The organism is Nitrospira sp. Nam80 (genome assembly GCF_965152575.1).
In genome coordinates, this window is sequence record NZ_OZ224216.1 from 1547723 (window position 1) to 1605393 (window position 57671).

The window sequence follows — 57671 nt, forward strand, 5'->3', positions numbered from 1 at the left end:
ATACCAACGTAAAGTCAGGACGGTGTTGCGCGGCATTGCAGTACTGATGAGAAGCTTACCCATGTTGAATCCGTTGAAGTATGGGTTATTTGCATGGCAGTTGTTCAGCCATAAGCTCTGCCGCTGGCTGGTGCCCTTTGCCATGATCGGAATATTGATTTCCAACGTCGTCCTGGCGGTGGAGTCCTATGCGTATCGCCTTCTCTTGACAGCGCAATTCGCATTCTATGCATTGGCCCTGTTCTATCGACTCCCTTCGTTCTTTGTCATCGTCAATCTCTCAATTCTTGACGCCTGGTATCGCTATTTCCGGGGAGACCGAGTATTGCGGTGGGAACCTTCTAAGCGCTGACCGCATAAATTCATCCCTTTCCAAATGCCCTGATGACGCAAAGAGGTACCATATGACTGAGCAGCTGAATATGAAGGAACTGAGGAACTTTGGCCTCATCGTGGGCGGAATATTTCTGATCATCGGAATGTGGCCCTTGGTGTGGCGAGGTGAAGGAATGCGCTTGTGGGCGCTGGGTCTGGGAGGAGTGTTGGTTACTCTCGGCCTTCTTCTGCCGGCGGCGCTTGCGCCGGTCTTCAAAGTATGGATGAAGGTGGGACATGTATTGGGCTGGATTAATACGCGAGTCATACTGGGGATCCTATTTTACGGATTGATCACGCCGATGGGCGTGGTGATGCGGCTCTTTGGGTGGGATGCGATGCGACGAGTGCTGGTGCGTGACGCTCACACGTATCGGGTGGTAAGACAGCCGCGTCCAAAATCACATATGACCCGGCAGTTTTAAGTCAAAGGAGGAAATATGGGAGAATTCCTGGCGGAGCTGTGGGCCTTCATGAGGGAGCGAAAGAAGTTTTGGCTGCTGCCGATCATCGTCATGCTGGTGTTATTGGGAAGTCTGATCGTGCTGACCCAGGGATCTGCGGTCGCCCCGTTCATCTATACGTTGTTCTAAACCGTAGAGTGATGCCGTTCACCTGGCAAGCGATGAAGGGATTGGTTCGCGAGGGTGTGGCGGAAACGTTATATCTGTCGAACCTCCACCGGTTTTGCCATAAAGGCAAAGCGGTTATTCTCACATACCATCGCGTGCTGCCTGCGCATGACCTGACCGATCAGTGGATCCAGCCCGGCATGTATGTCGAAACGGATGTATTTGAGCGACACATGCTGTTTCTGCTGGACCAGTTTAAAGTGATATCCCTCCATGAATTGCTGGAACGCTGGAACACTGGAGACTGGGACAGACAAGCGCGCTATTGCGTGGTCACGTTTGACGATGGATGGTTGGACAATTACCTCTATGCGTATCCTATCTTGCGAAAGCTGGGAATCCCGGCCACCATATTCCTGCCCACGGATTTCGTCGGGACTCACGAATGGTTTTGGCCAGAGAAAGTGGCCTACTGCGTGAAAGAGCTGACCCAGAGCGAAGAAGCGAGCGTCAAGGGGGGAACGATTCTCAAAGACGTTCTCAGCATCGATGCCGATACAACGAGACTCTCCTGTGTGTCGGAAGATACTCGGCGGGACTTTGCGGATCAGGTTATTGAGCGGTGCAAGGGACATAATCCAAAAATGGTTTTTGAATTGATCGACGCATTATCGAGCGCCTTGACCATCGCGCTTCCTCATGAGCGTTGTATAGTGGATTGGAACGAGGTCGGAGTAATGGCGCAGCAGCGTATTTCGTTCGGCTCGCATTCGTGCTCACATCGGATCCTGACGCATCTTTCGGCGCAAGATGTTAAAACCGAGCTCGAAAAGTCTCAAGAAGTCCTCAAGGCTCGCAGTAACAACTATGTGCCGGTTTTCTGCTATCCGAACGGCAATAATACAGCCCAGATACAGACGATGGTCAAAGAATGCGGGTACCAGGCAGCGGTAGGAGTGCAGCCTGGAGTTGAAGGTTCGAACCCGGACCGCCTGTTTGAATTACGAAGGATCAGTATACACAATGACATCACTCGTAGTGTTGCCTTGTACGCCATGCGGTTATTCGCGTGTTGATTATGATCTGTTCCATCATCATTCTGCCGCAAGGAGATCTCGCGCCATGTCCCTGGCGGCTTGCGTACTAGTGACCGACGGAGATGAGCGTGCGGCGTTGGCGGTGACCCGTGCATTGGGAGCACGTGGGATTGACGTCATGGTGGGCGCCGAACAAAAGAGGTCATTGGCTGCGGCATCGAAATATTGCGCGAAGTCTTTTGCCTATCCGTCTCCGTATCGAGACCCGCGAGGGTTCTTGGACTGCCTTCTAGGGGCTGTCACGAGTCGAAAGGTCGATGCACTGTTTCCGATTTCCGATATTGCCATGCACGTCATCGGCCCTCGGAAAGGCGATTTCGAACGTCATACGCACATGCCCATTCCCGATTACAAAATCTTTGAAGAGGCTTCCGACAAATACCGCCTTATGAAGTCCGCTTTGGAATTGAATGTGGCGATTCCGGATACGATCTTCGTGCCTGGCGGCGACATCCACGGGATATCCGATCGAATCGGATCATTTCCGGTGGTGGTAAAACCGGGTTGTTCGCTGGTCCAAACAGAGAGCGGATGGCAAAAGACATCCGTGCATTATGCTCACCATGCGGATGAGGTGCGCGATCTTTACCGGCAACATGAATATCTGAGGCAGCCGTCGCTCATTCAGCAACGTGTGCTCGGAGAGGGACAGGGAATCTTTGCATTGATGAATGACGGCAAGCCTCTGGCACTTTTTGCGCACAGGCGGATTCGTGAGAAGCCACCGTCTGGAGGGGTCAGTGTTCTGCGAGAGAGCATTCCACTCGACAAAGGCCTGGTGGAACCTGCGCTGCGTCTTTTGCAGCACGTGCGGTGGCACGGCGTCGCGATGGTGGAGTTCAAAATAGACCATGCCAGCAAGGTCCCCGTGCTTATGGAGGTGAACGGCCGTTTCTGGGGATCATTACAATTGTCCATCGACGCAGGGATGAATTTCCCGTGGCTCCTGTTCCAAATGGCGACCGGGCGGATTGCATCCGTGCCGGAAAACGCCTATCGGAACGGGATCAAATCACGGTGGCTGCTGGGGGACCTGGATCACCTGCTTATGAGACTGTTGAAGACGGAAGAAATCCTCAATCTTCCACCTGGTTACTCGTCAAGATGGAGGTGTGCGGGAGATTTCCTGAGAGAATTTAAAGGGACTCGTAATGAAATAGAACGTCTTCAAGATCCTGCCCCATGGTGTTATGAATGGAAGAAATACGCAAAAGGCGTGATATGAACGAGCAACGATCTGTCTTAACAGTCGATGAACTTCGAAGGTCGTATGCGGTTCTGATCAGAGAATTAATCGCTAGACTAAAGAACATCGTCATGAGAATCAGGTGGTATGGACAGCTTGGATATCGTTCTGACGTACCCAAGAATGTTAAGAATGTATTGTTCCTATGCAAAGGCAATATATGCCGTAGCCCATTAGCTGAAGTGTATTTCCGATCAAAGCTTAAACCTGGATGCGGAATTACAGTGCGATCAGCCGGCCTAGACACAACTAACGGTAAACCGGCTCATAACTTTGCGAGACAAGTAGCTGAACGATATGGCTTAACGCTGGAGCCTCATTTGACCATGCAGATGTTTCGAGAATTGGTAGAACAGGCAGACCTCATACTGGTCATGGAACTTGCCCAATTGGTCAGCCTCCTGAAATTATGCCCAAGAGTAAGAGGCAAAGCATTCGTCCTGAGTGAGTTCAATAGTGGTCGGAGAACCGATATCGCGGATCCATTTAGCGGAACGTTAGACGATTTTCAGAAATGCTTTAATCTAATACGTGATTCTTGTGACAATTTGGCCGAAAGGGTCATCGACTCTAGCGCTCGTATGACAGCTTATCCCAATGGGTAAGGAGTGATTAAGGAAGTGATTTAAGCTGCAGAAGGCATTATTCTATTAAATAAGGTGCAATTGAGTTCGGTCCAAATATTCCTGGAACAAGACAAGTCTTTCTCTAAGGCTCCCGGCGTTTCGGCTCAGTCAGATAGGCTTGCGCTTAGTGAGATTTTATCGAGAAACCGCTTGCCAGCTCTCGATGGGCTGCGTGCCATTGCTGTTTTCATAGTTATCGTTTACCACTTCGGTTTTACTTCTGTTCCTGGCGATCTCGGCGTTACAGCCTTTTTTGTCCTGAGCGGGTTTTTGATCACATGGCTGCTGTTGCAAGAATATAGCCAAACCGGCAGTATTTCATTAGGACAGTTCTACATCAGGCGGACATTTCGCATTGCACCGGCGTACTATGGATTTCTGTTTCTGATTTACATCGAAGAACAACTAAGAGGCTATCATTGGGATGTGTTGTTAACACTCTCGGGATTCTTTTACTTCGTCAATTATTACAATGCATTTAACGGCCATCCCGATACTGCTATAGCTCATGCCTGGTCGCTGGGAGTAGAACAACAGTTTTATTTGCTTTGGCCTTTATTATTAGGAGCTATTATTCATAGAGGATCAAGGAGCGCCGCTTTAATAATAGCCAGTACTGTATGTCTTATTGCGGGATGGAGGTCCGTTGCCTATCTGTACTTCGGCGCGAGTCCTTCCTACGTATACAATGCATTTGAGACCAGGTTTGATAGTCTCGCGATCGGCTGTTTGCTTGCAGTGTGTTGTCGGTTGGGGTGGTTTGAAATGGCGGCAATGACCCTCAGCCGTAACATCTTATTCCCGTTTGCCATATTAGCGCTGTTACTCTATTCACGTATTGGCGGTTCCGACAGTTATCACTATTCGTTGGGATTCACGGTGGACTCGCTACTGATAGCAATTTTTATGACCCAATTGCTCAGCCTGAGTAATCGGACACTGTGGTCGTGGATCGATCATCCAACAATGGTGTATCTGGGCCGCATCTCATATTCTCTCTATCTTTATCACTTGCTAGCATTGGGAATAGGTCACCGACTGGTATCCGACTCTCTCGTAATAGAATTCACGATTAGCGTATTCCTGTGCGTCGTTATCGCGTCCGCTTCTTATTGGTTGATAGAGAGACCGTTCCTTAGACTGCGCAATCAATTCGCACAAGTCGGTGCTGTCTCTTAAGGTTGGAGTGACTGATGGCTCTTCGTTCGAGATTATTCAATGTTTATTGGACCATTAGACGATTGATCGCGCCAAGTCTCAAATACTCACAATATACGTATGAAGCCATTCTCAAGAGATATGTCAACCCTTCAGTGGACTGGATAGAGATGGGCTGTGGCCATTCTGTTCTGCCGAGCTGGCGTCAAATGGAAGAGCAGCAATTAATCAAGAATTGTCGAACGATATTCGGTATAGATTATGATCTGCACTCTCTGCAGGCTCACTCAACTATTTCTAAAAAGTTACGAGGTGACATTACCAAACTGCCATTTACAAGTCAGTCGTGTGATCTGGTGACTGCCAATATGGTCGTTGAACATCTGGACAATCCCGATTTCCAATTTAGGGAAATTCATCGAATTCTTAAGCCTAAGGGGATATTCTTGTTCCACACGCCGAATGCCTATGGCTACGGTGTCATCCTCTCCCGCCTTGTGCCGGAGGCGTTGAAAGGAAAACTGATTCATCTCATTGAAGGTCGGGAAGAACACGATGTATTTCCAACGCATTACGCTGCCAATACGGAAGATAGGATTCGCACGCTTGCCGAGAAAACAGGATTCGAAGTTGTTGAAATACATCTTCTTGTGACGGATGCTATTTTTGCAATGATAACGCCGCTCGCGGTATTGGAATTATTGTGGATTCGTCTACTAATGGCGGGCCCATTTCGAAATCTGAGGACGAATATGATCGTCGCTTTAAGAAAGGTGGGCTGAGATCGTTATCCGTCATAGTTACCCCTTCAAGAATTCGTGAAGACCTACAGCTTTTGGGCGATCGTACCTCTTTCTCTTAAAGTATTAAGGATCCTCGCATCTAATATGATCCTGCTAAGGTCACCTGTTTTGTATGTCTTATAATATGAAGAACCCTTCGTTTTTATGATTTGTATCCTCCTGGGATAGAAGCTGACTCATAGTTATTCATTTATATGCAACTCAAAGGACATGCATCTCAATTGTATCCTTCTGCGAAGCGACCTATATCTGCTGGTAAGGGGGCAACTGAGCCCGTTGCTAAACGAGGTCTTGGATTTTATCTCGTACTGATCTCATTGTTAGTGGAATTCGGTCGACCCCAAGACATCATACCCGGTATTAAAGTCATCCCCTTTCCTTCCATTATCGATCTGCTTATCGGCGTCAGCGTCGTCATATCCGGAAAGCTTAACGTCGCTAATAGACAGACTAAGCTGTACATCGCGCTCTTGATTGTAATGATCGGACATGTTCCTTTCGCGACGAATAATTTTTGGGCCGCCATGGTTTTGAAGGACATGCTTTTGTACTTTTGCTTTTTCTTAGGCGTTGTAGCATTTGTCGATACCATAGAAAAAATGAAAATCCTAGTGAATGCTTGGCTCATAGTCCATCTTGTATTGGCAGTCTTGGGCTTAATGAATGGTGGAAAAGGTGTCGGCGGATGGTTGGGCGACGAAAACGATTTTTGCATGGAAATGAATGTGGCTGTGCCGTTCGCATATTTTATGTTGTTGGGGGCTCACAGCAAGGCGAGCCGAGTGTTGTACTTGAGCTCACTCTGCATTTTCATTTTGACGGCTATGGTCACGCTGTCAAGAGGCGGATTTATTGGTTTGGCGGCAGTCGGATTTTATTGTTGGCTGAAGTCATCAAAAAAAGGCAGAGCGGTGGTATTGGTAGGGGTGGTTGTCATTTTTATGCTCATTTTTGCTCCGGAACAATATTGGGAAGAGATTCAGTCCACCACTGACGAGAAAACGCTGACTGTCGGCACAGGCGCGGAACGATTGTATACCTGGGGCATTGGCTGGCAAATGTTTCTAGGGAATCCGATATTCGGAGTGGGTCAAGGTAATTTCCCGTGGAACTTCCAAGAGTACCAAGGAGAAGATCGATTTAATACGCGGTCTCTTGCCGGCCGAGCCGCTCATTCGATGTATTTTACATTGATCCCGGAGATGGGTTTTGTCGGAGCGTTGATGTTTTTTTTGATGGCGTGGAGCAACTACACGACGGTTAGCCGGTTGAAAATGCTAGGTCGAGCTCTTCTGAAGGCAGTGTCTAAAGATCGAGACAGAGAGGAGCGGGATATTTGGTTCGGCGTCAGCGTCGGCAGCGCGCTCGAGGCGGCAATGATCGGATACCTTGCCAGCAGCGTGTTTATATCGACTTTGTGGTACCCGACATTCTGGATCATAACGGCGCTAACCGTCGCATTGGGCAATTTATACCTCGACCGGCGCCCGACTGGTGAGCTGTCCGTTTCGAAGGGTGCTATTCCTCGATTGCCAAAATCTTCCCTTCCAACCGGAATGATCCGCCCCAGACCTGCAAGGTAATTCGGTGCGCTTGGTGTGGTCCTTCGAACCTATGCGGTGTCCATGCCTGTTATGAGACAGGACGACCGAACCATGCGGAGGGGAATCCTGTATTTTTCAACCAGTAGCGGTCCCGGCGGAGCCGAGCGCTTGGTCAACAGGCTTGCCGTACGGTTTAATACTCACTCCTTTCGGTCACACGTTTGCCTGTTTAGGCCGGGCTGGGTGCAGCAGCAGTGCGAGCGTGATGGGATTTCGACAACGGTCATTCCAAACAAGGGACCATTCGACCTCGTGTGGCTGCGACACTTTCTGATGTTGATACGTAAGGAACAGATCCATCTCCTCCACGCCCATGAATTCGATGCCATTGTGCACGGCACATTGGCGGCGGCAATTGCCAGAATTCCTATCGTCGCGACGATTCACGGCAAGAATTATTACTGGGAGAAGTCGACACGCCGAATGGCATATCGCCTTGTGAGCCGGTATGCGCGCATGGTGGCCGTTTCGAAGGATCTCAAGGAATTTGTGACCGAGCATACCGGTATAACCGATGAACGGATTCAGGTCATCTATAATGGAATTGACGATTTTCCCGATATCGATGCGGAGGAACAGGCGCGAATGCGAAATGAAATCGGGCTGAGCAGCGACGATCAAATTGTCGGGGCGGTAGGAAGTCTTTATCCGGTGAAGGGCCATCGATATTTGATAGAGGCGATACCTTCAGTTATCCGAGCATGTCCTGCCGCTAAATTTCTGCTCGTTGGTCGAGGGGACCAGGAAGTGGCTCTTAAAGATCGGATAAAAAAACTCGGTCTTGAGCGGTACGTCTACTTCTTAGGCCTGAGGCAAGATATTGGAAGGCTGCTTTCCATTATGAATATTTTTGTGTTGCCGTCATTATCGGAAGGCCTTTCTATGGCGACGCTGGAAGCTATGGCTTCTGCGAAGCCGGTGGTCGCTACTCGAGTGGGAGGGAATCCTGAATTGGTGATCGAAGGAGAAACCGGGCTGCTCGTACCCAGTGAGGACAGTGGGGCGCTTGCGAAAGGCATTACAACGCTTCTGCTTGATAAGGATCGGGCTCGGACCTTTGGACAAAACGGACGTAGAAGGGTGGAGCAGCGATTCCACATAAACATGATGATCGACGAATATTGCAAGCTGTACCGGGAGAGCTTAAACGAATGAGTTTTCCCGGTATATGTTTGAGGGGTTTGCCCGACTGTCCCGCGCACTAGTGTAGAGCATCCTGTCGTTACTGTGAAACAAGATATGGAGTCGCAGAATTTGATATCTAAGCCAATCAGGGTCTGTCATATTGCACATGCAGATCTTTGGGCCGGGGCGGAAGTGCAACTTGTGACGCTCTTAGAGGGTCTGGTCCACGACTCAAGACTGGAGCTCTCGGTGATTCTTCTAAATGACGGACGTTTGGCCTGTGAGATCAAAGAACTCGGCGTTCCGGTCACTGTGTTGTCCGAGGAGCAGTACAATTCATGCCGCCTGTTTATGAACCTCGTTGCAATGTTAAGGCGGCGACGGCCGGATTTAGTACACACGCACAAATACAAGGACAATATTCTGGGAACCGCCGCCGCAGCCGCCGTAGGTATCCGCAACGTAGTGCGAGTGGTCCATGGGATGACGGAGCCGTTCAGCGGCATGGCTTATGTCAAGATGATGGGGTACGAATCCGTGGATTGGCTTATCACGAGGCTGAAGGTCAAAAGACTTATAGCGGTGTCCGAGGACATAGAATCTGACCTAAGACGGTGTTACGGTGCCCATAAAGTGGTACAGATCCATAATGGAATCAATTTAAGCCGAGTGAAGGTGACTCAACATAGGGAACATATGCGGCGTAGCCTTGGTTTTCACTCCGGTGACCGGGTAATTGGATCCGTAGGACGGCTCACGCGGGTCAAGGGGCACAACATCCTGTTGCAGGCTGCCGGCTCCCTAATCAGAAAGAGGGGCAACGTGAAGGTCCTTATCGTCGGAGATGGCCCGCTCAAGGCGACCCTGACACAGTTAATTCATAATTTGCACATTGAAAAGGAAGTAGTCCTTGCAGGCCAGCGGGATGACGTTTATGATCTCGTCAATTGTATGGATGTTTTTGTCTTGCCATCTTTCCACGAGGGGATTCCAATGGTCTTGTTGGAAGCACTGGCATTGAAATGCCCCGTGGTTGCAAGCCGAGTAGGAGGAATACCGGAAGTCGCCACGCATGGTGCCGGCGGATTGCTCGTGTCGCCGGGAAATGCGGCTGAATTGGAGCAAGGCATCGACAGGATATTGGGGGATGAGCTCTATGCGAAAAAATTAGCCGAAGCCGGGCGGCTTCGTGTCGAGGAAGAGTTTAACGCGAGCGTAATGGCCGAAAGGACAGCCGATCTCTATTGTTCGCTTGTTTCGGATAGAGTGCACCATGTCGTTGCTTAAATGGCTTGCTGTCACGATCCTGCCGGAGAGTGTTTTATTTGCTCTCAAGAAAATTTATTACACGCGGACAATTCCGACATTTTGGGAGCCGGATATTGAGCCCATCAAACGTCTGGTCAAGCCCGGCGATGTTGCGATAGATCTTGGAGCAAACATCGGTTGGTATACTCATGTGCTGGCCAACCTAGTCGGAAAGGATGGCCGAATTTACAGCATCGAACCGATTCCAGACACGTTCAGATTGCTGTCCGCAGTAGCCTCTGCCCGTGGATTGAAGAATGTTGAATTGCTTAACGTCGCAGTCTCAGAAAAGGATGGTCCCGCAGTCATGGAGATTCCGCTTCACGAGTATGGCGGAAAGAATTTTTATCAGGCAAAGATCATATCGGGCTCCCAGTCAACCGGTTCAGCCAATAGGCAATACACAGTTGCAGCGCGCTCTATAGACTCCTTGTTTCAAGAGGTTGCAAAGCGGGTCAGCTTCATTAAATGCGATGTGGAAGGACACGAACTCGCCGCCTTTAAGGGCGGCGAGAAGTTCTTTGAAACGCAAAAGCCCGCCATCCTTCTCGAAGTAGCCGGTCAATTTGAAAAGCAAGGATCGTCTGCTCATGAATTGTATGGAATATTGAAGCGCTATGGTTATAAGGCTTTCATCTATGATGGAAAGCACTTGAAAGAACGCCCCGCCGGCCATTGGTCGGTCAATTATTTTTTTCTTCAACCCTCGCATCTCAAGCATCTCGCGGATATGGTTGCATAAACCCGCTTGTCTCCTTGCGTTCATCGAAACCCTCTTTTGAAGGTCGATCGGTCGCGATACTGATCGCTGTAGGATTATGAGGATACTCTGGCTTGGCCACAATTTGGCATATCCGCCTAAAGGCGGCGCTTTACAGCGCAATTATAATTTATTGCGCCAAGCCGCCTCCGGAGCTGAAGTCCATTTCCTCGCCTTTGACCAGCCACGGACAAGACCTCCTGACGTGCAGCCGTCCGATTGCATGAAAGCGCTGTCCAAGTTCTGTGCGAGCGCGGATTGGCTTCCGATGTCACAGCCGGAGGGCGCACTCTATCGATACAGGACGGCTTTCCAGGGACTAGTATCGACTCACCCGTACGAGGTGCTTTGGTTACGGAATCGTCGTCTGTATCATAAGATATTACACCTGGTTCGTACTTACCATTTCGATGTGATCCATTTCGATACGTTAGGTCTGGCTCAATACATGCCGTTGGTAAACAACTGTGGCACAGTTCTGAACCATCATGACGTGCAATCGGCTCTGATGCAACGGCGGATGGAGGGCGAGACGAATCCTCTGTTGCGGCAATATTGGAGAATGGAAACGAGAAAATTGCGTTGGGCTGAAGTGCGATGGGGCGAAGCCGCCGATGTCAATTTGGTGTGTTCTTCAGACGAAGCGAGGCTGCTGCTCGGGAAGGACTCGAGCATGAAAACGGCGGTCGTGGCAAATGGTGTCGATACCGAGTTTTTTGTTCCACGCCGTGATCCGGGGGGGCAAAGGCTTCTTTTCTGTGGAAGTTTGGACATGTATCCCAACCAGGAGGCCATGAGATATTTTTTCGACGCCGTTTGGCCGAAGCTTAGATCTCGGCACGAGGCTATTGAGATGTATGTCGTGGGCCGGCAGCCACCCGACTGGCTGAAAGCTCGAGAAGCGTCGGATGTTCGAGTGCATGTCATGGGGTTTGTGGATGATGTTCGGCCATATTTTCAGAACGCGACGGTGTGTGTCTGCCCCATCCGTGAAGGAGGGGGTACGCGTTTGAAGATCTTGGATAGCTTGGCAATGGGAGTGCCCGTTGTCGGCACCTCCTTTGCGTGCTCTGGTTTGGGACTCAAACATGAAAGCGATCTGCTTGTGGCCGATGATGCGGACGAATTTGTTCGTCACGTAGAGCGTCTGCTGGGTAGCGGTGAACTTCGCCGTCGCATCGCCGTATCCGGTCGTCAATCGGTGGAACGGAGGTATTCCTGGGATGTGATCGGAAAACAGTTGCTGGCTGCGTATCAGGATGTCTCGATGCGGAAGGCACAAGGCGCTTTAAACTAGGAACAAGCCATATGTGTGGGATCGTCGGCATAGCGATGTCGTCTACCGGTCAAGTCAATCCTGACCTGGTTATGAAGATGAATAGGGTCATATCCCGTCGAGGCCCGGATGACGAAGGCTATTATTGGAACAACCGGATCGGACTTGGGATGCGACGGCTAGCGATCATCGACGTGAAGACGGGACAGCAACCGGTTCATAACGAAGATAAATCAGTGTGGGTTGTCTTTAACGGAGAAATTTACAATTACAGGGAGTTGCGCGCTGAACTGGAGACGAGGGGACATACGCTTGCGACCGCTTCGGATACGGAATGTCTCGTGCACCTCTATGAGGATTATGGGGACGAGTGTGTCACTAAATTAAGAGGAATGTTTGCGTTCGCCATATGGGATGAGCGCCGGAAGCGGTTGCTTTTGGCGCGCGATCGCGTCGGCATCAAACCTTTGTACTATAGCCGGCATCAGCAGGGATTGTATTTTGGATCGGAATTGAAATGTCTGCTGGCAGTTGACGGATTAGGCTCAAGCATGAATCTGCGGGCGCTCTCCGATTATTTTTCTTACAAGTATGTGCCTGGCCCGGAGACGATCTACGAAGCAATTGCGGAGCTTCCTCCGGCTCATATCGGTGTGTGGGAGGCGGGTCGTTTGGAGATTAAGCGATATTGGGAATTCTTGCCACGACCGGATCATACGAAATCATTGGATTATTTTCGCGAAGGCCTCTTGCATCACGTGAAAGAAGCCGTCCGCCTGCACCTTGTCAGCGAAGTCCCCTTGGGAGCTTTTCTTAGTGGAGGGATAGATTCAAGCGCGATCGTGGCTGTCATGTCGCAGGATGGCGGGACCAAGCCGAAAACGTTCACAGTCGGGTTTGGTGAAGGACAATTGGGTGTTGATGAGCGGCCGTTTGCGCGCACCATTGCCCAACGATACGGAACGGATCATTCCGAATGCCTGTACGAAAATCCGCAAACTCAGATCGAGCAGATTTTGCCGAATATTATTCGTTCGTTTGACGAGCCGTTTGCGGATTCTTCCGTGGTTCCGAATTATTTAGTGTGCGAAGCTGCCAGGAGATGGGTCACCGTTGCGCTGTCGGGTACGGGAGGCGATGAACTTTTTGCCGGATATGAGCGCTATCGAGGTGCGCTGTTTGCCGAGCAATTCCAATACTTGCCTGGGTGGCTCCGTCAACGGGTTATCAGGCCTATAGTCGGGGCGTTGCCCGAATGGGGACCCGGAGCATTGTGGGTGGATCGTATCAAGCGATTTGTCGACGGAGACAATCTGTCTTTGCCGGACAGATATCAAAGATACTTGTCCGCTTTCGATGAACAAGAAAAGATACGAATATTTAATCGCGACTTGCTCTCAGAACTCCAGAAAGGCAACGGACTGCAGGTCCGATCCGCGATGCTCAAAGTGAAGAGTGCTTCTGACCGACTCGACTGGATATTAAATGCAGACATGCACACCTATCTGCCGGACGATGAACTGCGAAAAACCGATCGACTAAGCATGTGGCATTCCCTGGAGGTAAGAGTCCCATTCCTGGACCATAAGCTCGTGGAGTTCGTCGCCACGATTCCTTCCAAATACAAGCTCAAGGGCTGGGAAAAAAAATATATATTGATTCAGGCTCTCAAAGGGCTCGTGCCGGAACAAATTCTGAGCCGGCGGAAGCAGGGATTTTCTATTCCGCTTGCCGGTTGGTTGCGGGGTCCTCTGCGCGAGGTGGCGCAGACTTATCTTTCGCCGTCTGCGTTAAAAGAAGTCGGGCTGTTCAACGTTGAAGCGGTGCAGGGGCTGCTGAAAGACCATAACGCCTTGGTCCGAAATCACGAAACGAAAATCTGGACGCTGCTGACCTTTGTCATCTGGCACCGCCTGTACGTCCAAAAGCGGCCCTCGCTGTGAATAATTCTGCTCAGTTTCTTAGTTATTATTGGACAACGACATTCAGGATTCTGGGAGCCGCAGGTGGACCGGGAGGTTGATCAGTTGGAGAAGCGGAACCGCCCTTTGGAAGTGATAAATGGATATGGTCGAACCAATAATAGTCCGTTTGGGTTTTAGTATTATTCATGCCGCCCCACGTTGGACTGAGATTGAACTGAACCCAGGGTAGTGGGTCGAAATTCACGCTGGTATAATCTGCGCATAAGGCTCCATTGACCCACCACCGAAAAACTCCATCTCGAGATGTGGCGGTTGTACTATGCTTGGAATACATTTCTATCCTATACCAGTTTCCGGGGCTAACGCCTGGCCTGCTGATGTTGCCCAGCAACACGCGCGTCCCGGGATTATCTCCATAGCTCGCGGGTAGATGGCCATTGCTGAGGGTCTGTGATTCAAACATCACCGACAACGCGTATGGGCCGCCTTGCGGACCGTGCATTCCGATAAAGACGTCCCACGCTCCGTTACTGACGAAAAATGCTATTTTGCTAAAAGCGCTATTACTTTCTTGCTGCCAGTTTGGACTGGCCTTCCACCAAAACCCTACGTAAACTTCCCTTTGGTCCCCGTTTAATGAATGCCAAGAGTTGTCAGGAGCATATCCGGCCTTAAACCCGGTGACATATCGCATCTGCAGCACGTTGTTTGGCGATAACGGGGCCGTGGCATCACTAATGATCGACGAATCGCCTCCTGTACTGAACCACCCGTCTCCGCTTACAGAATTGTAGCTATAGTCTGAAATAAGACTCGACCCCGACGGCTCGTTTGGCCAGGACGCGGACGCCGAAGCAAAGCGAGGGCTTCCGAACAACCCCGCGACCAGTAACGCCAAACATATAATCTTCCGTCGATCGAATATCATCGCACGCCTCCACAGTAATACATGGTGGTGAATCGGTTTAAAGCCCGATGTGAGATGAGCAAACTTAATGCCAGATATGTTGGGTGAAAAAATGTACAACAATGAAGAGGCTTGATCAAGCGGCGCAAGGCATTTTCTTTTGAACGCCACAACTTATGGCCTTGCATGCCAGGCTCCGCCTTTTCCTTTCAGCGTGATGACTGTATGGTTCTACAGTCGTATGAGTTCCAACCTGCACACATCTGCACACAGCGAACGAAAACTTATTTGCGCCATCAAATCGAAAGAATGCGCTCAATTGCGGTATAACGAATGGGCACTTTTTACGCCGAGGAAGGTTTTGTTGACGCAATTACGCTCGTCTGCCATTGTTATTTTGGCTTTTATTGGGAATACTGAGAATACATAGAGGGGGAATGATGCCGAAGAACGTTGCTCGCTCGATTGCAATTGTGGGGTTGGGATATGTCGGCTTGCCGATTGCTGTCGCGTTCGGAAAACAGGCCCCGGTGATCGGCTTTGATATTAATAAAGCGAAGATTGACGAACTCAGGAACGGCGTGGACAGAACGGGCGAGGTCTCGCGTCAGGATTTGAAGCGAAGCCGCGTTCGGTACACGTCTGATCCGACGGAACTTAAGACTGCCGATTTTATCATTGTTGCGGTGCCGACCCCCATTAATGAGGCGCTGCAGCCCGATCTCACCGCTCTCCAAAAAGCATCCGAACTGATCGGCTCCAATCTTTCTCCCGGAACGATCATCGTGTATGAATCGACCGTGTATCCGGGCGCCACGGAAGAGGTCTGTCTTCCGATACTGGAAAAGACGTCCGGACTCAAGTGCGGACTCGATTTCAAAATCGGGTATTCACCTGAGCGAATCAACCCGGGTGACAAAGAGCACACATTGGAGAAGATTGTAAAGGTTGTCTCGGCTCAAGACGGCGAATCGTTGGATATTGTGGCTCAGATCTATGGAAAGGTCGTCAAAGCCGGCATTCATCGTGCGCCGAGTATTAAAGTCGCCGAGGCGGCCAAGGTCATTGAAAACACTCAGCGAGACTTGAATATCGCGCTGATGAATGAACTCGCTTTGATTTTTCATCGCTTGGGCGTCGATACCAAGTCCGTCTTGGAAGCAGCCGGCACCAAATGGAATTTTCTAAAGTTTAGTCCCGGATTGGTGGGCGGCCATTGCATCGGAGTGGATCCCTATTATTTGACCACGAAGGCGGAATCCGTCGGATACCATCCCGAAGTCATTCTGGCCGGACGCCGCATCAATAACAGCATGGGCAAGTTCGTCGCCGAGCACACGATGAAACTGTTGAGCCAGTTGGACTGCCCGGTCGGTGATCTGAAAGTCGCTGTGCTGGGGCTCACGTTTAAGGAAAACGTGCCGGACCTTCGCAACAGTCGAGTGCCGGATATTATCAACGAACTGAGGGAATACGGACTACAGGTAAGCGTGCACGATCCGCTGGCAGAGCCGGAAGAAGCCGTCGCCGAGTATGGATTGCGGCTTCTTCCATGGGACCACATCAAGCAAGTCGACGGCATTGTACTGGCCGTGCCGCATCGTCACTATATGCAGATGGACGTGCAGGAATTGTTGAAACCGTTGCGCCGGCAACGTAATAGCGTCGTCGTCGACGTGAAAGGAGTCTTGAATCCGCACCTGCTACCCGGAGCCATCAAATACTGGAGGCTGTAGCTCCAGCTGATATGATCCCAGGGTAACCCGTTCATTCGTCAGCCGGTCTTCGATCCTCATTATTATTCACTTCACCACATTCCGTTGCCTTCAAGAAGGTGTCGTCGCTATTCAATGTCTTGAATTAGACGAGATTAGCCAGTGTGGCATGGGCCTTGTGACATGTTTGATGAGCAGTGCGACCATGGCCGGCATGAGGAGGTTATGCTGAAAAGCAGAGGGCTGACTTTCTATAGCACTGTGTTTCTGTCTGTGTTAGCGAGCGGGATGTTCGTGCATGCTCCTTCGCCGTCGGCGAGTGAGATGAACAATGATTCCATCGCCGTGGAAACGAGTGCTCAGCCTTTCACATCCGTGCGCCCGAAAGAAATCGATGACATTCTTTACAATCCCGGTATGGGATTTGTCGATTTCCATTTCGGCTTCGGCGATCCACCTCCGCCGGATCAACATCCGCCTCAACGAGTTGCGTATTTCCGCTGGTTCTGGGCGGAGCTGGAACCCAGAGAAGGACAGTATAATTTCGAGCTTGTCGATGCCGTCATTCAGCAAGCGCGAGAAAGAGGGGAAACGCTTGGTTTCCGTATCATGACCGAATATCGACCAGAAGCGCCATGGTGGCTACTTAACAAAGGCGTGGCCAGCGTTCAAACAAGCAGCGGTTTAATGCCTGATTATAACGATCCCATATTTTTGAATGCCCACGAAAAACTTCTCAAGGCATTTGGGCAGCGCTATGCAGGGTCCGCCGATATCGATCATGTGGACATCGGCAGCGTCGGCTGCTGGGGGGAGTGGAACACCGCCTGCTGTGAAGACGTCAAAGAGCTGTGTGCGCGGTACTATCCCACAGAAGAAAACCAAAGACGAATTACCGACATGTATTTCAGACATTTTCAAAGAACGCCGCTCATTATGCTGATAGGCGGCCAACCCGAATATGCCGCCGAACGCGGAGCCGGTTGGCGAGGAGACTGCTTAGGCGATTATGGCATGTTTCGCCCGGATTGGAATCATATGGATCATCTTTATGGCCCGGCTGCGGAGAACAAGGTTATCGGCAATGCGTGGAGAAGGGCACCGGTTCATCTTGAGGTCTGTTACTACATACAGAACTGGTATGAATGGGGATACGATATTGACACGATTTTGCTGAAGGCGCTCGAATGGCATGCCTCCGTCATCAATGCAAAATCATCTCCTGTCCCGACCGTTTGGAGGCCAAGGGTCGATGAATTTTTGAAAAGACTCGGATATCGAATCGTGCTCCGTGAGTTGAAACACCCGCGGGAAACTCATCCCGGCGGGGATGTGATCTTGGTGTCGCAGTGGGAAAACGTCGGGGTGGCCCCCATATATCATCATTGGCCCACGGCCTATCGTCTTCGATCAGACTCGGATCAGACCGTTGCGCAATGGTCCGGCCGCGCCGATCCGAGACAATGGGTTCCGGGTGCGCGCCATGAGGTGAACGATGCAGTTGTGCTTCCAAGGAATATTATGCCGGGCATCTATTCTTTAGACGTCGGAATCCTGGACAGCGACGGCGGATCGCCTCATATCGCATTGGCGATTGAAGGCCGGCGCCCTGATCTTTGGTATGCCATTTCAAAAATCTTGATCACAGATGCACAATGAACACACTGTTTTGGTTTCTGCTTCGCCGGTCTAGTCTCTCCGCACGTTGCCCACTTTTACGCTTGCCTTTTTGCTCCGCACGGGTTATTCGTCTTCCGCACGCTACATCGTTTTAGTTGAAGTCCACGGGGCCATCGCGCCGGTGCCCTTTTGCGCGTGGGTACGCGTGTGCCTGATGGCGGTCAAAATTAAGAAAGAAATTGTCGCTCCCGGAGGCCTTTGCTATACCAAACCAATCAGGTCGCTTTAGTGAATAATGTGAAACACCGCATTCAACAAGCTTGCGAGCTACTCAAGAAGCAACCGACTATGCGGGTTCCGTTCGTCTCATTGCGGATTTGCGCCGTGGCGTTTTCTACCATGGCCTGCGCCATGTTCGGGTCTCCCGATGCCAAGCGGGGAGATCAGCATCTTGCCGCGGGCAATTGGGAAGAAGCGAGTCTCGCCTATAAGCAGGCCCTGAAAGACGATCCGTTCGACCTTGCTTTACAGAACAAGTATGCGGTGGCACGGGAGCGATCCGCCGCGATGCATGAGGAGCGGGCTCGGGAACTCCTGAAAATGCGACAGCTTGACCTGGCGATTGATGAGTTCAAACGCGCCATTACCATTGAGCCGAGTTCGTCCGACCATCAGGACGGCCTGACGGAAGCGCTCAGGCTGAAGGAAGCCCGCGATCAATACCGGGAAGCGGAACGGTTGGCTCAACTCGGGAGGGCCAGCGAAGCGTTAGAGGGGTTCTCACGTGCCGCTGAATTGGATCCCAACCTGAAGGAAGCGCTTGAAGCGGTCTCCCGGATCACGGAAGAACAGCAAGCGCTCAATCGAGACGATCGGCGGAAGCAACCGGTCACGCTGCAATTTCGAAATGCGGGCCTGAAAGAAGTGCTCGAAGCCCTTGGGAAGGCGGCGAAGATCAACTTTATCTTCGACAAGGATGTCCGCAACGATCCGTTCAGTGTCTCACTGCAGGATAAACCGTTCGATGAAGCTCTCAATCTCATTTTGAACAGCAACAGTCTTTTCGCCCAGCGGGCATCGGCCGATCTGATTATCATCAGTCCGAATACGAAGCAGAAGCAGGAACAATATCAAGATTTAATGATCCGCACGTTTTATCTGTCGAACGCCAAGGCCAAGGACATGCTGGCTTTGCTGAAGACCATGCTGGATGCCAAGCATATCCATGCCAACGAACCGCTGAACACGATCGTCATTCGAGATCAGCCGGAAAAAGTCGAACTAGCGGAAAAAATCATTTTGGCCAACGATCGGGGAGATTCGGAGGTCTTGTTCGATGTCGAAATTCTGGAAGTGGATCGGACGGTCGATCAAACCTACGGGCTTTCCTATCCGAAGCAAGTCGCCGGCGCGCTCGTGCCGCCTGGGTTTGCCGGTCCGCTTCTGCAAGACATTGTGCAACAGTTCACATACCGTCAGTTGACCACTCTGGGCCAGGACAGCTATCTCTTTAAGCTTCCAACGAATGTCCAGCTCGATTTTTTCAAGCAGGTTACCGACGCGAAAACCTTGGCGGCTCCGAAGGTGCGAGTCGTCAATAATAAAAAGGCCGAAATCAATATCGGCGACAAGCAGCCCATCTTGCTCTCCACCACGAACGTCTTACCGGGTCAGGCGGCGACCGGGGCAGTTCCCACGACTTCGACGGTTACGTCGATTGAGTTTCGAGACACCGGCGTCAAGTTGACTGTGGAGCCCGCCATTCATCTGGGAGACGAGTTGTCGCTTAAAATGAAGGTCGAAGTGGTTCGTCTCGGAGATCAGGTGCTGCTCCAAGCGAATCCCCCCATTACACAGTTCAAATTCGGTAATCGGTCCGCCGAGACGATGCTGAATGTGCGAGACGGGGAAACCATCGTGCTCGGCGGGCTCCTGCAAGAAGAAGATCGGCGCACCAAAACCACCATTCCGTGGTTGGGAGATATTCCCTTCCTAGGCAATCTCATCAGTTCGTTCAAAACACAACGGGTGACGACGGAAGTGATCCTGACGCTCACGCCGCACATCGTGCAATCAATGCGGCCGCCGGGGCTGACGACCCAGGCGTTCTGGTCCGGCACGGAATCCACGTATGCAACCTCGCCGCTATTTCTCAGTCCGGCAAGGAAAATATCAGTGCCCGGCGGGCCGCTTGCGGGGGGTACGCCGGCTACCTTATCGGGTACGGCGGCGCCGGGGAACAGCTTTACCCAGGAATCACTGAATCTGAAGCCGCAACTCTCGGTACAGCCGGCCGATGCCGCGGTTCAGGTCGGCAAGGAATTGAGGATCGATGTGTTCGCGCGAAAAGCCCACGGCCTGACCGGTGAAATCGTGACACTTGCGTTTGATCCGCACGTGTTGGAATTTCGAGAAGCAGCTGAAGGCGAACTTATGGGCGCGGGACGAGGCAAAGCTGCCGTTGCCGTCAAATCCCGTGCTTCCAACGGAGAGATGGAACTTCGATTGCATCGGCCGCCGGCCTTATCAAGAAGCGAAGGCCAGTTACTGAGTCTGGTTTTTGTCGCGAAAGCGCCGGGCGTCTCACCCGTGAATGTCATGTTGAGCGGTGAATCGGGTGACCGCAATGCCGCCAATGTCGGTGCCGCGAAAGGAGTTGTGAGGGTCCGGTGAACCAATCCGGTGTCACGCTGTTGGAACTCCTCGTCACGCTGACGATTGTTACGATCATGGCTTCGGTGGTGCTGCCGTTCAGTCGCGTTTCGGCTACCAGGACCAAAGAGGTGGAGCTGCATCAGAACCTTCGGGTGATTCGTTCGGCCATCGACGCCTTTCGATTGGATTGGTATCGGGAAGGCGATGTCCTCACGGGGCCGGCCTGCGTGAAGAATCGATTGACATGCAAAGATGTGACGGGGACCTACGGTTATCCGAAATCCTTGGACGTCCTGTTGGGCGTCAAGTTGACCGGCGAACAGGCGACCGTGCGCGGCATCTCGGTGAAGCGCTATTTACGGATGATTCCGCCGGATCCGATGAGCGGCCGGCCTGATTGGCTGTTTCGCTGTTACAAGGATCCGGCCGGCGCGAAAGATTGGTGCGGGGAAGATGTCTATGATGTGTCGAGCCGTAGCGAGGAATTGGCGCTCAATGGCACAAAGTATCGGGAATGGTAGGAAGCCGGGGACGCCGGAGAGCGGTTTCACTCTCATTGAACTCATGATTGTGGTCAGCATTGTCGGAATATTAGCGACGCTGGCGGTACCTTCCTATCAAAATGCCGTGGTCAAGGCGAAAGAAGGGGCGCTACGGCAGGATTTGTTCTCCTTACGCGATGTCATTGATCAGCACCGGGCAGATAAAGGCAAGTATCCGGAGACCTTGACCGCTCTGGTATCCACTGGCTATTTGCGAAGGCTGCCACCCGATCCACTCACGGGGTCTACGGATACATGGCAGGAGATGCAGGATCCCGATCAAGGCGGGGTCGTCGATGTCTTTTCGGGATCCGAACTGGTCGGAACGAACGGCGTTCCCTACAACCAATGGTAAGGATATCGGTAACGATATGAGCCATAGCGATCAACTGAGTGAACGCGGTATTTCTTACAAACGAATGTGCTGGCGACTCACGGTCGCCGGCTTCTTGTCACTGGTTTGGCTCTCCGGATGCGCTCGATTGCCACTCGTCGGCGAGCTGCAGGGCACGGATTTGCAGGTCACGGTGGATTCTTTGAAGTCGGCGGTCCGGGATGGGCAGAGGCTGACGGCCGACTTGCGAGTCGAGCTGGCCGACCGGCGCAAAGAACTGGCCGACGCTCACGTTGCGCGCGCTCAGCTTCAGGGGATGCTGCGGGAAACCGAGAATCGACTGGCTGAAGCCCGGCATATCATTGAACTCCAACGGGAGGAGTTAGTGGCGGCCCGCGTGGATCGTGAGCATGTCGAGGAATCCGGGCGTCAATTGCACAGCCGCCTGCGACGATTGGAAAAGGTTCTGGCACAGGCCCGGAGACAGAGAGACATTCTGCCTTCCGCTTATGTGCCCCGTCATGCAGCTGAACTGACCCAACCGGTGCACGTCTCTTCGGCGACTCCGTTGGTCGCCCACCCGACCATGGCGACGGAACCGTTTCCCGCAGACCCACTCGGCGCTGCGTCAAAAGTTTCCCAGGCGGAACCGGAGAGTCCGCATATCATCGTCGTACGAGAAGGCGAGACCTTATGGCGGCTGGCGCGGCGACACCGGGTGGATCTTGAAGAGTTGCGACAGATCAACGGCCTTCAGGATAATCGTATTGTCACGGGATGGACGTTGCGTTTGCCTGTTCCGACTCATGCGGTGGACATGGGCGCATCCGGCCCGCAACTCATGGAGCGATGACCCGCCCGGCGAAGGCCGGCGACTGTTTCTTTATGCCGCACTTTGCTTACAGAGCCGCCCGTTCCGACGGCAGCACGTTCGACGGCCATATTGAAGGTGAGGACGAACAATTCGTTCGGGCCAAATTGGAGGCGGACGGCCTGCTCGTATTTCGGATCTCACGTCGAGGGGGCCGTTCCTTCGTGCCGGCGTTCGCGCTCGCGAGCTGGACCAAACTTCCGCTCCAAGAGCTCTTGATCTTCAACCAGGAACTCCTCGCTCTCGTGAAAGCGGGCCTTCCGATATTGCGCGTGTGGGATTTATTGATCGAACGCACCGAGAGAACGGCGTTTCGTGAGGCGCTGCAAGGGATCCGTCAGGATATCAGAGGCGGGTCGTCCGCCTCGGAGGCTTTGTCCAGGCATCCTCAATTTTTTTCCGATCTGTATTTGGCGACGATCCGAGCGGGCGAACAGTCCGGGAATTTGCCGGAAGTGCTGCAGCGCTACATTACGTATCTGAAGCTCATGATCGGCCTTCGCCAGAAAGTGACGAAGGCATTGGCGTATCCGGCTTTTCTCATCGTCGTCGGCGCGGCGGTCGTCGGCTTCCTGCTCAGCTATGTTATTCCGACATTTGCTTCGGTGTATGGAGAATCGGCCCGATCACTGCCGGCTGCCACGCAGACTCTGATCAAACTGATCGAGATCGGAAGCTCGCAGTTCATTCCGCTTCTGGTGGCGGCGGGTGCGGGCATCATCGCCGGACATGCGTGGTATCGGACACCGGCCGGCAGGCTGGCCGTGGACCAGCATATCCTTCACATGCCGATCATCGGTCCCATATTGGTCAAGCATCACACGATTCAGTTGACACGAACCTTGGCCACCGTATTGTCCGGGGGCACTCCGCTTGTGGATGCACTGGATATTTCCCGAGGTGCGATTTCCAATCGATTCGTCGCGCGCGGGCTCGCTGAGACTGCCAGCGAGATCCGGGAGGGCAGTACGTTGGCGGCTGCGTTGGAGCGCCCCAGGATTCTTCCAAAGCTCGCCATTGAGATGATCTCCGTGGGGGAAGAGACGGGATCATTGGAACCCATGCTCCGAGATGTTGCGGAATTCTATGACGGAGATCTGGACGTCCGGTTGACTCAATTGACGACCTGGATCGAACCCGTCCTTTTATTGATCATGGGGATCGTGGTGGGCGGCATCGTCATCATCATGTATTTGCCGATTTTCCAAATGGCGGAAACCGTTCAGTAAACCGCGTGGTCGTTTCGGATCATGCTTGTCGTTCCCGTGCAACCCAACGAAAAAAGACGATTCATCGCATGCAACGCCATCTGACGCGTCCCTCGCTTCACGATATCCTGATACGGCAAGGGATTGTGCCCAAGCGGACTCTCGATCAGGTGTTGGCTCGCTTGGGCGGATGTACTGCGGCGCTGGGCCAAGCATTGCTCGAGGAGGGAACAATTTCTGATCAGCAATTGGCTCAGGCGCTGGCGGCACAGTATGGCTTGCCGTTCGATCCGCTGACGGGATTCCGGGTGGATCAGGAGTTTTACGCTTCGATTTCCGTCAAACTCATGCGGCGGCATCCCTTTGTGCCGGTGAAGGAATGTGATGGAGTGCTGACCATTGCCATTCCCGATCCCGGCAATCTACTCGCGCTGGATGAGCTCGAGCTGTTGATCAATCGTCCCATGGTTCATGTTGTCAGCTCGCGATCCGCCATTCTCGCCGCCATTGAGCGAAGTGAGGGATCAAGCCAGGCTCTCAGGGAGTTGGAAGAGGAATTTCGCTCGGTGCTCGTCAAGGAAGATGAACGGGGCGAAGAAATTCTGACGATGGATCAGAACGGGGAGGACCAAAGCCCCGCCGTGAAATTGCTCGATACGATTTTACTCAGCGCCATGCAACGCCGGGCCAGCGATATCCATATCGAAGCGACGGACCGGGCGACCACGGTGAAATTTCGAGTGGACGGCATTCTCGTACCGGCCATGGACCCCCTGGACGTCAAGTTGCATCCGCCGCTGGTGTCCAGGCTGAAAGTCATGTCAGAGCTCGACATTGCGGAGCGCCGGGTGCCGCAAGACGGCAGTTTTCGCATGCGTCTGGACCGCAAAACGGTCGATTTTCGGGTCTCGATCCTTCCGAGCGTGTTTGGAGAATCCGTCGTCATTCGCATCTTGGACCGCGAGGCCATCACCACCGGCGTGTCCACGCTGCGTTTGGATCGTCTCGGATTCAATCCCGAAGATCTCAAGCGGTTTCGGCGGGCCATCACCAGACCATATGGAATGGTGCTCGTGACCGGGCCGACCGGAAGCGGGAAAACGACGACGCTGTACGCTGCCATCAGCGAAATGAACACCAAGGAAGACAAGCTCATCACGATCGAAGACCCGGTCGAATACCAATTGCCGGGCGTGGTGCAAATCCCGGTGAACGAGAAGAAGGGCTTGACGTTCGCCAGGGGCTTGCGGTCGATCTTGAGGCACGATCCGGACAAAATCATGGTTGGGGAAATCCGTGATGCGGAAACGGCGCAGATCGCTATTCAGTCGGCATTGACCGGACATCTGGTCCTCACCACCGTCCACGCGAACAATGTGTTTGACGTGATCGGACGCTTCGCCTCCATGGGGATCGATTCATACAATTTTCTTGCCGCGTTGACGTGCGTGCTGGCACAGCGGTTGATCCGCATCATTTGTCCGAATTGCCGGCATCAGGTGAAATTGGACAAGGCGCTGGCCGAAGAATCGGGCTTGGAATATGAACAGTACAAGAACGCGGTGTTTCATGAAGGCCAGGGTTGTCAGGAGTGTCACGACACGGGGTATCGAGGCCGCAAATGCATCACCGAGTTCCTCGACCTGACCGATGAAATCAAAGAAATGATTTTAGCTGATCGCGCCTTGTCGGAGATCCGGTATCGCGCGGTGACCGACGGCATGATTACGTTGCGGCAGTCTGCGCTGAAAAAGGTGCTGAGCGGAGACACCACTCTGCGTGAGATCAACCGCGTGACGTTCAGCGAGGAACGCTAGCCCGCATTATTCATGACGGTTCGTCACGAAATGACGGAGTCGCGTGATGAGACGGGCGCGTGGAGACGCGAGGGCACGAAGCATACTTGAGGAAGTATGTTGAGCGGCCGAGCGGCGAGCCCGCTCGCCTGCACACATCGCAGAGATTGTGTGCAGGCTTGTCGCAGTAGCGAATCCGCCATTGTAGTAGAAACGTTCATGGATAATGAGGGCTGAAATGTGGGAATGGGCGCATCGGCGGCCGCATTGTTCCGTGAAGGTCGGTCCTTGTGATGTCGCATGGGCGGAAATGCAACGCGATTGGAGGGGACGCGTGCGATATCGAAATCGGGTTGCGCCCTTGCCCGAAGGCGTGCTTCGATTGTCGCCGCTCGAACCGAACGTGCTGAATCCGGAAGGCCTGCAGGATTGTATCCGCGGGTTGATCACTTCTTTTAAGCCGGCGGGGACTCGGAATTATAAGTTTCTGTCCGGACTGCCGCGCGCAGTGACACTCATCCTGCCGGACTTGGCCGTACGCCTTGCGGTCCTGCATCTGCAGGAATTACCGGTCCGGTATGAGGAACGTGAAGCGCTGATCCGGTGGCGGTTGGGGCAAGAACAGCTCTTGTCCCTGGCGGGAGCCAAGGTCTGTTTTCAGGTTCTGCCGGGCATCGAACGTGTGACCGGCTCGGCGAATACCGTGCTGGCGGTTGTGGTGCAAGAAGCGGTGTTGGACCAGTATGAATCGGTCTGCGACGCCGTTGGCTTGCTTCCTCAGCAGGTGGAAGTATCCAGCCTTAGCTTATTTAATTTGTGGGTCCGCTCCTTGGGCGGCCCTGCCCGGCTGACGGCTGATTTCCTTTGGGTCAATGTATCGGACGGCGGATTTACGGCGTTGGTGTTTCATAAGGGCCATCTGGTGTTTTTGCGGACGAAATTGCAAGGTGTAGGAGGAGGTCATCTCAACGGTGGCGACGTAGGGGCGAAGTGGGGCGATAAAGTGATCGAAGAATGCGCCGCTTCCATGTATGCCTGCCAGCAGCATCACCCTGCTCTGGCGGTGGCGAATGTTGTGCTCGTGGGCGATGACGGCACTTATGACGGGTTGGGCGAAAAACTCGCAAAGGAACTTGGCGTGACGGTGAAACATCTGGGATGGGAAGATCTTTGCCGAGGACGGACTCAGCCGGACGCTCTCCGATCGCTTACCGGGCTGCAGGCGATGGCGGGTCTGTTATAAACCAAACCCTATGCGTCCATCCATGAAGACAGGGATCCTGCAGGCGCTCATCCGCATGGAGCAATCAACGCCTCGAGACCACCTCTTCGCCGTGAATCTCAGCAGGCGATACCGGTGGTACATCGGCCCGGCTCGGGTGCTGATAGTGGCGATGTCGGCGGCGCTCTGTCTGGCGACGTTATGGGACCTGCGCCAGGCCTGGGACATACAGCAAGAGAACGAGGTCATGGCCGCGACCGTTGCCCGAGTCCACGAGCAAGACCGCGAGCTCCTTGCAAAAGTGGCGCGGCAGGGGATGGATTTGTCCGATTCCGCCATACAGTTGCTTCCCAAAGAGGTGGCCTTTGCCAATCAATTGATCGCCAAACGGGGCTTTTCTTGGACGCGCTTTCTGAGTGAGCTTGAGCAGTCGATTCCCTCGCGCATAGCCGTGAACAGTATCCGGCTTGATCCGACGAATTCTGTCGTCCATCTTACCGGGTCGGCCCTCAACCTTGAGGATGTGACCGCGCTGACCGTCATGTTCCAGGATCACGCCCGGTTCAAGGATCCGGTTTTGGGACAGCATCGGGACGTGGGGAACGGCTTGGTCGAATTCGATCTCTCACTGCGCTATAAGAGCCATACCTGATGACCGGTCGATTGCACGACTATCTACGACAGCCCTATGCGCCGCTCTTTCCGTTCCTGGGGGCGGCCGCTGTGCTTGCGCTCGCGGCGTATCTCATACACACCGCCGTGCTGGAGCCGGCCGATCGGAAGCGACAGGAACTGCAGGCGGCCTGGGTCTCCGCGCGCTTGCAGTTGGCAAGGCACAAGGAAGCGCTGAAAACGAAGGAAGATCTGCGGCAGGTATGGGCCGTGTTTCCTTTGGTGAGGGATTTCGCCCCGCTGGCGCTCGGCGTGACCGAGGAGGCAAAACGAGACCGCATTACCTTGCCGGCCCTCTCCTATAAAACGGAAAAGACTGAAATTCCTGATGCCACCAAGGCCATTCTGCAGGGAATCGTGACGGGCCACTATGAAGATTTGCGCAAATTTCTCTTCAATCTCGAGACGGCCCAGGAACTGCTGTTCATTGAAGATCTCAATTTGGTTCGGTCCGGCAATCTTCAAGATCCGACCTTGACGTTCAATATCCGAATTGCGACTTACCTGCGGGGCGAACCCACGCAGGTATTGATTTTGGAGTCCGATGCACGCAGCCAATCGTAAACAGATCCTTCTGCTTGTGGGTCTCGGGCTGGTCTGGACCTGCGTGGTGGGATGGCAATTGCTGCATTCGGAAGAACCGGTGCATATGCCGTTAAAGAATGTGACCGGGGCTGCCGCCGGACCTCGGTCATCTGCGACAGCCTCGGGCGAGTTGCATGTGAATCTTGATCATCTCGCCGCCGCCGGCGGACAACGAGAGATCAGTTTTGCAACGCCGCGGAACATTTTCGCGTCATTGACCGGCAAGGCATCCACGGAACAACTTGCTGCTCAGGACCTGCCTCCGGAACAAAGATTGCCGACACCGGCCGAAGAACGGAAGCTTGCGGCCGCCGCCGAGTTGAATCAATTCCGGTATCTCGGATTCCTCCGGTTCGGCGGGATGAAGAACGGCAAAAAAAAGGACATGGCAGTGTTGGCCCGTGAAGACGAACTACATTTGGTGCATGCCGGCGATACGATCGAGAAAGTGATCTTGGTGCGGTCTATCAATTCCGATCGCGTGACGCTTCAGCATCTCGGTGCACGTCTGGTTCAGGAGGTGATGTCTTCCGAGGAACCACTCACCGGAACCCCTCAAAACTGACCGCTCGGCGCCGAATCGCTTTCTACACGCCTTGAGGATTGATTGGTTCGCTGTCCGGCGGATGCCATGATGCAATTTCGGCCAAACACACTAGATACTCGGGGCGTGACCTATCTGATGGTCATGTTTTCGATCGTCCTGATCGGTATTACGTTATCCGCAGTGGGAAAGCATTGGAAGATGATCGTGCAACGAGAGAAAGAGGCCGATCTGCTCGCCAAAGGCATAGAGATTCAGAATGCGCTCGCTTTTTATTCCGCCGCGAAAAAGGCGGGTCGAATGGTGCCGATGGAAGTCTATCCTCAATCCTTGGCGGAGCTCACGCGCTTGCCGAAGCCCTATTTGAGAAAGGTGTACAAAGATCCCATGTCCGACGGAGATTGGGAGTATATTCGCGCCCCGACCGGAGGCATCATGGGAGTTCGGAGTAGGAGTAGTGGAAAGCCGATCAAGGAACGAGAGTTCCCGCTCGCAGTCCGCCATTTCGAAGGTCGCAAGACGTACAAAGCTTGGATGTTCCAACATCCGAACCCCTCGTCACTATCCATGCTGGCGTCACCAATGGGAATGGGGCCTGGAATGGGGCCTGGAATGGGGCCTGGAATGGGACTGTCTCCCGGTGCTTCCTACATGCAGCCGGGTTCTTCTTCGATGCCCTTTCCCGGGCAGGCACAGCCGATGTCCCAGCCATTTCCGGCCGGCAATCCTCCCGTTCAGAGTCCGCCACCCAACCCTTGACCCCGCTCTGGAGCGCACAGTATTCTTTGCTGTCGCAAAGGATATTGGTGGGCCGTTCTTCGATTACACGCTATGGATGACATGATTCCGGAAACATGCGAGCGAGACCGCGGCGAAGAAATCGTTTCTCCCGAAGACTATGTTGCGACAATCGTCTCCAAGGCAAAGGCTGCTGCTGCCCGAACAGCCGTTCTTCCTTCCCTGGTGAAGAACCACGCTCTGCTGGCGATGGCCGAAGGACTGGATAGTCGTACGGACGAAATTCTTGCCGCCAACGAAAAGGACCTCGATGCATTCGAATCGAAACCCGATCGCTCCGCGATGGCCGATCGTCTCCGCCTGACGCCGGAACGCGTTGCGGCAATGGCGGCCGGCATCAGGGATATTGCAAAATTGCCGGATCCTCTTGGCGTCGCCCCTAAAATGTGGACCAGGCCCAATGGCATGCAGGTCGGCCGCATGCGCGTCCCCATCGGTGTCATCGCGATCATTTACGAATCGCGTCCCAACGTCACCGCCGATTCCGTCGCTCTTTGTCTCAAATCAGGCAACGTGTCGGTGCTACGAGGCGGATCCGAGGCGCTGCAATCTAATCGGATTATCGCCCACATTCTAGCGGAAGCGGCCGAGAAATCCGGTGTTCCGCAGGATGCCGTGAATTTCATTGATCGCCCCGAGCGCGAGATCGTTCAGCTTCTTTTGAAGCAGGATCGTTACGTGGACGTTATTATTCCGCGCGGCGGAGCCTCGCTCATGAAAACCGTTGCAGAATGCTCCACCATCCCGGTGATCAAGCATGATCAAGGGATCTGCCATATCTACGTTGACGCGGATGCAGACCCGGCTATGGCAGAGGCGCTCTGCCTGAATGCAAAGATTCAGCGGCCCTCCACGTGCAATGCCATGGAAACCTTGCTGGTCCATCAAAATATCGCGCGGACCTGGTTGCCCGGCGTCGTCGAAAAACTGACGCAAGCGGGCGTAGAAGTGCGTGGCTGTCCGCGGACCTGCCAGCTGACAGCTCAGGCCAAGCCGGCGACGGAACAGGATTATGGGTGTGAGTTTCTGGGTCTGATTCTCGCCGTCAAAATCGTAAAGAATATGGACGAGGCACTCGACCATATTGGCCAATACGGGTCCCGCCATACGGAATCCATCGTGACGAACGACTATATTCGTTCGATGCGATTCCTTCGCGAGGTCGATGCCAGCGCCGTCATGGTGAACGCGTCCACTCGGCTCAATGATGGATACCAATTCGGCCTGGGCGCGGAAATCGGCATCAGTACATCACGACTTCATGCCAGAGGCCCGATGGGGCTGGAAGAACTCACCTGCTCCAAATTCGTCGTGCTCGGCACCGGTCAGATTCGAGAGTAATGCCAGCGGCGCATTCGATTCACGCCATCCTCGCCCGACCGGATACGCTCAGTTTTCCCTCCAACCGTCCCTATGCTCGGCAACTCGATGAGCATGGGGGACAAGTCCTTCAGCTCCCCGGCGGTCATTATGTTGTCTATGGCGGGCATGGGCGGCGACTCCTATTGGCGGACCCCGACGGCAATCCTCTTCATGAATGCGATTGGGGAAAAGACGAGAAGGAACGGGACATCCTAATCCGCGCGAGAGTTCGCCTTGATTGGGGACAATGGGTCGGCATCAAACCGGGAGGGCTCGCCAATACGACGACCCTGAACCTTTCTACGAGGCCCGGATGGCAGCGACTTCGGGCCGATGACCTGCGCCACATGGCGGCTCGCGCCATGCAGGTACCGGTCGAAGAAGTGCGGTGTTTTTATGGAGAAGAGGATCTCCTGATCGATCCTCACGGGACCGCAACGATCCGGCACAGGAAAGATGCTCTCTATGTTCTTGAGGACGGCGCGTTCAAGCAATGCCGCTTCATGGCCTGCATGGGAGCCATGCATTGGGGCGATATTGATTTCCTGCCCGTGGTGGAATTGTTTCAGTCGTTGCTTCCCGGGACCGGTTCGGCGGTCTTTGAACTGATTCGAGGCTTGTATGATGATCAGAATGCGGGTCGTCCCGCTCCACGGGCATTACGGTATCGCGGGATTCCCACCTATCCATCGGATGCCGCGTTCCGGTTGTTCAGCGCATTTTTCACCGCCCGGGCCCCCCGAGGAGAACAGCCTTTCCCGCTGTTCATGGATCCGCCACGGTCACATGAAGTGACGTGGCTGCCGGCTGCGGACTATCCCCGCCGCTATGTGGGAGCCGGTGGGATCTGTGTCACGGTGAAGCAGCATATCGTCGAAAAGGTGACTCTCTCCGACGACGGAGCCGGCCTTTCTTATCTCGCACCTACATCGCAACGCCCTGCCCCATGCGAGCGAACCGTCGAGGTGAACAGCCGTGAACTCATCCTCAACGACCGGGGGCTCCGGACTAAATTGGCGATCGACGCACGGTGGGGGCCGCTGATCGACACTTCGGGCCGAACAGGCTCAGCTGCGCCGGTACAGTGGTCTGATCTCTTCAGCGGGACGCCTCCTCAACTGACTGGAAGAGAAGCGTTTTCGGCTGTGCATTTGTACCCGGAAGACGACACCGAGATAGGCGAGCTTGCTTCCCAACCATTCGTCGTGGATTATCTGCAAGACCTGATCGATCAGGATGCGCCAACGGCCGCGATGGTCTCTCGGGCCGATCGAGCTCTCGTTCATTTGTTCGACGGCGCGATCGGCGGCTGCATTGACGGCCGGCGGGTGCGTGATTACACCGTTATTTATCGGTCGGGCCCCTTTGCGCAGAAACAGGCCCAGATGATCTGGAATCGTTTCGCCTCCCTCAACCGTCTGCCATGGCTGCAGCGGATTCGTATGTGCGCTGTGGACGAGCCTTCCTACCCGGATGGACCCTATGATCTCGTGTATGAATGGATTCCGTTCCCGCAGTTCGAGCTGCCCGGGCAGATCCATGCGGCCATCGAAACGCTTGCCCGGCGGATTGCGTCAGGAGGGATCGCTTTTGTCGTCGGCCCCGGAGCACTGGAACAGGTCATCCGACTGCATAATCTTGTGATGGAATCCGGCCAAGCAGTCACAGAACTCCCACCGTTTCAGATGCACCAAAGCATTCTTCCGAAGGCGAGATTAAAGGCCAACCTCACCCTGTACAGAATTCGTCGTCCGTAGGTCGCGTAGATCGACCAATGACCGTGCGCGCCCTTGCTCGTTTTTTCTTGTCGGTCGTGCTCGTGGGCTTATAGGCCTCTTAGTTACTCGCCGAATCGGATGACCTTTGCGGTCTGATTTGATACAATGCCGCCCATCCATACAGCAGCGCATCCAATCTGAAGGTCTCCGACCCATCGCATTCCAGTCATGGCATGCAGGCAGGGGGCGTCGACTCGACGGAATTAGAGGAGTGACGTTATGAAGATTCGGCTTGTTATGCAGCCCCATCGCTATCAGCGAGCGTTCCGCTTCCGGTCGGCACGATGCCGCGTCGCCGGCCTCATTGTCTCCCGGGACGGATTTTCGTTGATCGAGGTCATGATTGTGGTTGTCATTCTGGCGATCCTCGCAACCTTGTTGGCCCCGCATGTCATGGGTAGAACGGATGATGCCAAACGAGCGGCGGCCAAAGCGCAAATCAAGAATATCGAAAACGCACTGCAACTATACAAGCTGGACAATGGAGCCTATCCGTCCAATGAACAGGGATTGAAAGCCCTGGTTGAGAAGCCGACCTCCGAGCCTCGTCCCGCCAACTGGAAGGCCGGCGGGTACCTCGCAAAACTGCCGTCCGATCCATGGGGACGTGTGTACGCCTATTCCACGCCGGGCAAGCAAGGCGGATTTGAGATCGTTTCCCTCGGCGCCGACGGTACGCCCGGCGGTGAAGGGAAGAACGCGGATTTGAATAACTGGGAGCTGGAAAAGAATTAGAGGATGCCGCCTGTCCGAAGCGGGAGGCTGATTCGCACCTGTCTAGCAGTCGTAATTCTGGTGGCCGGTGGCTGCGGTGAACTGAATCACCCGGACATACAGAACCATCCAGGCTCGGCTGTGATCCTCATACCGGGCTATTACGGCAGCAGGTTGGCTGACGTGACGAGCGGCCGCCTTGTGTGGATATCCGCCCGGGAAGCGTTGTTCGGAGGCACATCGCTGGCGCTACCGTTACCGACCCTCGGGATTTATGATTCGACCCCGCTCAGGCCGGATGGGATTCTCCAGGATATTGCCATCGTTCCGTTTCTCTATTCGCTCCCCGGATATGGCCATCTGATCAAGAAGCTGGAAGTAGATCTGGGTCCACGGACCAGAATCATCCCTCTGGCATATGACTGGCGCCGTGACTTGCTGGACACGGTCGGCGACCTCCACCGAACCGTCGAGCGCTTGCATGCTGAAGGAATCGCGCGCATCGCGCTGGTCGCGCACAGCATGGGGGGACTCATCGCGGCGTATTACCTTCGATATGGGACGCAGCAGGTGGATGAGGCCGAGGAAGATTGGAGCGGGGCCCAGTATGTAGATGCACTGGTGCTGGCCGGTGTGCCCTATCGCGGCAGCATGATCACGTTTCGGAACATGCAATATGGTCGATCCATCGGATTGAATCGGCGCATCCTAAGCTCCACGGCCGTCGCGTCGTTTCCCGCCAGTTATTATGTGCTGCCCGCCCCCGGATCAGATTTGTTACTGTCCACGACAATGGAAACATTGGAAGGTCTCCTCTATCAGCCTCAGAATTGGAAACGGTATGGATGGGGCCTTCTGCGCGATGAAGCAGGCCTGCCCGCATCCATAGCCGAGCGCCGTGCGGCCTATACCGAGTATTGGCTCACGCGGGCGGCGCGCTTCTTTGGTCTCATTCACCGGCCGGCTAAGACCGACGTTCAGCGGCACATCCCGCTTCTTAATGTTGTGGGAATCGGATCCGCAACGCTGGCTGCGGGGTTCCGGTTGGACCTAGAGCCTGGCGTGTCGACAAAGCTTCTCTTTGACCAAGCCCAGGTGGATGAACTCACTCTCAACTTGAACCATTCGCTGTTGCTATCTGATGGGGACGGCACGGTGACGCTTGCCTCCGCATCCCTCCCAGACGCGTACGAGGCGGCGTTCGCCGTTCGGCATCGCCTGGCTCGACTCCCGCATGGTTCCCTCGTGACGGATTCGGATATGTTGGATGAAATGACCGCATTTCTCTCTTCCGTATTGACCCGTCCTTGAGCAACCGCATGCAGCGGGAAGCCGAACACCTATTTCGGAGCCCCGGGGGCGAACTGTTTCAGACAGAACGGGCATTTGGGCGGCGTGCTTTCGGCAATGAACCGTCGGCAGCAGGCTGGACATTCCCAGACAAAGGTGGCTCGTGGCGGAGTAGTTGGCGTGAGGGACGCGTTCGAGCGGTCAGGAGTTTCCATAATAACCCCAGGAATAATCAAATGTGTTGGATTGTGCTGAGGACCGTTCCTCGTACGCGACTGCAGTCCTGTTGCCGGCGGCGCCTCGCTAGTCTTCGAGCGTAGAGATATCGCCCACGTCCTGCCCCAGTTCTTTCGCCTTCAGCACTCGCCGCATGATCTTGCCGGATCGAGTTTTGGGCAGTGATGGAACGATATCGATTTCCTGCGGAACCGCAATCTTGCCCAGTTCCTTCAGCACGTGGTCCTTTAGAGATTGAATCAATTCCTTGCTGTCTTGTTGTCCCTGCTTCAGAATCACGAACGCCTTGATCGATTCGCCGGCGGTCCGATGCGGCTTTCCGATGACCGCTGCCTCGGCGACCGCCGCATGTCCGACCAGCGCACTTTCGACCTCTGCCGTGCCGATGCGGTTCCCCGCTACCTTAATGACGTCATCTGCCCGCCCCATGAACCAGAGATAACCGTCCGCATCCTTGCGGCAGACATCCCCGGCCGTGTAGCAGTTCGGAATGGTATTCCAATAGACCTTGTACCGATCGGGATCTTTATAGATGGTGCGCATCATCGAGGGCCAGGGTTTCTTAATGACGGCAAATCCTCCGGCGTTCGCGGGTAGGCTGCGGCCCTCCCGGTCTACGACATCGGCCTCGATGCCGGGAAAGGCCCTGGTGGCGGACCCCGGCTTGAGCGGAACGCAGGGGAGAGGTGTCACCAGAATGGCTCCGGTTTCGGTCTGCCACCAAGTATCCATGATCGGCTTATCACTGCCGGTGACCCGATAGAACCATTCCCAGGCTTCCGGATTGATCGGTTCTCCGACGCTTCCAAGGATCCGCAAGGTAGAGAGGTCGTACTTCTTCGGCCATTCCTCCCCGTACTTCATCAATAAACGGATGGCCGTCGGCGTCGTGTAGAAAATGGAGACGCCGTAGCGTTCGATGAGGTCCCACCATCGACCGGGGTTCGGATAGTCGGGTTTTCCTTCGGCCATGAGAATGGTGGCACCATTGAGAAGTGGGCCGTATACGATATAGCTGTGTCCGGTCACCCAGCCGGGATCGGCGACGCAAAAGTACACGTCTTCTTCCTTGAGATCGAACACATATTTGGTCGTGAGGTAGGTACCCACCATGTAGCCGCCGTGGACGTGGACCACGCCTTTTGGCTTGCCGGTCGTTCCCGAAGTATAGAGAATGTACAGCGGATGTTCGCTATCGAGACGCATGGCCTCGCAAACAGGCCGTTCCCCTCTGAGCCAATCGTGCCAATCAACCTCCCGTGATGAGGCTAAAGGGAGCCCCGGCCTCTCCCGCCTAACGACGACCACCGTCTCCACGCTGCCGCAGCCGGCGACGGCTTGATCAACGACCGCTTTGAGATTGATCGTCTTGCCGCGATCGTACCCCACATCCGCCGTAATGACGACGCGAGCCTCGGCATCCTGAATACGGCTGGCAAGCGCGGGAGCGCTGAATCCTGAATAGACGACGCTGTGAATGACACCGATCCTGGCGCAGGCCAACATCGCGACGACTTGTTCCGGAATTTTGGGCAGATAAATCGTGACTCGGTCTCCCGTGCCCAGGCCAAGCGCTTTGAGGGCGTTGGCACAGCGGTTGACTTGCCGCAACAGCTCGCCGTAGGTAAAGACCCGCTCGTCTCCGTTTTCTCCCACCCAGATCAACGCGACTTTGTTGCGTCGCCAGGTATTCACGTGTCGATCCAGACAATTGTAAGAGATGTTGCAGGTGGCCCCGACGAACCATTTGGCCCACGGGTACTGCCAGTCGAGCACTTGTTTCCAGGGAGCAAACCACTCGAGTTCCCCCGCCGCCTTGGCCCAAAATCCTTCCGGATCCGCGATTGAGTGCGTGTAGTAAGACTCATAATCTTTAATGTAGGCCGCCTCGACCGTCGCGGGGGTTGGACGGACTACTCGGCCTGCTTTCAGCAAAGAATCGATGTTTTCATCCATGCGCGGGTCTCCATGCCTCATTCGTGGCGGGCCGCGGTTTGTTGCCGGGCCGCGGAGGAATTAGGGCGCATTATGCGCAAGGTCCTGATGAACTGCAACCCTGCAGCTTTCCAGGCGGCTCACATTTCTTGACAGTGCCTAGGACTGACGGGTAGGCTGACCTAGTACAAGCTGTTATTTCCCACTAGCGCGTATGCGGAAGCTATCCTGCCCGGTTCGCGGTCGATCGTTCCTGCGGGTTATTCTTGCCTTCAGTGGCCTGATTGTTTTTAGCCCACTCGTTGCCACGTCTCAGGTCGGCAAACCGGAAGGACTGTACTATAAATCGTGGGGATTAATCATCGGGATCGAGAACTATCTGGTCGCGGCCAAGATGCCGGGCGCCATCGAGCGTGGCAAAGAGGTCGCGACTGCTTTGCGTCAGCTCGGATTTGATGAAGTCATTGAGATATACGATAAGGACGCCAGTTCCAAGCGGTTGCTCCAGATGCTGACGGATTACCTGCCACGGAAGGTCGGGCGTCAGGACCGCGTCGTCATCTTTTTTGCCGGCCATGCGGGGGTGACCTCCGAAGCGCCGGGGAAGGAGACGGGATACTTGGTGCCGTGGGATGCGCAGCTCAACAATGTGTCAAAATCAGTCACGCTTGATCATTTAAAAGAGTTCAGCCGCCGCATTGCTTCAAAGCATACCTTGTTCTTGCTTGACGCGGGAATCAAAGGCTGGGAAATCACGGCGCCTCAACAGTTGTCGCTTGAGGGACGGCTGGCGCCGGAAGAAGATACGGAAAAACGGGCTGTGCAGGCGCTCGTCGCGGCGGAAAAGGGTGAGCCGTTGGCTCAAGAAGATGGGCAAAGTGTCTTTGTGACGGCTCTTCTCGCAGGATTGAAAGGAGCGGCCGACACCAATAAAAACGGCTGGCTCATGGCGACCGAACTTGGCGCCTATGTACAGCGGCGGGTGGGGGAAGAATCGAAGGGGACTCAACATCCGCAGTTCGTCCAGCTCGACGGGGACGGCGATACCATTCTGATCGAAGGGAAGAAAGCGGCGTTCCAGCTGGGCGCCGAGCCGCAGAGTGAAGCAGACCGGTCAAAAGCGGCGAGGGCACAATACGAACAGGCCTTCAGTCTTCTCCAGCAGCAGAAGTCCGCAGAAGAAGCCTTGGAACGGCTAAACCGGGCCATTGCCTATGATCCGACTTTTGGCGACGCCTATGTCCTCAAAAGCTACGTCCGTCTCGAGGTATTGCCGAACATTGACGAGGCTCTGTCCATGGCGCGGCTGGCCGTACAACATGCGCCTCAAAATCCCGACTCCTTCTACACGCTAGGCTTGGTGTTGGAGAAACAGGGGAAGTACAGCGAGGCTGAGCAGGCGATGAGACAGGCCCTGGTGGTGAATCCTGCCTACGTCGACGTGTATTTCTCTCTCGGCACATTGTATGCCGACCACCTGCACGATCAGCCCAAATCCGTGGATGCCTTCAAACGGTACCTGGATTTGGGAGGGCAAAGCGAACGGGCCGAGGCGGCCGTTCGCCGGAGCCAAGTCCCATCGTCTGAACAACCTGCCCGTTAATCCTTTCCTCCTCCCTTCATATAGCCGAGCCCGATCTTCAGCGCGCGGCGGGTGATTTCCGCCCATCGGATCTGTGGGTACTCCGCCAATGCCGCCGCCGCCTTCGGATCCTGGATGTCGAGTTCGAGGATGCGGATGATGCCGTCTTGAATCTGTACGTCTGCCACGGTGAGTCCTCCTCGCTTCTATTTTTTGGTGATCGAGTCAACCAGGAAGCGCTGCTTGCGTTGACTCCCCTGGGGGTGCATGCTAGCATAATTTCCTAAGTTTTGAGGCTTCGTCGGCGCGTTTCAGGCAGTCATCGATGCTCGACCACCAATCAAGTCCTTTCCTCGACAGTCCATCATCTGAACATAGAAGGAGGTCGCGTATGAGCAACGGACGAGGAATCTTCGCCAAAGCCACCGGTTCCGGGCTGGTGCTGTTACTGGTCGTCGCGCTCGCGGCGTGCGGCGGACCTCCCACCTGGGTCAAAAAAGGTTCGGGTGCGTACAATGATAAGAGCGACAAATCGTTCTATGGTGTCGGATCCGTCATAGGCGTGCGCAATGAACCGTTGGCTTGGGACACGGCTGAAAACCGCGCGCGCGCCGAGATCGCTAAGACCTTCGAGACCTACACCGCCTATTTGATGCGAGACTATGCCGCGTCAACGACAGCCGGTGACTTTTCCCGGAACAGTGAGGAACAGAATGTCGAACGAGCCATCAAAACATTTTCAGCGGTCACGCTCAACGGGGTCAAGCCCATCGATCGTTATAAGGACGGCAAAACCGGTACCTATTATGTGTTGACGAAATTGAGCCTGGAAGACATGAAGAATAACTTGGATCAGGCGAAAGAATTGAGCTCGCAGGTGCGCGATTACGTGCGAAAGAACGCGGATCGCCTCTTCGAGCGCTTGGAAAAAGAAGAGGAAAAGCGAGCCACGCCGTAGATCGAGCCGTCTCTACCGCGTTCTTTCCTACGAAGGGAGGTGCCATGGTCCGTGGGTGGTTGAATCTGGGACAGCGTCTTTGCGTCGCGCTTGCCATGATGGGGATGATTGCAGGGTCAGCGGGCTGCGGTCATGAAACGAAGGTCACCAGGGTCGATACCGGGGTCGTGACCGATCTCAGCGGACGCTGGAACGATACGGATTCCCGAATGGTGGCCGAGACCATGGTTAAGGAATCTCTGGCGAGTCCATGGCTGGATAATTTCACGCGGACGAAGAGCCGCCAACCCGTCGTCATTGTCGGGACCATTTTGAATCGAAGTCACGAGCATATCGATGTGCAGACGTTCATCACCGATTTGTCGCGGGAGTTGACGAATTCTCAAAAAGTGACGTTTGTCGCCGGGAAAGGCGAGCGCGATGAGGTGAGAGAAGAACGCCGTGAACAGGCCATCCATGCCAGGGAGGATACGCAGAAAGCGCCCGGTAGAGAAATCGGCGCCGACTATATGATGAAAGGTACGATCTCGACGATGCTTGATGAAGCCGAAGGAGTGAAAGCCGTTTTTTATCAGGTTGATCTGGAAATGATCGATCTGGAAAACAATGTCAAGTCCTGGTTCGGACAGAAAAAGATCAAGAAAGTGGTCGAGCGGAAACGGTCGGTATTTTAGCCCCACGCCCGCGTGATACTCTCGCGCTCATGTTGGACGGCCTCTTATTCCGGAGGCCGTCCCGCTTTCATCGGCAAGCGTCTCTTCCTTCCTGTCCTTGCCGGCCTTCTCGCCGCATGCAGTTCATTCGATCCCTATAGATTGGTCGATCAAAATCTTCTTGCCAACGATCCCAAGCGAGCCGACGCGGTTATTGAGCAGGCCGAAAAGGAATACGGTTCGCGGAGCCGTTTGTTGTATGAGATGGATCGCGGTATGACCCTCCATCTGGCAGGGGACTACGTCCGAAGCAACGTGGAACTGGAGAAGGCGGATCGTGAAGTCGAACGCCTCTATACCAGGAGTATACGAGGCGAAACTGCCGCCTTTCTGACCAATGATACGCTCTTGCCGTATGAAGGAGAGCCGTATGAGCATGTGATGATCAATGTCATCAAAGCGTTGAACTATGTCGGATTGGGGCAGTTGACCGAGGCGCTGGTTGAAGCGAGACAAATAGACCATCGCTTGAATGTCTTGTCCGACCGGGCCAAGAGCAAAGATTCTTATCGGGACGACGCCTTTGCCCGATATCTCTCCGGTGTGCTGTATGAAGCCAGTGGGGATGTCAACAATGCGTTCATCGCGTACCGGAACGCATATGAGGCGTATGATTCGATGCGGGCATGGTCGCGCGTGCCGCCTCCGTCGATGCTGCAGGCGGACCTGCTCCGCACCAGTGAAGCGCTCCACCTCAACCAGGAATTCGAGGAGTACCGCCGCCGATTTCCCGGGGCGACCTGGGTGTCACAAGCCATGCAGCAGCAACTGGCTCAGGTGGTGGTGATTGGCTATAATGGCCGCGCGCCTCGCAAGGAGGATCACTTTCTTGATTTGCCTATCAGCCTTGATGCCTTGCAGTTGGTGTTGCTGAATAAGGGCGTGATTCACTATTCCAATCGGCAGCCCAATCGTGCCGCCGACAGTCTCCTGTACGGCTTGAACGGGAGAATCGTGCGCGTCGCCCTGCCTCGACTGATCCCTCAAAAAAGCCAGGTTTCCTATGAGGAGGTGACAGTGGCCGGCAAGGCCGGCGCTTCTTACACGGCTCATTCACAATTGATGCAGAATACAACGGCATTGGCGGAGAAGGCTCTCTCCGAGCGATTCGCCGGCATCGCGACCAAAGCCGTAGCCCGCGCAGCCGTGAAGTTCGCCGCCGCGGAAGCCGCGACGCGTGGGGCGCAGCAGGCCGTGAACAAGGACGACGCGCCGTGGGTGGGCCTGGCCGTGGCCTTATTGACGAAAGGGCTGGCCGTGGCGTCGGAGGAATCCGATAAGCGAAGCTGGCGAACGCTCCCGGATGAAATTCAGGTTGCACGCCTCTGGGTGCCGGCCGGTGATTACGATATCCGCATCAAGCCGGTAGGCCCCGGCATGGGAGGCGCGGGCGTGGAAAAGACGACCTCTATTATGCTGAAGGAAGGGGAAACAAAGTTTTTCATCGAGCGAGTCGTGCGATGAGAAGTGTGCCGTCGGTACCGCGAGCCGCCATGCCCCTCATGATCGCCCTCGGTTTGTGGCTGATCCAAGCCGGTTGCTGGCATGGGGAGCAGGTGCGTCCATCGTGGGTCGACGGTACGAGCCTGGAATTTCTACCGACTCGGTATCTGGTCGGTGTCGGGCAAGGCGACACCAGGTCGGGAGCCGAAGAGCAGGCTTATGCCGCGGTATCAAAAATATTTAAGGCGGAAATCGAAGCCCAATCCAAGGATTGGGAATCCTATCTCATCGTTGAAGGCCGATCGCATGCCACAGCGGAACGGCGCCTCGCGTTGGAAAAAGTCACACGGGTGTCCACCGAGAAGGTTTTGGAAAATGTGCGTGTTTTGGATGCATGGTTTGACCCGAAAAACAGACAGTATTATGCTTTAGCCGGCATGGATAAGGCTCAAGCCGAACCGGCATTGATTGAGCGGATACGCGAGCTGGACGACACGGTCGCCTCCCAACTCAACGAGGCACGACGGACGCCGGATAAACTGTCACACGCGAGAAATCTCAAGCGGGCTGCAAGAAACCTCGTTGTCCGGGAAGCATACAACGCGGATTTGCGGGTCATCCGGGCGAACGGGCAGGGGAACCAGCCCGGGTATCGCGTGGCCGACTTAATGAATGAATTGGAACAGTTTCTCGCCGGAAATCTGGCCGTCGCAGTAAATTTTGACGGGGATCAGGCGGAGCCGGTGCGGCGAGCCTTGATCGAGGGACTGGCCCGCGAGGGGCTGTCCGTGGCCGGATCATCCGTGCCGACGAATGACGGTCTCTATGCGGACGGCCTGAAGCCGGAACTACTGGTGACCGGGATCATTCGCGTATGGCTCCTCGATATTCGAGATCCGCAATTCCGGTATGTTCGATGGTGCAGCGATGCCGTGATCGAGGAGGTCGCAACGAAGCGGGTGATCGGCGCGATTTCCAAAGGCGGCAAGGAGGGACATCTGACAGAACGGGAAGCGGTGGCAAAAGCCGTTCGTGTCATGCAGCAGCAATTCTCCTCGGAGCTCGCGCATTCGATTGCCGGCTATATTTACGGCGACACGGAGTTGCCGTCGGCTTCTAGCACACCTCCCGGTTGTCCCCGGGATGAGCGTCTGGAGCATTCAGGTGTTCCGCATCAATAACCCTTTCACAAAGGAGTGCGAATGAAGAAATCAGCGACGACGAAGTCCAATGACGCGGAAAATGACGGCGCACCGCGCCGACGGATGCCCAGCCGGATCATGAAGAAGCGGCTTCGCGAGCGCCTGGCTTCCGATACGCAATTGGTCAACAGCGGCGGGATCGTCGGCATCTTTCGCCGGCAGGGATACTATGAAGAGCTTCCGTTGGACGAATTACAGGATCGTCTGTCCAAGCTGCAGTCTCCTTTGGCGGAGAGCTTGCTGAAGGGGAGGGCTTGAGATGCCATATTACTATTTTGATTCCACCGCGCTCGTCAAGCGGTACAGCATGGAGCGGGGCACCAGGATCGTGAACAAGCTCATGGTGAAGCGCGGCAAAGTCGCCATTCTTCCCATGTGGACTGTGACCGATCTCTATTCAATTTTCTCATGCCGGGCGCAACAGGGAGAAATTACGCGAGACGATTGTTATTGCGTCCTTTATAAATTCGAGATGGAATCGAAGCAGGGCCTCTTCCAATATATTGCCCCGACTATGGATACCTATCTGAGTACGAAAGAGTTGATTCTCGACTATCCGGCCTTACGGGCCCAGCAGCTGCTTCATCTGGCTCTGGCGTTGGAGCTCAAACCGCTACGATTGACCGTTGTCAGCGCTGACAAGCAGCTCTTGGCAGCCTGCAGGCCGGCGGGGCTTCATATTATCAATCCGGAAGATGATTGAGCCGGAGGTTTTCGAGGGAACGGGCCCAAGGACTACTTAGACGCACTGGAAGTCGGCATGCATAGAGACCAGGACGGTCCCCCATGTTTCGGCTGCCTGGCGCAGTTCATGCGCCTGGTGGCTCACCCGTGGATCGCTGTCGTCGCTCGACACGCTCGCGACAAGCATTTGCAGTGAATGCTTCACTTCGGTTTGAGCGAGCCGGAGACTTCCGCAGACGCCGGACGAGGAGGGCAATTCCCCCCCGGCCCGCCGGAACAAGGCCAAGGCTCTGTAGCCGTGCTCTTGTGAGCGAAACAGATGCTCGGCCCCCTGAAACATTTGACTGCGAAGCCCATTAGTCTCCCGCTTCGCCAAGTGCAGGGCCATTAAGGCGGCCCGGCCCATCGCCATGGCGGCTCCATCGGCGTCTTCATTGGCCATGGCATCCTCGGCCTTCACGCGCAGGCGTTCCAACTCCGCTTCGTCTCCCGCGACTTGCGAGTGAGCTATTGTCGCTCCGTGAGCAAGCCATAAGGAGATCCCCAGTAGAACAACCGGGATGGTCCATCCACGGCGCCGGGGAAGCGGGGATTTGGATTGCATAGACGTTATTGAAGATATTCCCACGTATCGATCTGCTTGATGCTCCAATTGACCGCTTCTTTGAGCTTGACCAATTTCGGATCTGCATCGTTGTCCCGCACATGGTAGAGCGACTTCTGGAGTGAGAACAACGGATCGTAAGCCCGGCGATCCGGCAATTTACCCAAGGCCCAGGCGACCTCCGTCTTGACCGCCACATCATCGGTTTTGAGGCTCGCGAGCAACGGCTCAATGATGGAAAAATCACCATGAAGCGCGCCGGCGATACCGAGCGCCTTCGCGGCTGAGGCCTGAAGTTCGGGCGGTCCTGACTGCATGGTCTTGACCAGAACCGGGATGGTGTCTTTCTGACCGATATTGCCGAGCGCCAGGGCGGCGGCCTTCGCCATTTCAATATCCTGCCCTTGGAGGGCTGCGAGCAGGCGAGGAACCGACTCAGTAGAAAAGAGATAGCCGAACAAATTAATCAGTTTGATTTTTCGAGCCGGCGGCGTGGCCGGATCGTCATAGAGCTTGAAAAGCCGCTCCTCCTGGCCCCACTCGGCGGTGATCAGCGCGGGAAAATCATAGTCCTCCAGACGTTCTTTCAATTTCGCCATGGCATAGGCGGCCGGGTCTCCCGCGTTATCTTTCTGAGCCGCCTGTTCGGCGTCGGCAAAGTCAGTCCGGACCTCTTTGCGCCATCCCATTTTCTTGCCGTCCAAGAGATACGACAATTGGCAGGCGGGCCCCTTCCAGACCCTGGATGGAGAGTCGGGTAAATCGGCGTCGCTCCCCATATTTGTCGTGCCCTCCCAGGTCTTATGCTGTTCGCACTTCACCCGGAACAACACGTCATGCGGCTGACCGTTGTCCGTGGCGGCCGTATAACCAAACTCTTTCAAGCGAGTGACGACGACCTGGCGCAACGGCTCCGCATCAAGGGCGCCTTTGTCGGAAATCGCCAACACATCGACCAGCACCGACTCGATTTTTTCAAGCTTGCTCTTCTGTTCGGGAGTCAAAGATTCGCGCCGTGCCCAACCGTCCGTGACAAGACCGATCAATAAAAGAAATGAACAGGTCCAGATAAATGCCTTCATGGCTGCCTCCTATGGTGCACCCGGCTTTATGAGTTCACTCTACCGGACCGTCAATTGACTCGGCAAGCCGCAAGTTGAAGGGGGGGCCTGCGGACAGTATAATCGACCGCTCATGTTACGAGAAAAACGCATCGCATTTATCGGAGGCGGGAACATGTCCGAGGCTCTGATCGGGGGGCTGCTTCGGACGGGCCTCGCGGATCCGGACAAGCTCCTAGCCAGCGATATTGTATCCGCACGACGTGATATCTTGGCCGACCGGTTCGGGATCAAAACTTCCCATGCGAATAGACAAGCGGTGGTGGGGTGCCATGTCATTGTACTGGCTGTCGAGCCTCAACTGCTTGATGGGGTTTTGGAAGAGATCCGAACCGCCATCGCTCCCGAGGCCCTTATTGTGTCCGTGGCGGCAGGATACCCGATTGCGCAGATTGCACAGCGATTGAACGGCACCGAACGGATCGTGCGGGCCATGCCCAATACGCCCTCCATCATTGGCGAGGGGGTGACGGCGCTGGCCTATGCCGGTCAACTCACCGAGAAGGATCGGGCCGTCGCCCGGGCGCTCTTCGAGTCGGTCGGCACGGTCGTCGTGATAGAGGAGCGATTGATGGACGCCGTAACGGCGCTAAGCGGGAGCGGACCCGCATATGTCTATATGATGATCGAGGCGTTGGCGGACGGCGGGGTGATGATGGGACTGCCTCGCCATACTGCGGCTGTGCTTGCGGCGCAGACAGTCGCCGGGGCCGCGCGCATGGTGCTCTCGACTCAGGAACACCCGGCAGTGCTCAAGGACCGCGTGGCCTCGCCGGGTGGGACGACGATTGCGGGTCTCCATGCGCTGGAGAACGGCAGATTACGGGCGGCCCTGATGTCGGCCGTGAAGGCGGCGACGAGCCGTTCACGTGAGTTGGGGCAAGAGTCCACTTCAAGTGAGGAGAATGAATCGTGCAATATTGGGTAAAGGTGGTGTTTGTTGATAATCAGGAGCTTGTCGTCAAGGATGCCATCAGACATACGATCAGCGAAGATATGGAAGTGTTGGAAGTCGATTCCGCCAAGGAAGTCGTCATCGTCCCGATGAAGCAGATCAAGTACATCGCCTGCGACGCCACGGTGTTCGCCAATAAACCAAAGGGATAGGGAATCAATTCGGGGCTATGGTCAGGCCTTCGCCTGGATTGCCCGAAGCTTACCCGTCCACACCTCATACCCTCATATCTCGCCTTACTCCTAGTACTTCCATGGGGCCGGGGAGAGCGATGGCTCTCTGCTATACTTCATTCAAGTGCTCTTTGTCCGGTACCGTTTTCGTCAAAAATACTGGAAACTTTGCGGCTCAACCAGATTTTCCCTAATCACCAGATTACATAGGATGATTGGCATAATGGGAAGCTACTAGGGAGCAGTGCCCACCCGGTAGTTTTATCCCGCCTACGGACTGACTCTTCTGTGCATTGAAATGAGGAGTGTCATATGGCCAATGAGGCGCTTGATGCTTTACCTATTCAACTTGCCAAGCAACGCGATTGCCGCATTCTAGACAGTCGAGAGTTAGTTGGGTTTCAGCAGGAGGGCTTCCTGAAAATCACCGCATTCAGTTCACCGGCAGATATTGCTCAAGTGCAGGCAATTATTGATCATGCCTACGCTGGTCAAGGGCGGCAGTGTGGTGCGCAGGATAACCTCTTGCACCGAGCCCCTGAACTGAGACGAAGCTCGGTGTATCGATCATGCTGCGCCATTGCCAAACAACTGTTAGGTACAACGACCCGGTATGTATGTGATCAAGCCCTTTATAAAGAACCTCATGGAAAGCATGGCACACCTTGGCACCAGGATGGTGCATTCCACGGCCAATTTCCTAATAACACTATCGCCTTCTGGATTCCCCTTCAGGATGTGACAGCCGAGAATGGCTGCTTGCATTTCATTCCCCTTCGAAACCGCACGGTTTTGTTGCCCCATCGCCCATTATATCCCAACGATTATCGCTCTCTCATGACGGACCATATTGACGTCTCGCAAGCCGTCACTTGCCCGCTTTCCATAGGTGAGGCCACTGTGCATGGGCCGCTTACCCTTCACATGGCTCTCGCTAACCGCACAGATTTCATTCGCCGCGTCTGGACGCTAACATTCACGCCGTGGGGCCAATGGGGATTCCTTACCCCCTCGCGCTTGTTGAATCGAGCGAGGACACTAGCGGGTCGCGTTAGACGCCGATGACGGCTCAGGCGGCCGATGACATGGCGGCCCTCCCTGGTTTCCAGCTTCGGGAGGCCGATACTCCATGCCTGCGATTGTCGAAATATTTCTTATTCTGATATTGGTTCCGCTCACGCTACTGGTTTTGTACCAGTGGTTCCTCGCGGTGAGTTCGTTTTTCTACCGCCCTCCCGTGGCCGATTCCGGTGACAAACAGACTCGGTTTCTCATATTAATCCCCGCCCACAATGAGGAAGCGGAGATAGCAAGTACGCTGGAAAGTCTGCGTCATCTGAATTATGCGAGCGAACGCTACCGAGTTCTTGTCATTGCTGATCGATGTACCGATAGGACAGCTGCGGTTGTCCGGAGCAACAATGCCCAGTGTTTCGAAAGATCCGACGGAAAACCCGGAAAAGGAGCAGCCCTTGCCTGGGGCATTCAAGAGGCAAGAAACGCTCAGATTGCCTTTGATGCGGTTGTGATCATTGATGCGGATACACGTGCCGACCGTGATCTCCTATCAGCTTTTCATGTAGAGTTCCAGGCTGGACATCAGGTTCAACAGGGCTATAACTACATCTCGAATCCTTGGGACAGTCCATTTACACGGATCATGGCCGTGACAGGTGTACTGAGAAACGGGCGGTACTATGTCGGGAAAACGGCTGTCGGACTCACGGGAATGCTAACTGGCACCGGGATGTGCCTGGGCGCGGGCTTACTGAAACGGCATGGATGGACGGCTTTATCAGTCGGAGAAGACTGGGAATACTCAGTAGAACTCCTCCTAAGAGGTGAAAAGATCTACTTTAATCCCTTAGCGAAGACCTATGCGAAAGAATCAGAGAACTTCACTCAGGCTTCGGATCAACGGTTGAGGTGGGCGAGCGGCCGGTATGCCGTCATCGCAGGCAAAACGTGGTTGCTGATCCGACAGGGGATCCGGACCCGATCGCTCACGCTTATTGATTCGGCTGTGACCCTTGTCGCACCGAACTATTCGAGCCAAGCATCGTTGACACTGCTCTGCCTCGTCGGAAGTTGGATGAACGCCGCGAATCCATTCTGGGGAATTTCTTTCTATTGGGCCGCGGTCCTCTTTGCAGCAATCGCAAGCTACTTTGTGCTGGGGATGCTCTCCATGGAGGCACCGGGAAGAGCATTGACGGGACTGATATTAGTGCCTATGTTTTTGCCGTGGCGGCTTACCATTGAGTTGCTTGGAATGCTGGGATACGGTCGCCATAACTGGGGGCGACGCTCCCGCACTGCCGTTGCATCGTACGATGTGCAGCAGTTGACGAACAATGAGGATCCCAAGGTGTGTAAGGCCTTCAACGGGAAGACTTACAACGCATGAGGATCTGCGATTCCTGTCCAAAATCAGCTGCGTGCCAAGTGCTTCGGAGATGCCTGCACATCACCTCAGCTAACCCCGTTATCTCATCTGCTTCAATTACTCTAGATGATGAGGTCGCCTTGTGCGAGGAGCTCTCGGTACCGCTCGTACTGTATGCCGAGCCGCAAGGCCATATCTGCGGAAAAGCCGCAGGCATACAAGAAGGTGCGCATCTGTGGGCCGGTGAAATGAATCCCATGTTGATGGATATAGATGCTGACGTCACAGAACCGCATGTAATCCACGGGTTGCAACTGCGTTTTATTGGCGGAGTCGGCAAAGCGCCGAAGCATGTCTCTGGCATTCTGCATGTCATCATCGATACTACATCCTGTCGTTTCAATTAGGTTAGATCCGTATGGCCCATCGTATCCGCTTTTTTGGATCTGAAGGGATTACTTAACCGGACATGTGCAATTGTTTCGCTGATGGGTCTTTATCTCTACCATTCATGCTGATGCGATTGTGCCAGGTCATTGGAGGAAAGTGGCGTCGCCGGATGAAACGGGAATAGTCTTATCGTGAAGAAGCGGGGATGCCGTTAGAACTGTGAGCGATCGTACTTGGTCAACAGCTCACGATAATGATCGAATTCCTCTCCAAAACGTTCTGCCTGTTGTGAGGGAAAGCCTTGAGCAATTAATTCGGAACTCAAGAGCGATCCGGAAATCTCTCTGGCATATCGATGGGCGTGTATCGCCAAAAGATAGAGGGCAGGCCAAGGAGTGCGGGTCTGTTCCTCGACGATCGAGCGTAGCAGGTATTCCGCTTGGTGGTCCATAGTGTAGGCAAAACCATACACATGTGGACGTTGGAAAATCAAATCATTTAAATGGACTGACCAGTTCCTCGGATGAATGGGTATCCCGAGCTGCTTTGTAGACACCCTCAGCTGCAAGCCGGCGGCAAAATTGCCCATTGTACCGAGGGCATTCCTCTGGTTTCTCACAAATGATCGATCGTGATTTATGTCGTTTTGATAAGAAGTCGCGCTCGACTTCTAGCGAGCGCACGCTCCTCAGCTACTTCCGAGACTCCACCGGGTCCCACTCGTGATCCCGCTCCACCGCAGCGGCGAGTCGTTCAAAGATATCGGGAATGGCACCTGTTACTCGACTCCAGTTGGAAATCATCGGCACGCCGAGAGGGTCTTCTATAAAGGTCTCAGTCGCCAGTCTCATGCCCTTCAAGAACACTTCGACGGCCGATCTCTCTTCATGGCGATCGAACTGCAAGCTATTGATTGCCGCATCGTTTTCGTAGCGGTTGATCGCGTCTTGCGCCGCCTGCAAATAGGCGGCGCGTAGCGTCTTTAAACCCGCTTCCGACAGCACCATCCCTTCGCTGGCCAGATTCCGAAATAAGGACTTCGTGATATCCACGCACATTTTTAGCAGGCCCTGGTCGGCGTTATCCGGTGACAGAATTTGATGTTTGTGCTCATAGGCGTCGGCAATGTCGGCTTGACAGATTCGCCGCAGCGCGCAATTGCGGTAGACCTCCGAAAGAACCCCGACCTCTAAGCCCCAGTCGCCGGGGATTCTATTGATCCAAGCCAGGTCCCGTACCATTGCAAATTCTCCGGCAAGGGGATATCGAAAGCTATCAAGAAAGGTGAGAAGGGCATGGTTACCGAATACCTGCTGCAGGCTCCGGATAATGGGCGTGAGATAGAGCCTGGTGACCCGCCCGTGCAAGCGGTTGGTCACGCGGCTGTAATAGCCCTTGCAGAATTCATAACCGAGGCTCGGATGCACGATAGGATAACAGAGGCGTGCGAGATATTCCCGATTATAGCTGAGGATGTCGCAGTCATGCAGCGCTATGACGCTGCTTTGTGCGCGGGCAAGCACATAGCCGAACGCCATCCAGCATCCGCGGCCCTTTCCCTGCAGGCCGGTGTCGATTTCACTGGACGAGAGCAATTTGAGAATGTCCTGAATGCCCGAGCCGTCGTTCCATACGATGCGGACCCGCTGGGGTAGGATGGAAAAGAATTGTTTAGCCAACCGGAACTCCAGCGCGGAAGCCCGATCCAAGGAGACAACAATTTCGTTCAGATATCGGATGTCTTTCAGGACTTGAACGATATTTTTCAGCGCCGGATTCTCCAGTTCCGAATAGAGTGATGGAAGGACGAGCGCGATCGGTGCATTGGCTGCGTGTCTCTCCAGCTCCTTTTCCAGTCGATCGAGATTTGACGGTCCCAGCCGGTGTAGGACAGTTACCACGCCGTTCTGATGAAAATCGGACATGTATCCTCCATCGAAACAACCAATAGTTTGAACGGGTGCACGGCGATGCGGTCACCAGAAGCTAGGGTATCGGAGAGGCGCGAACCCACCAAGCGCACGGCTTGGTGGGTCGGTCTGGAGATTGCTATTGCGCCGGCGGGATAACCTTGCTCGTCGCAACGGCTTTGACAATCTTCGCTCGTTTGATCGATTCAAGGAAGCGGTCCGGCGGCTCCGGCTTTGGCAGCGTGACTTCGACCGGATACCACCCGGAGTTGATGGGGCCTTTCTTGATGCCTTTGATTTCCTGAATCAGGTCCTCAATGCTTTTTTCCGGTGTCCCGTCTTGAAACGAAACCCAAAACATGAAGGCTTGAGGATCGGTCTCACGGAGCGCTTCGGCGACTTGGTGCGGAGGAGCTTCCTTGGGTGATTCCGCCCTTGCGACCGCGGAGGGTTTTGACTGCGCGGTGGCCTTCGCGATTTCAATCGTGGCGAGGGCGAGGCGAGCGTGCAGTTCACGGTTCTTTCCTTCCAGCAATGCCACCTGTTTGACGAGTGTGTCATTGACCGATTTGACCGACTGCAATTCTTGCCGCACGACCTGTTGATCCGCTTCCGCTTTATTGAACGCGACTCGAACGTCGTTGTGGATTTCCTCGGCAACGCTGGCTTTGACGGCTTGCAGCTCTTCCTGCGCCGTAACGACGTGAGCCGAAAGCTTCTGCTGCGTTTGGGATACGGCGTCAACCTGGCGGCTCAATTGAGTGAACTGCTCCTGGCCGCTCTTTGCCGACATCATGGCCACTTGCTGATTGTCGGCCAACTGGGCCAGCCGCTGTTCCAGCCGGCCGAATTGTTCTTGCATCGCCTGCTGGGTACTCCGCTGCTCCTCCAGAAGGACGGACGATTGGTCCTGTCCCAACCAACCGGGAACGCGATCTGCCAACAGACCGACCACCGCCACGAGCAATGAGAGTTGAACCATGGCGAATGCAGATTTCCACGCAGGCCGGCGCAGTCCCGGTTCAATTGCGGATGACCATAAGGCCGTTCCGGCGATACGCGTCCACCAAGAAGGCGCCGGCTGATAGCTGACCCTAGCCGAACCGCCTTCGACCTTATTTTGGATCAAAATATGGAGGCACCCCCGGTCAACCGGGATACGGGCATTTTTTATCCCGGCTTCCGGAGCAGACACGCCCCCGATGAGGATGCCGGATTCATTTCGTAATTCGAGATTCTGAATGCTGCGCTCGCGGCTCGCGAATGAATAACTTGGATCGGACTTGGTGCAATCCACCGTTCCCACGCATTCATGGTTGACGAAGATCTGCACTCGGTCGGGCCGCTCCTCACGGAGCCGCTTCGGCTGATCCTCCAGCGCGTTAAGCAGATGTTCGCGATAGTCGTTGAGTTCTTGTTCCATGAGTCCGTCCTCCTCGCTCGCTGCCGAAGAGAGCCATTACGCCTCCCTTCTTGAGCGGCTGGATATGGAGGTTGACGCGGAGTTTCTCGCCGTTTGTGAATTCGCGCCGGCGCCGGTCGGCCACCTCGACAAAACAGTTATGGCAAAACGCCAAATGCCAAATTCGGTAGTCATGCCCATAGTCATCATCAAATAATTGGCCCCACTTCTGTCCCGACAGGCAGGGGTAGTGTTCCGGTTCGCTCTTTCGATAGTGGGTCTGAAGCAAATGGAGCAGTCTGTCGACTTCCGAGTTCAGGCGATCCGGCTGGTCTCGTTGCTGTTCTTCCAACAGCTTCAAATCACTGTCGGTAATGCCGGTTTCCAGCATGGTCCGATGCCAGCCGGACTGCCGCCACCGCTCAAAATTCTTATACACCCGCTGGCTTTCCGCTTGCCCGAATCCGAGTAGGCGCACGACGTTGGCTTGGCCGAACCCGTAGATATGATAAAAGAGCGCCATTAATGCATCACGACTTACAACTGCACGCGAAGCAAGCCCATCGAGAAATCGGCCCACCGGCGTCAGCAATTCCTTGTGATAACACAGCGGATCCGGTTGGCTGAATGATTTGGCGATCAGGCTATCCAATAGAAAAAACGGCCTGCAGGGTACCTCGGTTCTGCCGTAGACCAGGAAGCGTTCCACTAGTTCATAACCCCACCGAAGCGCCAACTTTTCGTGCGTAATGTCATCGGCCCATTGGCCCGTCTCTCGAAGGAAGCGCCTGGTCTGGGCGGTGGCCCGATCCAGAAATTCCGGTAAACAGGCGATGACTAATTGATCGAAGTCGCTTTCATTCGACACCACGCTGTTCAGCCTGGCGGAAAGCGACTGGCTATCTCTCATCGTGGCACCTGCGCGACATTCGATATACCGTTATGTTGGCCGTTTAGTGAAGGAAATGCAACTCGACAAGATGACCTCCATTAAAACCATATTTGTCCATGAGGGTCAATGGGCCAGGGGACGGTTGCGCTAGGGACGGTCGGTGGACAAGCGCTTCGCCAGACGCCGCGCCAATCGACTCATGGCCGGCGACCGGTCGGCCGGGTCTAGGAGAACGTTGAGCACGTATGGCTGGTTCTTGTCGGCAAGGGCTTTGGAAAGGGCCTGGACAAACTCGCCGTGACTGGAAACCCGGACTCCTTGGCCTCCGCCCATCAACTCGCACACGCGCTCATACCGCCATTCATGGATATCGTTGAAGGGCCCTTCGAGAATCTCCCTTTCGGTCGAATAGCCGTGATTATTCAATATGATGATCACGGGAGATTGACCATACCGTATACAGGTTGAGAATTCCGTGCCCGTCATTTGAAATGCCCCGTCGCCGACCAGGACAATCGGGCGAAGCGAGGGGTCGGCAAATCCTGCGCCGACAGCAGCCGGGACGGCAAACCCCATTGAGGTATAGTAGGCGGGCGACAGAAATTCAAAGCGCCGGTGGACATGCAGGTCCATCGAAGCGAACAGCGATTCGCCCACGTCCGCAATGACTAATGTCTTTTCATCCAGCACTCCGTCCAGATGGCGAAATATACCTTGTAAGGTCACTGACGCGTGGAGCGGGGGCTTAGGTTCGTCCGATAGTCTCGAGGCCGACGGCGGTCGTGATTCGAATGTCGGCAAGTCAGTGGCGGCCAGCGCTTTGACGAAATCCTCGAACCGGATGGTATCGTACCGGTGGTGTTTAATTGCGATGCGGTCTGCGGTGGCATGGATCGTATGGCCGCCGGAGAAGAGGGAGGACCGGGCGTCCAGGTCTTCGACATCCGACAAGATCGAACCTAGTATTAAGAGGCAGTCGGTGTGATTCACGAACTCTTTGACCTCATCCCGCGCAACGAGTCCGCTGTACACGCCGACATAAAGGGGATGGTCTTCCCGGATCACTGACTTTCCCAGCAACGTGGATGCAATCGGGACGTTGAGCTGTTCAACGAGTCGAGTCAGCTCATCATGGAGGCCGAAGCGCCCTACTTCCGCCCCGGCGAGAATGACAGGGCGCTTAGCCGACGCCAGTATGCTACGGACCTCGCCGACGGCCTCCGCCAATGCGGCTGAATCGGTGTCCTCAGTTTCAAAGCGGCCGGAAGGAGCCGGCGCGGCCAATGGAGCATGGACCATATCCCGCGGGATCTCCAGATAAATCGGGCGGCGATACCGGAGTAGGGCGGCGAAAGCGCGGTCCATGTCCCGCTCCGCTGTGACCGGGTCGTCCAGGCTGACCGCCGCGACGGTCATTCGTTCGAAAACCTCCCGCTGGGTCGAGAAATCGCGGACCATATGATGGAGATAAGGATTGCGTGCTCGTTCTGACAATCCGGGAGAGCCGGTCAATAAGACGACAGGCGATCGTTCGGCGTAGGCACAGGCGATGGCATTGACCGTATTGAGGCCTCCGACGCAATAGGTCACGCAGACCGCTCCGATACCGTTGATGCGGGCATAGGCGTCGGCGGCAAATCCGGCGCAATCTTCCCGCGTTGTTCCGATATGGGTAATGGGGGACGTTTCAATGATCTTGTACAGATTCAAAACATAATCGCCGGGGATGCCGAAGATATGCCGGACTCCAAGCCGATGAAGCCGATCCAAAACCGCAGTGCCGATTGTTTGCCGGATCGCCATGACGGATGCCTCTGAGTGATCATGCGCGTATCGCTGTGGGGGCTCAGGAAATCATAGCCGGTGCCGTAGGTCAAGATGCCTCCTGCCAGTTTATTGTTGACGGCAGCGGCCTCCGGCGGGAATAAGTAGCGCATGAACGCACAGTCCTCACTCCCGACCGGCCGCATCCGGCTTTCCCCACAGTTTCCGGACCCGCGCCGCACCGGACATCCATGGATTTATGCGGGGCATATCCAAGACACGTTCGGACCGCTGCAGGCTGGCGATGTGGTGGATGTCTATACGTCACGCAAGCAGTTTTGCGGGCGCGGATTCTATAACCCTCATTCAAAAATTCGTGTGCGTCTCCTGACCGATCGTGAAGAGGCCATTGACGAGGGGTTTGTTCGTGCCAGGCTCGACGCGGCATGGCGCCTGAGACAACGGTTGGCGCTCGGAAGCAATGCCTATCGATTGGTCTACGGTGAGAGCGATTTCTTGCCGGGGCTCGTGGTGGATCAGTATCACGATGTCGTCGTGATGCAAACACTCAGTTATGGGTTGGACCGCCGGAAAGATCTATTGGCCGATGCGTTGGTCGAGACACGAGGCTTGCGGGCCCTCTATCTTCGGAACGATGCGAAGAGTCGCGCGCTGGAAGGCCTGCCATTGGAGCGCGCCTGCCTTCGTGGGGAACTCACGGCTCCGGTTGAAATCTTTGAAGGGCAGGCGCGCTTCTTGGTCGATGTCACGGAAGGGCAGAAAACCGGATGGTTTTGTGATCAACGGGAGAATCGAACGGCGGCTGCCAAACTCGCGAAGGATTTGGACGTGTTGGAAGTGTTTTGCCATACCGGCGCATTTGGGGTGCATGCCGCGCTTCAGGGCGCGCGCTCGGTAGAGGGCATCGATGCCAGCGAGGGTGCCTTGAACTTAGCGCGTCGGCATGCGGCGATGAACAAGGTGGAACCGTGTTGTCATTACCGGCAAGCCGATGCCTTCGATGAACTGCGGATATTGGAGCAATTGGGCCGTCGCTATGGGATGGTGATTCTGGACCCGCCGGCCTTTGCGCGAAGCCGCCATGCTGTTCGACATGCGCTCGCGGGATATAAAGATTTGAACCTGCGTGCACTCAGGCTGCTGGCGCCCGAAGGATTACTCGTGAGTTGCTCATGCTCGCAACATGTGCCGGAAGAGGAATTCTGGAACATCATCCTGGCGGCGGCTCGCGACGCGCGCAGGACAATTCGCCTCATCGAACAGCGGTCGCAGGGTCCGGATCATCCGGTGTTGGGCGGGATGCCTGAAACCAGGTATCTGAAATGTTTTCTCGTCCAGGCGGTGTAGCGCCATGAGAAATCGGCGCGAGCCCGCTGGATCCACGACTCCTGATCCCATCGTTCCAGCATCAGTCAGTTTGCCGGAGATCACTCCCAAAGCCATCGTGCTCTCCGTGGCGTTATCGGCGCTGCTCGCGGCGGCCAATGCTTATCTCGGCCTCTTTGCCGGCATGACTGTCTCCGCTTCGATTCCTGCTGCGGTAGTCTCCATGACGATCCTGAGATTCTTTCGCCGTTCTAATATTCTGGAAAACAACATTGTGCAAACGGCGGCTTCTTCGGGAGAAGCCCTCGCGGCCGGGGTGATTTTTACAATTCCTGGTCTGTTGCTCATTGAGTATTGGACGGCCTTTGATTATTGGCAAACAATGGTGGTTGCCATGGTCGGTGGGCTCCTCGGCGTGCTCTTCACCATCCCGCTGCGGCGGGCGCTGATCGGTCAACCGTCTCTACGCTTTCCCGAAGGCGTGGCCACGGCCGAAGTGCTGAAGGTCGGCGCGCAGGCTTCAAGCGCTCCGCGGGGGGCGCTCCGTTCGTTGATAACGGCGGCTGTTGCCGGTGGTGCCATGAAATTTGCCGAGAGCGGGCTTCGGCTCTGGAGCGATTCGATGGAGGGAGCGGCACAGATCGGCAGATCTATTTTCTATGGGGGGATCAACCTGTCGCCAGCATTGCTGGCTGTTGGGTTCATCATCGGCCTGCACACGGCGATCGTAGTCTTTCTTGGAGGAATCTTAGGCTGGCTCGTGCTGATTCCCATGGACGGATTCCTGGGGGATCCGGTGACGGAGCTGACCGGAGTGAACGGGGCGAAAGTCATTTGGGGCCGGCATGTCCGCTATGTAGGCATTGGCGCCATGTTGGTCGGTGGATTATGGACACTGGTTCAAGTCCGTGGTCCCATCGGGGAAAGCCTGAGCCGGCTTGTGTTGGCCTATCGTGCTCAACGGCGCTCACAGCAGACGGAACCCATCCTTCGCACAGAACAAGATGCCAAATCATCCTGGGTCCTCGGGCTGGCAGGCTTGTCTCTCGTTCTCATGGTGGGCGTCTATCAAGCCGTGCTCGCGAACATGACCGCCGCGGTGCTGCTCACCGGCATTATGGCCGTCGCCGCTTTTCTATTTTCCGCCGTGGCCGCTTACATGGCGGGTCTGGTCGGGAGTTCAAGCAACCCGGTGTCAGGAGTGACCATTGCCACGATCATGATGGCGTCCCTGTTGCTGGTTCTTATTCTGGGACCGGGTAATCCGACCGGCCCGGCCGCTACGCTCTTGGTGGCGGCCGTGGTCTGTTGTGCCGCAGCCATGGGAGGAGATAATTTGCAGGATCTAAAAACGGGACACATTGTCGGCGCAACGCCCTGGAAGCAGCAAATCATGCAGGTGGTGGGTGTGGCGTCGGCTGCCCTTGTCATCGTCCCCGTGCTCTCGCTGCTCCATGCCAAATACGGAATCGGGGAGGCATCCGC

General features: G+C 54.8%; 54 protein-coding genes (2 of these 54 running past the window's edge). 44 read left to right on the plus strand and 10 right to left on the minus strand.

Going from position 1 to position 57671, the window contains the following annotated elements; genetic code table 11:
* The 31 genes from ACWGXE_RS07190 to ACWGXE_RS07340 all read left to right on the plus strand — a co-directional run.
* A protein-coding gene (locus tag ACWGXE_RS07190) for a glycosyltransferase family 2 protein (protein ID WP_447603889.1) crosses the window boundary here: on the plus strand, positions 1-352 show its 3' end. The gene continues 749 nt to the left of window position 1, outside the view; only the last 352 of its 1101 coding nucleotides appear in the window; its start codon lies beyond the left edge, outside the window; the stop codon is at positions 350-352.
* 52 nt (positions 353-404) lie between these two features.
* Entirely contained in the window at positions 405-800 is a 396-nt protein-coding gene (locus tag ACWGXE_RS07195; RefSeq protein WP_447602500.1) for an SxtJ family membrane protein, read from the plus strand.
* Between the two features lie 15 nt (positions 801-815).
* Positions 816-968: a DUF5989 family protein gene (locus ACWGXE_RS07200; RefSeq protein WP_447602501.1), complete on the plus strand. Its 153-nt coding sequence runs from the start codon at positions 816-818 to the stop codon at positions 966-968.
* 11 nt (positions 969-979) lie between these two features.
* The gene (locus ACWGXE_RS07205; protein WP_447602502.1) at positions 980-2023 is read left to right on the plus strand and encodes a polysaccharide deacetylase family protein; all 1044 of its coding nucleotides are present in this window, start codon (positions 980-982) and stop codon (positions 2021-2023) included.
* Between the two features lie 46 nt (positions 2024-2069).
* Positions 2070-3269 (plus strand): carboxylate--amine ligase, encoded by a 1200-nt coding sequence (locus ACWGXE_RS07210; protein WP_447602503.1) that lies wholly within the window; start codon positions 2070-2072, stop codon positions 3267-3269.
* 92 nt (positions 3270-3361) lie between these two features.
* Positions 3362-3895: a low molecular weight protein-tyrosine-phosphatase gene (locus ACWGXE_RS07215; RefSeq protein ID WP_447603891.1), complete on the plus strand. Its 534-nt coding sequence runs from the start codon at positions 3362-3364 to the stop codon at positions 3893-3895.
* A 60-nt stretch (positions 3896-3955) separates the two neighbouring features.
* The gene (locus tag ACWGXE_RS07220; RefSeq protein WP_447602505.1) at positions 3956-5095 is read left to right on the plus strand and encodes an acyltransferase family protein; all 1140 of its coding nucleotides are present in this window, start codon (positions 3956-3958) and stop codon (positions 5093-5095) included.
* Between the two features lie 14 nt (positions 5096-5109).
* Positions 5110-5856, plus strand: a complete 747-nt coding sequence (locus ACWGXE_RS07225) for a class I SAM-dependent methyltransferase (RefSeq protein ID WP_447602506.1) — start codon at positions 5110-5112, stop codon at positions 5854-5856.
* Between the two features lie 215 nt (positions 5857-6071).
* Positions 6072-7460, plus strand: a complete 1389-nt coding sequence (locus ACWGXE_RS07230) for an O-antigen ligase family protein (RefSeq protein WP_447602508.1) — start codon at positions 6072-6074, stop codon at positions 7458-7460.
* A 72-nt stretch (positions 7461-7532) separates the two neighbouring features.
* Positions 7533-8636, plus strand: coding sequence for a glycosyltransferase (locus ACWGXE_RS07235; RefSeq protein ID WP_447602509.1), 1104 nt, complete (start codon positions 7533-7535; stop codon positions 8634-8636).
* Between the two features lie 171 nt (positions 8637-8807).
* The gene (locus tag ACWGXE_RS07240; RefSeq protein ID WP_447602510.1) at positions 8808-9893 is read left to right on the plus strand and encodes a glycosyltransferase; all 1086 of its coding nucleotides are present in this window, start codon (positions 8808-8810) and stop codon (positions 9891-9893) included.
* The gene (locus ACWGXE_RS07245; RefSeq protein ID WP_447602511.1) at positions 9880-10656 is read left to right on the plus strand and encodes an FkbM family methyltransferase; all 777 of its coding nucleotides are present in this window, start codon (positions 9880-9882) and stop codon (positions 10654-10656) included. The genes ACWGXE_RS07240 and ACWGXE_RS07245 overlap by 14 nt, the downstream gene beginning before the upstream one ends.
* Before the next feature lie 76 nt (positions 10657-10732).
* Positions 10733-11971: a glycosyltransferase family 4 protein gene (locus ACWGXE_RS07250; protein WP_447602513.1), complete on the plus strand. Its 1239-nt coding sequence runs from the start codon at positions 10733-10735 to the stop codon at positions 11969-11971.
* Positions 11972-12042: 71 nt separating this feature from the next.
* On the plus strand, positions 12043-13893 hold the full coding sequence (gene asnB / locus ACWGXE_RS07255; protein ID WP_447602515.1) for an asparagine synthase (glutamine-hydrolyzing): 1851 nt from the start codon (positions 12043-12045) through the stop codon (positions 13891-13893).
* A gap of 1329 nt (positions 13894-15222) precedes the next feature.
* Positions 15223-16518, plus strand: coding sequence for a nucleotide sugar dehydrogenase (locus tag ACWGXE_RS07260; RefSeq protein WP_447603893.1), 1296 nt, complete (start codon positions 15223-15225; stop codon positions 16516-16518).
* 204 nt (positions 16519-16722) lie between these two features.
* Entirely contained in the window at positions 16723-18156 is a 1434-nt protein-coding gene (locus ACWGXE_RS07265) for a DUF4832 domain-containing protein (protein ID WP_447602516.1), read from the plus strand.
* Between the two features lie 309 nt (positions 18157-18465).
* Positions 18466-20790, plus strand: a complete 2325-nt coding sequence (locus ACWGXE_RS07270) for a secretin N-terminal domain-containing protein (RefSeq protein ID WP_447602518.1) — start codon at positions 18466-18468, stop codon at positions 20788-20790.
* The gene (locus ACWGXE_RS07275; RefSeq protein WP_447602519.1) at positions 20787-21293 is read left to right on the plus strand and encodes a type II secretion system protein; all 507 of its coding nucleotides are present in this window, start codon (positions 20787-20789) and stop codon (positions 21291-21293) included. Before ACWGXE_RS07270 ends, ACWGXE_RS07275 begins: the two co-directional genes overlap by 4 nt.
* Positions 21268-21669 carry a prepilin-type N-terminal cleavage/methylation domain-containing protein gene (locus ACWGXE_RS07280; protein ID WP_447602521.1) on the plus strand — a complete coding sequence of 134 codons (402 nt, stop codon included), beginning with the start codon at positions 21268-21270 and terminating at the stop codon, positions 21667-21669. The genes ACWGXE_RS07275 and ACWGXE_RS07280 overlap by 26 nt, the downstream gene beginning before the upstream one ends.
* 16 nt (positions 21670-21685) lie before the next feature.
* The gene (locus tag ACWGXE_RS07285; protein ID WP_447602523.1) at positions 21686-22501 is read left to right on the plus strand and encodes a LysM peptidoglycan-binding domain-containing protein; all 816 of its coding nucleotides are present in this window, start codon (positions 21686-21688) and stop codon (positions 22499-22501) included.
* Positions 22498-23748: a type II secretion system F family protein gene (locus ACWGXE_RS07290; RefSeq protein WP_447602524.1), complete on the plus strand. Its 1251-nt coding sequence runs from the start codon at positions 22498-22500 to the stop codon at positions 23746-23748. Before ACWGXE_RS07285 ends, ACWGXE_RS07290 begins: the two co-directional genes overlap by 4 nt.
* A 68-nt stretch (positions 23749-23816) precedes the next feature.
* Entirely contained in the window at positions 23817-25544 is a 1728-nt protein-coding gene (locus ACWGXE_RS07295; RefSeq protein WP_447602526.1) for a GspE/PulE family protein, read from the plus strand.
* A 313-nt stretch (positions 25545-25857) separates the two neighbouring features.
* Complete coding sequence (locus ACWGXE_RS07300) at positions 25858-26766, plus strand: hypothetical protein (RefSeq protein ID WP_447602527.1); 909 nt, start codon at positions 25858-25860, stop codon at positions 26764-26766.
* Positions 26767-26788: 22 nt separating this feature from the next.
* Positions 26789-27397 (plus strand): PilN domain-containing protein, encoded by a 609-nt coding sequence (locus ACWGXE_RS07305; RefSeq protein ID WP_447602529.1) that lies wholly within the window; start codon positions 26789-26791, stop codon positions 27395-27397.
* Complete coding sequence (locus tag ACWGXE_RS07310; protein ID WP_447602530.1) at positions 27397-27981, plus strand: hypothetical protein; 585 nt, start codon at positions 27397-27399, stop codon at positions 27979-27981. Before ACWGXE_RS07305 ends, ACWGXE_RS07310 begins: the two co-directional genes overlap by 1 nt.
* Positions 27962-28567, plus strand: coding sequence for a hypothetical protein (locus ACWGXE_RS07315; RefSeq protein WP_447602532.1), 606 nt, complete (start codon positions 27962-27964; stop codon positions 28565-28567). Before ACWGXE_RS07310 ends, ACWGXE_RS07315 begins: the two co-directional genes overlap by 20 nt.
* 66 nt (positions 28568-28633) lie before the next feature.
* Complete coding sequence (locus tag ACWGXE_RS07320; protein WP_447602534.1) at positions 28634-29305, plus strand: hypothetical protein; 672 nt, start codon at positions 28634-28636, stop codon at positions 29303-29305.
* Between the two features lie 81 nt (positions 29306-29386).
* Positions 29387-30685, plus strand: a complete 1299-nt coding sequence (locus ACWGXE_RS07325) for a glutamate-5-semialdehyde dehydrogenase (protein WP_447602535.1) — start codon at positions 29387-29389, stop codon at positions 30683-30685.
* Positions 30685-32463 (plus strand): hypothetical protein, encoded by a 1779-nt coding sequence (locus ACWGXE_RS07330; protein WP_447602536.1) that lies wholly within the window; start codon positions 30685-30687, stop codon positions 32461-32463. Before ACWGXE_RS07325 ends, ACWGXE_RS07330 begins: the two co-directional genes overlap by 1 nt.
* 240 nt (positions 32464-32703) lie before the next feature.
* Positions 32704-33219 carry a type II secretion system major pseudopilin GspG gene (gene gspG / locus ACWGXE_RS07335; protein WP_447602538.1) on the plus strand — a complete coding sequence of 172 codons (516 nt, stop codon included), beginning with the start codon at positions 32704-32706 and terminating at the stop codon, positions 33217-33219.
* Positions 33220-33222: 3 nt separating this feature from the next.
* Positions 33223-34509, plus strand: coding sequence for a lipase/acyltransferase domain-containing protein (locus tag ACWGXE_RS07340; RefSeq protein WP_447602540.1), 1287 nt, complete (start codon positions 33223-33225; stop codon positions 34507-34509).
* A 282-nt stretch (positions 34510-34791) separates the two neighbouring features.
* Here ACWGXE_RS07340 and acs read toward each other — a convergent pair whose 3' ends face one another.
* Positions 34792-36681 (minus strand): acetate--CoA ligase, encoded by a 1890-nt coding sequence (acs, locus tag ACWGXE_RS07345; RefSeq protein ID WP_447602542.1) that lies wholly within the window; start codon positions 36679-36681, stop codon positions 34792-34794.
* A 193-nt stretch (positions 36682-36874) separates the two neighbouring features.
* On the opposite strand from acs, the gene ACWGXE_RS07350 reads away from it, so the two are divergent.
* Positions 36875-38263 (plus strand): caspase family protein, encoded by a 1389-nt coding sequence (locus ACWGXE_RS07350; protein ID WP_447602543.1) that lies wholly within the window; start codon positions 36875-36877, stop codon positions 38261-38263.
* Here ACWGXE_RS07350 and ACWGXE_RS07355 read toward each other — a convergent pair.
* Entirely contained in the window at positions 38260-38430 is a 171-nt protein-coding gene (locus ACWGXE_RS07355) for a hypothetical protein (RefSeq protein WP_447602544.1), read from the minus strand. The two genes, ACWGXE_RS07350 and ACWGXE_RS07355, sit on opposite strands and share 4 nt — an antisense overlap.
* A 203-nt stretch (positions 38431-38633) precedes the next feature.
* On the opposite strand from ACWGXE_RS07355, the gene ACWGXE_RS07360 reads away from it, so the two are divergent.
* From ACWGXE_RS07360 to ACWGXE_RS07385, 6 genes are all read left to right on the plus strand, one after another.
* On the plus strand, positions 38634-39200 hold the full coding sequence (locus tag ACWGXE_RS07360; protein WP_447602545.1) for an LPP20 family lipoprotein: 567 nt from the start codon (positions 38634-38636) through the stop codon (positions 39198-39200).
* Positions 39201-39244: 44 nt separating this feature from the next.
* Positions 39245-39874, plus strand: coding sequence for a penicillin-binding protein activator LpoB (locus ACWGXE_RS07365; RefSeq protein WP_447602547.1), 630 nt, complete (start codon positions 39245-39247; stop codon positions 39872-39874).
* Positions 39875-40015: 141 nt separating this feature from the next.
* A complete protein-coding gene (locus ACWGXE_RS07370) occupies positions 40016-41377 on the plus strand; it encodes a COG3014 family protein (protein ID WP_447602548.1) in 1362 nt (453 codons plus the stop codon).
* 5 nt (positions 41378-41382) lie between these two features.
* Positions 41383-42537 (plus strand): LPP20 family lipoprotein, encoded by a 1155-nt coding sequence (locus ACWGXE_RS07375; RefSeq protein WP_447602549.1) that lies wholly within the window; start codon positions 41383-41385, stop codon positions 42535-42537.
* A gap of 21 nt (positions 42538-42558) precedes the next feature.
* The gene (locus ACWGXE_RS07380; protein WP_447602550.1) at positions 42559-42816 is read left to right on the plus strand and encodes a hypothetical protein; all 258 of its coding nucleotides are present in this window, start codon (positions 42559-42561) and stop codon (positions 42814-42816) included.
* A gap of 1 nt (position 42817) precedes the next feature.
* On the plus strand, positions 42818-43261 hold the full coding sequence (locus ACWGXE_RS07385) for a type II toxin-antitoxin system VapC family toxin (RefSeq protein WP_447602552.1): 444 nt from the start codon (positions 42818-42820) through the stop codon (positions 43259-43261).
* 36 nt (positions 43262-43297) lie between these two features.
* Here ACWGXE_RS07385 and ACWGXE_RS07390 read toward each other — a convergent pair whose 3' ends face one another.
* Entirely contained in the window at positions 43298-43846 is a 549-nt protein-coding gene (locus tag ACWGXE_RS07390; protein WP_447602554.1) for a hypothetical protein, read from the minus strand.
* Between the two features lie 5 nt (positions 43847-43851).
* A complete protein-coding gene (locus ACWGXE_RS07395; protein ID WP_447602556.1) occupies positions 43852-44928 on the minus strand; it encodes a HEAT repeat domain-containing protein in 1077 nt (358 codons plus the stop codon).
* A gap of 154 nt (positions 44929-45082) precedes the next feature.
* Between ACWGXE_RS07395 and proC the strand changes: the two genes are divergently transcribed.
* The 4 genes from proC (at position 45083) to ACWGXE_RS07415 (ending at position 48502) form a co-directional block, all read left to right on the plus strand.
* Complete coding sequence (gene proC / locus ACWGXE_RS07400) at positions 45083-45895, plus strand: pyrroline-5-carboxylate reductase (protein WP_447602558.1); 813 nt, start codon at positions 45083-45085, stop codon at positions 45893-45895.
* Positions 45880-46074, plus strand: coding sequence for a hypothetical protein (locus tag ACWGXE_RS07405; RefSeq protein WP_447602559.1), 195 nt, complete (start codon positions 45880-45882; stop codon positions 46072-46074). Before proC ends, ACWGXE_RS07405 begins: the two co-directional genes overlap by 16 nt.
* Positions 46075-46407: 333 nt before the next feature.
* Positions 46408-47160: a phytanoyl-CoA dioxygenase family protein gene (locus ACWGXE_RS07410; RefSeq protein ID WP_447602560.1), complete on the plus strand. Its 753-nt coding sequence runs from the start codon at positions 46408-46410 to the stop codon at positions 47158-47160.
* A 64-nt stretch (positions 47161-47224) separates the two neighbouring features.
* Positions 47225-48502, plus strand: coding sequence for a glycosyltransferase family 2 protein (locus tag ACWGXE_RS07415; RefSeq protein WP_447602561.1), 1278 nt, complete (start codon positions 47225-47227; stop codon positions 48500-48502).
* 101 nt (positions 48503-48603) lie between these two features.
* On the opposite strand, the gene ACWGXE_RS07420 is transcribed toward ACWGXE_RS07415, so the two are convergent.
* From ACWGXE_RS07420 to ACWGXE_RS07445, 6 genes are all read right to left on the minus strand, one after another.
* Positions 48604-48852: a hypothetical protein gene (locus ACWGXE_RS07420; RefSeq protein WP_447602563.1), complete on the minus strand. Its 249-nt coding sequence runs from the start codon at positions 48850-48852 to the stop codon at positions 48604-48606.
* 230 nt (positions 48853-49082) lie between these two features.
* A complete protein-coding gene (locus ACWGXE_RS07425; protein ID WP_447602565.1) occupies positions 49083-49460 on the minus strand; it encodes a hypothetical protein in 378 nt (125 codons plus the stop codon).
* Positions 49461-49563: 103 nt separating this feature from the next.
* The gene (locus ACWGXE_RS07430; protein ID WP_447602566.1) at positions 49564-50796 is read right to left on the minus strand and encodes a glycosyl transferase; all 1233 of its coding nucleotides are present in this window, start codon (positions 50794-50796) and stop codon (positions 49564-49566) included.
* 124 nt (positions 50797-50920) lie between these two features.
* On the minus strand, positions 50921-52204 hold the full coding sequence (locus ACWGXE_RS07435; protein WP_447602568.1) for a hypothetical protein: 1284 nt from the start codon (positions 52202-52204) through the stop codon (positions 50921-50923).
* Positions 52164-53093 carry a hypothetical protein gene (locus ACWGXE_RS07440; protein WP_447602569.1) on the minus strand — a complete coding sequence of 310 codons (930 nt, stop codon included), beginning with the start codon at positions 53091-53093 and terminating at the stop codon, positions 52164-52166. The genes ACWGXE_RS07435 and ACWGXE_RS07440 overlap by 41 nt, the downstream gene beginning before the upstream one ends.
* Positions 53094-53222: 129 nt before the next feature.
* Complete coding sequence (locus ACWGXE_RS07445; protein WP_447602571.1) at positions 53223-54878, minus strand: alpha-keto acid decarboxylase family protein; 1656 nt, start codon at positions 54876-54878, stop codon at positions 53223-53225.
* 132 nt (positions 54879-55010) lie between these two features.
* Here ACWGXE_RS07445 and ACWGXE_RS07450 point away from each other — a divergent pair, with 132 nt between their 5' ends.
* Both ACWGXE_RS07450 and ACWGXE_RS07455 read left to right on the plus strand, forming a co-directional pair.
* Positions 55011-56207 carry a class I SAM-dependent rRNA methyltransferase gene (locus ACWGXE_RS07450; protein WP_447602573.1) on the plus strand — a complete coding sequence of 399 codons (1197 nt, stop codon included), beginning with the start codon at positions 55011-55013 and terminating at the stop codon, positions 56205-56207.
* A gap of 4 nt (positions 56208-56211) precedes the next feature.
* Positions 56212-57671: the 5' portion of an OPT family oligopeptide transporter gene (locus ACWGXE_RS07455; protein WP_447602575.1), read on the plus strand. The gene runs 529 nt beyond the window's last position; only the first 1460 of its 1989 coding nucleotides appear in the window; it begins with the start codon at positions 56212-56214; its stop codon lies beyond the right edge, outside the window.

Excerpts from the sequence above, each read along its gene's own strand:
- ACWGXE_RS07225 (WP_447602506.1), top strand. The coding sequence starts at position 5,110 with ATGGCTCTTCGTTCGAGATTATTCAATGTTTATTGGACCATTAGACGA.
- ACWGXE_RS07320 (WP_447602534.1), top strand. The coding sequence starts at position 28,634 with ATGATGCAATTTCGGCCAAACACACTAGATACTCGGGGCGTGACCTAT.
- asnB (WP_447602515.1), top strand. The coding sequence starts at position 12,043 with ATGAAGATGAATAGGGTCATATCCCGTCGAGGCCCGGATGACGAAGGC.
- ACWGXE_RS07425 (WP_447602565.1), bottom strand. The coding sequence starts at position 49,460 with ATGGGCAATTTTGCCGCCGGCTTGCAGCTGAGGGTGTCTACAAAGCAG.
- ACWGXE_RS07410 (WP_447602560.1), top strand. The coding sequence starts at position 46,408 with ATGGCCAATGAGGCGCTTGATGCTTTACCTATTCAACTTGCCAAGCAA.
- ACWGXE_RS07210 (WP_447602503.1), top strand. The coding sequence starts at position 2,070 with ATGTCCCTGGCGGCTTGCGTACTAGTGACCGACGGAGATGAGCGTGCG.
- ACWGXE_RS07305 (WP_447602529.1), top strand. The coding sequence starts at position 26,789 with ATGAAGACAGGGATCCTGCAGGCGCTCATCCGCATGGAGCAATCAACG.
- ACWGXE_RS07310 (WP_447602530.1), top strand. The coding sequence starts at position 27,397 with ATGACCGGTCGATTGCACGACTATCTACGACAGCCCTATGCGCCGCTC.
- ACWGXE_RS07360 (WP_447602545.1), top strand. The coding sequence starts at position 38,634 with ATGAGCAACGGACGAGGAATCTTCGCCAAAGCCACCGGTTCCGGGCTG.
- ACWGXE_RS07245 (WP_447602511.1), top strand. The coding sequence starts at position 9,880 with ATGTCGTTGCTTAAATGGCTTGCTGTCACGATCCTGCCGGAGAGTGTT.
- proC (WP_447602558.1), top strand. The coding sequence starts at position 45,083 with ATGTCCGAGGCTCTGATCGGGGGGCTGCTTCGGACGGGCCTCGCGGAT.
- ACWGXE_RS07290 (WP_447602524.1), top strand. The coding sequence starts at position 22,498 with ATGACCCGCCCGGCGAAGGCCGGCGACTGTTTCTTTATGCCGCACTTT.
- ACWGXE_RS07435 (WP_447602568.1), bottom strand. The coding sequence starts at position 52,204 with ATGGAACAAGAACTCAACGACTATCGCGAACATCTGCTTAACGCGCTG.
- gspG (WP_447602538.1), top strand. The coding sequence starts at position 32,704 with ATGAAGATTCGGCTTGTTATGCAGCCCCATCGCTATCAGCGAGCGTTC.
- ACWGXE_RS07395 (WP_447602556.1), bottom strand. The coding sequence starts at position 44,928 with ATGAAGGCATTTATCTGGACCTGTTCATTTCTTTTATTGATCGGTCTT.
- ACWGXE_RS07415 (WP_447602561.1), top strand. The coding sequence starts at position 47,225 with ATGCCTGCGATTGTCGAAATATTTCTTATTCTGATATTGGTTCCGCTC.
- ACWGXE_RS07260 (WP_447603893.1), top strand. The coding sequence starts at position 15,223 with ATGCCGAAGAACGTTGCTCGCTCGATTGCAATTGTGGGGTTGGGATAT.
- ACWGXE_RS07230 (WP_447602508.1), top strand. The coding sequence starts at position 6,072 with ATGCAACTCAAAGGACATGCATCTCAATTGTATCCTTCTGCGAAGCGA.
- ACWGXE_RS07420 (WP_447602563.1), bottom strand. The coding sequence starts at position 48,852 with ATGCAGAATGCCAGAGACATGCTTCGGCGCTTTGCCGACTCCGCCAAT.
- ACWGXE_RS07330 (WP_447602536.1), top strand. The coding sequence starts at position 30,685 with ATGCCAGCGGCGCATTCGATTCACGCCATCCTCGCCCGACCGGATACG.
- acs (WP_447602542.1), bottom strand. The coding sequence starts at position 36,681 with ATGGATGAAAACATCGATTCTTTGCTGAAAGCAGGCCGAGTAGTCCGT.
- ACWGXE_RS07250 (WP_447602513.1), top strand. The coding sequence starts at position 10,733 with ATGAGGATACTCTGGCTTGGCCACAATTTGGCATATCCGCCTAAAGGC.
- ACWGXE_RS07280 (WP_447602521.1), top strand. The coding sequence starts at position 21,268 with ATGGCACAAAGTATCGGGAATGGTAGGAAGCCGGGGACGCCGGAGAGC.
- ACWGXE_RS07270 (WP_447602518.1), top strand. The coding sequence starts at position 18,466 with ATGCGGGTTCCGTTCGTCTCATTGCGGATTTGCGCCGTGGCGTTTTCT.
- ACWGXE_RS07200 (WP_447602501.1), top strand. The coding sequence starts at position 816 with ATGGGAGAATTCCTGGCGGAGCTGTGGGCCTTCATGAGGGAGCGAAAG.
- ACWGXE_RS07390 (WP_447602554.1), bottom strand. The coding sequence starts at position 43,846 with ATGCAATCCAAATCCCCGCTTCCCCGGCGCCGTGGATGGACCATCCCG.
- ACWGXE_RS07350 (WP_447602543.1), top strand. The coding sequence starts at position 36,875 with ATGCGGAAGCTATCCTGCCCGGTTCGCGGTCGATCGTTCCTGCGGGTT.
- ACWGXE_RS07440 (WP_447602569.1), bottom strand. The coding sequence starts at position 53,093 with ATGAGAGATAGCCAGTCGCTTTCCGCCAGGCTGAACAGCGTGGTGTCG.
- ACWGXE_RS07385 (WP_447602552.1), top strand. The coding sequence starts at position 42,818 with ATGCCATATTACTATTTTGATTCCACCGCGCTCGTCAAGCGGTACAGC.
- ACWGXE_RS07285 (WP_447602523.1), top strand. The coding sequence starts at position 21,686 with ATGAGCCATAGCGATCAACTGAGTGAACGCGGTATTTCTTACAAACGA.
- ACWGXE_RS07340 (WP_447602540.1), top strand. The coding sequence starts at position 33,223 with ATGCCGCCTGTCCGAAGCGGGAGGCTGATTCGCACCTGTCTAGCAGTC.
- ACWGXE_RS07445 (WP_447602571.1), bottom strand. The coding sequence starts at position 54,878 with ATGGCGATCCGGCAAACAATCGGCACTGCGGTTTTGGATCGGCTTCAT.
- ACWGXE_RS07295 (WP_447602526.1), top strand. The coding sequence starts at position 23,817 with ATGCAACGCCATCTGACGCGTCCCTCGCTTCACGATATCCTGATACGG.
- ACWGXE_RS07365 (WP_447602547.1), top strand. The coding sequence starts at position 39,245 with ATGGTCCGTGGGTGGTTGAATCTGGGACAGCGTCTTTGCGTCGCGCTT.
- ACWGXE_RS07315 (WP_447602532.1), top strand. The coding sequence starts at position 27,962 with ATGCACGCAGCCAATCGTAAACAGATCCTTCTGCTTGTGGGTCTCGGG.
- ACWGXE_RS07235 (WP_447602509.1), top strand. The coding sequence starts at position 7,533 with ATGCGGAGGGGAATCCTGTATTTTTCAACCAGTAGCGGTCCCGGCGGA.
- ACWGXE_RS07215 (WP_447603891.1), top strand. The coding sequence starts at position 3,362 with ATGAGAATCAGGTGGTATGGACAGCTTGGATATCGTTCTGACGTACCC.
- ACWGXE_RS07430 (WP_447602566.1), bottom strand. The coding sequence starts at position 50,796 with ATGTCCGATTTTCATCAGAACGGCGTGGTAACTGTCCTACACCGGCTG.
- ACWGXE_RS07380 (WP_447602550.1), top strand. The coding sequence starts at position 42,559 with ATGAAGAAATCAGCGACGACGAAGTCCAATGACGCGGAAAATGACGGC.
- ACWGXE_RS07325 (WP_447602535.1), top strand. The coding sequence starts at position 29,387 with ATGATTCCGGAAACATGCGAGCGAGACCGCGGCGAAGAAATCGTTTCT.
- ACWGXE_RS07450 (WP_447602573.1), top strand. The coding sequence starts at position 55,011 with ATGAACGCACAGTCCTCACTCCCGACCGGCCGCATCCGGCTTTCCCCA.
- ACWGXE_RS07195 (WP_447602500.1), top strand. The coding sequence starts at position 405 with ATGACTGAGCAGCTGAATATGAAGGAACTGAGGAACTTTGGCCTCATC.
- ACWGXE_RS07205 (WP_447602502.1), top strand. The coding sequence starts at position 980 with ATGCCGTTCACCTGGCAAGCGATGAAGGGATTGGTTCGCGAGGGTGTG.
- ACWGXE_RS07265 (WP_447602516.1), top strand. The coding sequence starts at position 16,723 with ATGCTGAAAAGCAGAGGGCTGACTTTCTATAGCACTGTGTTTCTGTCT.